This is a genomic window from Planctomycetota bacterium (assembly GCA_035384565.1).
In the GTDB taxonomy this organism is placed as follows: domain Bacteria; phylum Planctomycetota; class PUPC01; order DSUN01; family DSUN01; genus DAOOIT01.
In genome coordinates this window covers 1-57671 of record DAOOIT010000029.1, presented here as the reverse complement: position 1 = coordinate 57671, position 57671 = coordinate 1, and the positions used below count along the sequence as shown (strand labels likewise).

The window sequence follows — 57671 nt, the reverse complement described above, 5'->3', positions numbered from 1 at the left end:
CAACCCCTTCGGCGGCGAGCCGAGAACGGGCGTGTGCGGCGCCGACGCCGACACGATTGTGGCCCGCGGCTTCCTGCGCACCATCGCGGCCGGCACCTCGGCCCACAGCGACCACGGCCGCGCCGTGTGCGAGCTGGTGATCGCCACCGCCAAAGGCGAGGCTCCCGGCTACGAGATCAAAGACACGAAGAAACTCCACTCCATCGCCCTCGCGATGGGCATTGACCCCAGCGGCAAGAGCAAGGAGGACCTGGCCCTGGCCGTGGGCGAGCTGGCCCTGGCCGAATTCGGCAAGCCGCACGGCCACCAGATCATGACCCAGCGCGCGCCCAAACCCCGCCAGGAGCTGTGGCGCAGGCTGGGCATCACCCCCCGCGCCATTGACCGCGAGGTGGTCGAGGCCATGCACCGCACCGGCATGGGCGTGGACCAGGACTACCACAGCCTGCTCCTCCACGGCCAGCGCGTGAGCCTGGCGGATGGCTGGGGCGGCTCGATGCTCGGCACCGAGCTTCAGGACATCCTGTTCGGCACCCCCAAGCCGGTGCTCGGCGAGATCAATCTGGGCGTCCTCAAGGCCGACAAGGTCAACGTCATCGTCCACGGCCACGAGCCGATCCTCTCGGAAATGGTCGCCCTGGCCTCGCAGGACCCCGAACTGCTCAAGGAGGCCGAGGCGGTGGGGGCGAAGGGCATCGTGGTGGCCGGCATCTGCTGCACGGCCAACGAATTGCTCATCCGCCACGGCATCCCCGTGGCCGGCCACATGAAGATGCAGGAACTCGCCATCGCCACCGGCGCCGTGGATGCCATGGTGGTGGACGTGCAGTGCATCATGCAGGGCGACGTGGCGCTGGCCGCGAAGTTCCACACCCGCTGCATCACCACGAGCCCCAAGGCGCGGATTCGCGGGGCGACCCACATCGAGTTCGAGGAGCACCACGCCCTCGACACGGCGAAGAAGATCGTGCGCGAGGCCATCGCTGCCTTCCCGAAGCGCGACCAGGCCCGGGTGAAGATCCCCAGCGAGGCTTCCCCCGCCATCGCCGGCTTCAGCCACGAGGCCATCAAGTACATGCTCGGCGGCAGCTTCCGCGCGTCCTACCGCCCGCTCAACGAGAACATCATCAACGGCCGCATCCGCGGCGTCGCAGGCGTGGTGGGCTGCACTCAGCCGAAGATCGCCAAGGGCGAACAGCCCTACCTCGAGCTGGTCAAAGAGCTGGTGGCCAACGACGTGCTCGTCGTCGAGACCGGCTGCGCGGCCCTGGAGTGCGGCCGCAGCGGCTTCCTGCTGCCCGAGTTCATGGAGGCGGCCGGCCCCGGCCTCCGCGAAGTGTGCGAAACCGTCGGCATGCCCCCCGTCCTCCACGCCGGCTCGTGCGTGGACAACTCGCGCATCCTCATCGCCTGCACCGAGATGGTGCACGAGGGCGGGCTGGGCGACGACCTGAGCGCGCTGCCCGTGGCCGGCGCCTGCTTCGAGTGGATGAACGAGAAGGCCATCGCCATCGGCCAGTACTTCGTCTCGTCCGGCGCCTTCGTCGCCTTCGGCATCACGCTGCCCGTCTACGGCAGCCCCAACGTCGTGAAATACCTCACGCAGGATATCGAGGCCGAGACGGGCGGCAAGTGGGCCTTCGGCCTCACCCCCAGCGGCATGGCCGCGGCCATGATTGACCACATCAATGCCAAGCGCACCGCCCTGGGCATTGACAAGCCCGGCGAGCGTGTGCTCTACGACATGGAGGCGAGGCGGCAACTGAAGTTCTAGTCCAAAGTCGAAAGCCGGCATGCAACGGCCAGGCTTTCGGGTTTGGGGCTCTGGACTTTCGACTTGTGACTTTCGACTCGCGACTTTCGACTAGGAGGTTCGGATGTCCCGCATCATCGCCACCGCGGCCATCAACGGCGCCTACACGCTGGTCGAGAAGGCCGAGCGGGCTCTCGAAGAGGCCCTCGGCTCGCACCCCGAGAGCGCGGCGGTCGAACTGCCCAACACAGGCTACTACCTGCCCATCATCTACGGCACCACGGGCGAAGAGGTGAAGACGCTGGCCGACTGCCGCCGCGTGCTCAAGAGCGCCCGCGAGTTGCTGCCGCCCAAGGTCAAGGGCGAACACTGGGTGCCCTACCTCGGCCACACGCTCGACGCCGGCATGGCCACGCTGTGGGCCGAAGAGATCTACGAGGCCCTCAAGTACATTGACCCCGACAAGTGCCCCTACACGCGCACGGCGGCGCCCACCGACGGCAATATCTGGCTCGGCGCGGCCGACGACGTGATCATGCGTGAGCGCGGCATCGAGTTCGTGGACGGCACGGCCCCCGGCTTCGCGGCCATCGTGGGCGCGGCGCCCGACAACAAGACTGCCGTGAACATCGCCCGCGAGCTTCAGGAAAACTCGATCTACGTCTTCATGTGCGCCGAAACGGGCGGCAAGAGCTTCGCCGAGCAGCTCGCCGAGGAAAACGTGCAAATGGGCTGGGAAACCCGCCTGGTGCCCTTCGGCAAGGAGATCTCGGCCGCCACCTTCGCCCTCGGCTTCGCCGCCCGCGCCGCCCTGTCGTTCGGCGGCGTGGCGCCCGGCGACTTCCGCCGCATGCTCCTCTACAACAAATACCGCGTCTTCGCCTTCGTGCTCGCCCTCGGCCACGTGACCGACGAGTGGTACGCCACGGCCGCGGGCGCCATCAACTACGGCTTCCCCGTCCTCGCCGACACTAACATCCCCGCCATCTTGCCCACGGGCGTCTGCCTCTACGAGCACGTGGTGCCCAACGTCAGGCACGACGAGATGGTGAAGCGCGCCTTCATCGTTCGCGGACTCAAGGTCGTGCCATCGTCGGTGGACATTCCCGTGCGCTTCGGCCCCGCCTTCGAGGGCGAGCGCATCCGCAAGGAAGACATGCAGATCGAAGCCGGCAACCCCAAGGTGGACTTGCCGTGCTTCGAATACGTGCGCACCCTGCCCACCGACACGGTCGAGGACGGCAGGATCACCGTCGTGGGCAAGGAGGTGGATGGGTTCAAAGAGGGCGAATGCATCCCGCTCGGCATCCTCGTCGAGGTGTCGGGCGCCAAGATGCAGCACGACTTCGAGCCGATCCTGGAGCGCCAGATCCACACCTTCCTCAACTGCGCCCAGGGCCTGTTCCACATGGGCCAGCGCGACTCGAACTGGATTCGCTTCTCCAAGGAGGCCTTCCAGGCGGGGCTGCGCCTCAAGCACATCGGCACCATCCTCCACGCCAAGCTGCGCGAGGAGTACTCGGCCATCGTGGACAAGTGTCAGGTGACCATCTTCACCGAGAAGGCCGAGGTCGAGCGCGTGCTGGCCGAGGCCCGCGCCGCCTACGCCGAGCGCGACGCCCGCATGGCCGGCATGACCGACGAGTCGGTGGACGTCTTCTACTCCTGCTCGCTGTGCCAGAGCTTCGCGCCCAACCACATCTGCATCATCACGCCCGAGCACCCCGGCCTGTGCGGCGCCTACAACTGGCTCGACGGCCGCGCCGCCTACGAGATCGTGCCCACCGGCCCCAATCAGCCCGTGCCCAAGCAGAACGCCACCGACGAGCGCCTCGGCCAGTGGGAGAGCGTCAACAGGTTCGTCTTCGAAAAGTCCAACCAGAAGCTCGAGCGCTTCAGCGCCTACTCGATGATGGTGGACCCGATGACGAGCTGCGGCTGCTTCGAGTGCATCTCGGCCGTGCTCCCGATGACGAACGGCATCATGATCGTGGACCGCGACCACCCCGACATGACGCCCTGCGGCATGAAGTTCTCCACCCTCGCCGGCTCGGTCGGCGGCGGGAACCAGACGCCCGGCTTCCTCGGCCACTCGAAAATGTACATCAGCTCCAGAAAGTTCATCTCGGCCGACGGCGGCTTCAAGCGCATCGTCTGGATGCCCAAGAAGCTCAAGGAGACCGTGCGCGAGCGCCTCAACGCCCGCGCCGCCGAAGAAGGCATCGAGAACTTCGTGGACATGATCGCCGACGAAACCGTCGGGACCACCGAGGAGCAGGTGATGGAGCACCTGGCCAAGGTCGGCCACCCGGCCACGACGATGGACCCGATGTTCTGAACCAGCTACAAGCGGCAGGCCACAGGCCAGAAGAGCGGGGTTCCGAAGCTTGTAGCCTGCGGCTTGCCGCTTCCTCTTGAAAGGAGAGTGCCATGGCTCTGACGGCGATGGACATCTTCAAGCTGCTACCGCGCACGAACTGCCGCAAGTGCGGGCAGCCGACCTGCCTGGCCTTTGCCATGCTGATCGCGCAGAAGAAGGCCAAGCTCGAAGAATGCCCCGATGTGAGCCAGGAGGCGAAGGACAAGCTCGGCGCCGCCGCCGCGCCGCCCATCCAGCTCGTGGCCATCGGCACGGGCGCCAAAGAGATCAAGATCGGCAACGAGACCCAGCTCTTCCGCCACGACGAGAAGTTCCACTACCCCTGCGGCATCGCCATCCGCGTGTCCGACAAGCTCGACGACGCCGCCCTGGCCGCCAGGATCGAAAAAACCAACAAGCTCCAGTTCGACCGCGTCGGCCAGCACCTCAAGGTGAACCTCCTCGCACTCGAGAACGAGAGCGGCGACCCTGCCACGTTCGCCAAGGCGGCCAAGGCCATCGCCGACAAGAGCGAGTACGCCCTGGTCCTTATCACCGGCTCGGCCGCCGCCATGAAGGCTGCCGCCGCCCCCATCGCCGCCCAGAAGCCGCTGCTGTGCGGCGCCGACGCCACGAACGCCGAGGCCATGGCCGCCGTGGCCAAGGAGCTCAAGTGCCCGTTGGTCGTCAAAGGCGATGGCCTCGAAGCCACGGCCGACCTCGTCGAAAAGGTCAAGAAGGCCGGCGCCGACCAGATCGTCATTGACCCCGGCGCCCGCGACATCAAGGGCACGCTCCAGGCGCTTACCCTCCACCGTCGCGCCGCCCTCAAGCGCCAGTTCCGCCCGCTCGGGCATCCGCCCATCGCCTTCGCCACCGAGGCCGACCCCTTCGACGAGATGATGCAGGCGACCACCTACCTGCTCAAGTACGCCGGCATTGTGGTCATCCGCGGCGACGAGCCCTGGCAGGTGCTCCCGCTGCTCACCGCGCGCCAGAACATCTACACCGACCCGCAGAAGCCGATCCAGGTCGAGCCCAAGCTCTACCCGATCGGCGAGCCCGGCGACAACGCGCCCGTCATGTTCACCACCAACTTCTCGCTCACCTACTACAGCGTCGAGAGCGAGGTCGAGGCCAGCCGCGTGCCCTCGTACATCCTCGCCGTCAACACCGAGGGCCTCTCGGTCCTCACCGCCTACAGCGGCGACAAGCTGAACGAGAAGACCATCAAGGACGCGATAGACAAGAGCGGCGTCGCCGACAAGGTGAAGCACCGCAAGCTCATCATCCCCGGCTACGTCGCCGTCCTCTCCGGCAAGATCGAAGAGGCCACCGGCTGGCAGGTGCTCGTGGGACCCAAGGAGGCCTCGTTCATCCCCAAGTTCCTCCAGCAGGTGTGGACGAACCAGTGAGCACTGCACCTAGCTCGATGGGGCGGATGGGACAGACTGGACCGATAGGACGCCAGCACGCACGGCATCCCATCTGTCCTATCGGCCCTATCCGTCCCATCCCACGTGATGGCTCGCGCCTCAGGTAGACCCCATGCCCGACAAGTCTCCCATCTGCCGCGTCCACTTCTCGCCCGACGATCGCACGGCCGACGTCGAGCGGGGCGAGACCATTCTCGCCGCGGCCCAGAAGGCGGGGCTATACATCTCGAGCCTGTGCGGGGGCGACGGCATCTGCGGCAAGTGCCGCGTGATCGTGCGCAGCGGCCCCATCCACTCCAAGCCCACCACGCTGCTCGATCGCGACGAAATCCGCCAGAACTACGTGCTGGCCTGCGAGTCCACCGTGCACGGCGACCTCGAGGTCGAGATTCCGCCCGAGACGCGGCTGGAGGAGGGGCAGATTCTGGGCGACGAGGATGCCGAGCGCTTCGGCATGCTCTCGCTCATCGAGGGCGCCGGCTTCCCCCACGACCCCCTGGTGCGCAAGTACCACCTGCCCCTCGAACGCCCCAGCCTCGACTCGCCCCTGGCAGGGCACGAGCGCCTCTACCAGGCGATCCTCAAGCACGAGCCCGAGGCGAGCCTTCAGACCGGCTTCGCCGTGCTGCGCGAATTGAGCGGCATCCTCACGGCCAGCGGCTACGACGTCACCGCCACCATCGGCCGCCGCGGCGCCACCACTGAGGTCGTCCAAGTCGAGCCTGGCGACACCTCGGGCCGCAACCTGGGCCTCGCCATTGACATCGGCACCACCACCGTCGTGGTGCAGCTCGTGGACCTCGTGAACGCGCGGATCGTGGACAGCGAGGCGAAGTACAACTCGCAGATGAAGCACGGCGAGGACTACATTCGCCGCATCATGTTCGCCGAGGAGCATGACGCGCTCGACGAGCTTCAGCGCCTGATCGTCGGCGACCTGAACGAACTGATCGAAATCCTCGTGCGGCGCAACAAGATCGCGCCCACCGACATCACCTGCGTGGTCGCCGCCGGCAACACGGCGATGATCCACTTCTTCATCGGTCTCGACCCAGTCGGCATCCGCAAGGAGCCGTACATTCCCGTGGCGAACTTCGTGCCGCCCCTGCGCGCCGCCCAGGTGGGCCTGCGCATCAACCCGCGCGGCATCCTCTACACGCTGCCCAGCGTGGCCGCCTACGTGGGGGCCGACATCACCGGCGGCGCCGTGGCCATCCGCCTCGACGAACAGCCCGACCTGTGCCTCTTCATTGACGTGGGCACCAACGGCGAGGTGGTGCTGGGCAATAGGGACTGGATGGTGTGCTGCTCGGCCTCGGCCGGGCCGGCCTTCGAGGGCGTGGGCGTCGAGTACGGCATGCGGGCCGCCCGCGGGGCCATCGAGCGCGTGCGCATCACCCCCGGCTGCGGCGTGCTCGTGCAGACCATCGGCAACCGACCGGCCCGCGGCCTCTGCGGCTCGGGCCTGCTCGACCTGCTCGCCGAGATGTTCCGCGCCGGCATCCTCGGCCGCAACGGCCGCTTCCAGCCCAGATGCAATGCGCGCCAGCTCGTGCAGGACGACGGCAGCCTGAAGTTCATCGTCGTCCCCAAAGGCCAGACGGCGGTGGACGACGACATCGTGATCACCCAGGCCGACGTGAGCAACCTCATTCGCTCCAAGGCCGCCATCTATGCGGCCATCTCCACCCTCGTGAAGTCTGTGAACGTGGAGATGGGCGACATCCGCCACATCTACCTCGCCGGCGGTTTCGGCAACTACCTCGACATCCGCAACGCCATCACCCTGGGCATGCTGCCCGACGTGCCGCCCGAGCGTATCCACTTCGTGGGCAACACCGCAGTGGCCGGCGCGCGCGCCGCGCTCCTCTCCGAGGAGGCCCTCGCGCGCATCGAGCGCGTCGCCCGCATGATGACCTACGTGGACCTGATGACCAATCCGAAGTACATGGACGAGTTCGTCTCGGCCAACTTCATCCCGCACACAGACGTCGAGAAGTTCCCCTCCGTCGCCGTGCCGCGCAACGACCCGGTCAGCGCAGCGAAGTAGGACGTTCAGCCGTGGCCTGTCGAATCGCCATCTGCGGCAAAGGGGGAGTGGGCAAGAGCACGTTCGCTGCGCTCGCCGTGCGCTGCCTCAGCGAGCAGCGCCAGCGCCCCGTGCTGGCCGTGGACGCCGACCCCAACGCCACGCTGGGCGCGATGCTGGGCGTCGAAGTGGACGCCTCGGTCGCCGACATCCGCGAGGAGACGCTCGAGAAGAAGGACGCCATCCCCAGCGGCATGTCGAAGGACCAGTTCGTCGAGTTCAAGATTCAGCAGTGCATCTCGGAGCACAAGGGCTTCGACCTCTTGACGATGGGCCGCCCCGAGGGGCCCGGCTGCTACTGCTTCGTCAACAGCCTGCTCCGCCGCTACCTCGAGCGCGTGGCCGACGACTACCCCTACGTGGTCATTGACAACGAGGCCGGCATGGAGCACCTCTCGCGCCGCACCGACGGCGCGGTGGACCTGATGCTCATCGTCACCGAGCCCACCGTGGTGGGCGCCGACACCGTCCAGCGCATCGCCGCGCTGGCACGCAAGCTGCACATCACGGTCAAGAAGAAGGCCGTCGTGCTCAACCGCGTGCCGCCGGCCGGCGTGCCCGAGGCCATCCGCGAGCGGATCGCCGCGGCGCGGCTGCCCATCGCCGGCGAAATCCCTGTGGACGCGGGGATCGCCGAGGCCGCCGCGGCCGGCCGCTCGCTCCGCGAACTGCCCGCCGACAGCCCCATGTTCGCCAGCGTGTGCCGTATCCTCGGCCAGGAAGTCCCCGGCCGAACCAGCGTGAAGAGGGGTTAGCCCAGGAAACATGCACTCTTGCAAGGAGGAGACGGAATGCCGCTTCCCGCACTGAAGGACAGTTACCCTGCCGGCGTCAACGTGGTCACCCTGGGCGCCACCCGCGACCAGGGCGGCACCCGCACCGTCGTCCACCAGATCGGCGGGGCCAAGACCCTGCCCTTCATGGACAGCGACGGCGCCGTGGGGCACAAGGTGCTCATCGCCATGGACGTGCTGGACGTGGCCCCCGAGGGCTGGCCCGACACGCTCAAGGCACCCTACGGCGACGTGCTGGGCAACCCCGCCGCCTGGGCGAAAAAGTGTGTCGAGGAGTTCGGCGCCGACCTCATCTGCGTGAAGCTCGACGGCATTGACCCCGACGGCGCGAACCGCTCGGCCGACGAGGCCGTGGCGGCCGTGCGAGCCGTGCTCGGCGCCGTGGGCGTGCCCCTCATCGTCTGGGGCTGCGGCATTGACGCCAAGGACAACGAGGTGCTGCCCAAGATCAGCGGTGCCACCAAGGGCGAGCGCATCCTCATCGGGTGCGCCAAGCAGGACAACTACAAGCGCCTCGTGGCCTCCTGCATCGCCGACGGCCACAACCTCATCAACCTCGCGCCTCTCGACATCAACATCGCCAAGCAGGTGAACACGCTCGTCACCGAGATGGAACTGCCGGCCGACCGCATCGTGATGTTCCAGACCTCGGGCGCCCTCGGCTATGGCATCGAGTACGCCTACTCGATCCAGGAGCGCCAGCGCCTGGCCGCCCTCGGCGGCGACAAGATGATGATGATGCCGGTCATCTGCGACGTCGGCTACGAGGCCTGGCGCGCCAAGGAGGCCCGCATCCCCGACGCCGAGGCCCCCGAGTGGGGCGCCCAGGCCCTCCGCGGCCCCATGTGGGAAGCCGCCACCGCCATCGCGTTGGCCCAGGCCGGATGCGACATCCTCCGCATGCGTCACCCCAAGGCTGTCGCCGCCGTCAAGAAGGCGCTCAAGGGCTTGCAGGGGTGATACCCAAGCCCTGTGGGACCGGTGGGACCCGTGCGACCCGTGGGTCCCATCTGTCCCACGAGTCCCACGGGTCGCACAAGTCCCACCCCTGAAAGGAGCACGTGCATGATCGCGGTTGCGGAACGCATCAATGGCATGTTCAAGGACGTTCGCAAGGCCATCCAGAAGAAGGACAAGGCCGTTATCGCCGACCTCGCCCAGCGTCAGACCGAGCAGGGCGCGCGCTACCTCGACATCAACGTGGGCACCGCTGCCGCCGACCAGGAAGCCGCCATGCGCTGGCTCGTGGACTGCGTGCAGCAGGCCTGCAAGACCCCCATCGCCCTCGACAGCCAGAAGCTCCCTGTCATCCAGGCCGGCCTCGAAGTCACCGACGGGCGGCCCCTCATGATCAACTCCATCAGCGGCGACCCCGAGAAGCTCGACGTCTACATGCCCCTCGCCGTCCAGCACAACGCCGCCCTCGTGTGCCTCACCATCAACGTCGAGGGCGTGCCGCAGAACATTGACAAGCGCGTCGAAATCGCCATGACTATCGTCGCCAAGGCCATGGAACACGGGCTCGAGATGCCCAAGGTCTTCATTGACCCCATCGTGCTCCCCGTCACCGTGGACCAGAAGCAGCCCCTCTACATCTGCGAGGTCATCCGCCAGATCAAGACCGTCCTGTGCGACCCCGCCCCCAGCACCATCGTCGGCCTCTCCAACATCTCGCAGGGCACCAGCCAGCGGCCCCTCATCAACCGCACCTGCCTCGTCATGCTCCAGGCCTACGGCCTCGATGCCGCCATCATTGACGTGCTCGACACCGACATCATGGACGCCGCCATCTCGGCCGACGTCCTCATGAACCGCATCATCTATAGCGACAGCTACCTGAAGTCTGCCCGCATGTGAGCGCGCCCTCGGGCGCCTCTCGGCACGCTTTGGCAAGAGGGAGCCGGGGCCTCGTGTGCCCTCGCTCCCTCGCTTCTTTGGCCCTCGACGGAGGAGCCGGGCATGACGCAGCGCCGTCTCGCCCTCCCGTGCTGCCTGGCGGCCAGTCTGGCCGCCACCGCCCTGGCCACGCAGACCGCCTTCTGGCGGCCCTATGAGGCCGACGCCGAGACGCATCTGCTGCTGCGCTTCGACCCGCCCGATCCCTCCCAGGCCATCGGCGAGACGGGCAAGGCCGAACTTGTCGGCGACGCGGCCGCCGCACCCGAAGGCCGTTTCAGCGGTGCGCTCAAGCTCTCGGGCAAGGGGGCCATGAAGGTCGCGCCGAAGAAGCCCTACCTCGGCGGCACTGTGGCCATCGAGGCCTGGCTCAAGCTCGAACGCTATCCCGACAGGACGGCCTACATCGTCCACAGGCCAGCCGTCGTGGACACCGATGCCCGTTACGACCCGAAGGTGGACAGGACGAAGGGCTTCGGCCTCTTCGTGGATGCCCAAGGTGCGCTGCACCTGGAGACCACGAACCTCTACTATGGGCGCCGCACTGTGACCTCCAGCCCGCCGGGCGTCGTGCCCCTGGGCAAGTGGGTTCACGTGGCGGGCATCTCGGCGGTCTATCGCCGCCTCTACCTGGATGGCCGCGAGGTGGCCTCTGTGGGCATCCAGTGGGGCGAAGGGCTCGCTGTCCACGGCGACGAGGAGGCGGAGCCCTGCCCCCTCTTCATCGGCAACGACGCCGCCGGCTCCGCCGGTCTCGTCGGGCTTCTCGACGAGGTGAGGATCCACCGCAACGTCTTCCGCCTCTGGGAGCGCGAGAACACGGCCTGGACGCGCCGCACCGCGACCTGGCCCGTGCCGATCTCAGAACCTCTGTTCCTCACCGGGCACCAGCCGGCCGTCTACCTGCCGCTGGATGAGACCCTCATCCCCACGTACGGCCCTCCCGAGCTCAAGGTGGGCGGCGCCAAGACCCGATTCGCCGAGGGCGTGCGGAACCAGGGCGTTGTCGGCGGCCTCACCCTCTCGGCCCCCGGCCTCCTCGACCTCAATCAGGGCTCGCTCGAGTTCTGGTTCCAGCCCTATGGCGTGAACAACTGGTCGGATCGCAACCGCGGCTTCGTCTCGATCGGCTGGGGCTTCACCCTTTACATCTTCAACGGCGGCGACCCGGGGCGGCCCCTCTCGCTGTACTACGCCAACCCCCAGGGCGGCCTGGAGTTCCTGAACGTCGAGGACGACTTCTACGAGGGCCGCTGGCGCCACGCGGTCATCACGTGGCGGGGCCGCGAGGTGTGCCTCTACCTCGATGGCCGCCTCGTCGCCCGCTCGACCGCGGCCAGCCTCGCCACACCCGGCAACAAGGGCGTCTCCGACACCATCCAGTTCGGCGAGGCCATTGTGGACGAGGTCTTCGTCTACCGCAAGGCCCTCCTGCCCGAAGAGGTGGCCAACGCCTTCTGGCGCTATCGCGACCCCTCGAAGCTGAACCGCGAGGTGCGGCTCGCCCCCGTCGAGATCGAGGGCATGTTTTTCCCCAGCAGTCGCAAGCTCCACTATCGCCTCATCCCGAACGCCGAACCCTCCACCCTTCAGCAGGTCGTTCTCACACTCAAGTCCCCCACGGGCAAGGAACTTCTCCGCAAGAAGGTGACCTTCAGCGCCGAAGCATCCTGGCTTGAGCTCCCGCGCCTCGGCGAGGGCCTCCACTCGCTTGTCGCCTCGGTGGTTGACCAGACGGGGAAGACGACGGAAGGCGGGGCCTTCACCTTCGATCACAAGGCGTTCCCGTGGGCGGGCAGCGAACTGGGGATCACGGACGACGTCCATCCACCCTTCACGCCCGTGGCGGCCAGGTGGCAGGAGGCATCGGTCGTGGGCCGCACGCACCAGATGAATGGCTTCGGCCTTTGGGAATCAGTGGTAGCCAATGGGAGGGAACTCCTCGCTGCGCCCATGAGTCTGCGCTGTTGGATGGGGGGAAACGAGAGGAAGTGGGACAAAGCGGGTGGTAAGTTTACGAGCACAGGGCGCACTCAGGCTGTGTTCGAGGCGACAGGCGCTGCGGCTGCCCTGAAACTCGCCACGAAGTCCACTATCGAGATGGACGGCTGCATGCGGGTGGAGATGACGCTCTTGCCCGGCCCGAAGCCCGATGAGATCGAGCGCCTGTGGCTGGACATTCCGCTCAAGGCATCGGAGGCACGGCTGCTGCACGAGACGACCGACACGCTCCGCCAGAACTTCGCGGGCGCCGTGCCCGAAGGTCAAGGGGTCGTGTGGGACAGCCGCAAGGGGCACCGCGGCAAGAGCTGGCGGAACGCCTTCACCGCCTACATCTGGCTCGGCAACCCCAATCGCGGCCTCGCCTGGTTCGCCGAGAACGACAAAGGGTGGGTCACACGCAAGGACCACAAGGAGCCACTCCAGGAGGTCATCCGCGAGGGCGACAAAGTGATCCTGCGGGTCCACTTGATCAACCAGCCGGTGACGCTGAAGGAGCCGCGGACGCTCGTGTTCGGCCTTCAGGCCTCGCCGACGAAGCCGATGCCGGGCGGCTGGCGGGCCAAGCTGCCAGACCTGCCCACCGGCCTCGCCGTCGTGCCCTTCGGCGGGCTGTGCTGCTCGTACCAGACCCCCTATCGCAACAATTGGGCGATTGCCGACAAGATCGCCGAGGCCCGCGCGACCGGCAAGGTGGACGCCGACTGGTTCGCCGCCTACGACAAGCAGCACAACCCGCCCCCCGCCCACGGCACGTGGCCCTGGCTGGGCAGCGTGATGCACTTCGCCGGGCGGGCGAAGGATGTGGGGCCGAACCGCCCGCTCACCGTCTACCAGGAGGAGATGGCCGGCTGCACCGCCCGCGACGAGTGGAAGGTCTACGCCGACGAGTGGACCGTCGAGCCCTTCGCCTTCCGCCGCGGGCCGCTCACGCAGCCCGACGAGAGCATCTTCCGCGGCGGACGCAACACCGGCCCCGCCGCAACCGTCAACTTCTGCCGGAGCTACCAGGACTTCGGCTGCTACGTAGCCAATGAGTGGCTGAAGCGGGGGATGAGCCTGTATTGGGACAACACGTATCCGCGTTCGAGCATGAACCCCCTCACCTCTGCGGCCTATGTGACCGAGGACGGCACGATTCAACCCGCTGTGATCCTCTGGAACCAGCGGGAATACCAGAAGCGCGTGTGGAACCTGCTCCAGGAATGGCGGAAGAAGCGCTCCGAGCCGCTCGAATGGGTGAACCACATGACCAACACCCTCGTCCTGCCGATTCACACCTGGGCGACGGCCAACCTCGACCACGAACTCGGCTCGGCCCAGCCGTTCAGCCCCGAATGGCTCCAGGCCGAGACCATCGGCCTCCAGACCGGCAACTACCCGCTCACGCTCTATCCCGTCACGGGGACGACCAACAAGGTCTTCGAGAGGGCAGGACCGCCTGAAGGCGGGACTCCGAGCGAGCTCCAGTACCGCGCCGAATGGGGCATGAGGATGGTCCACGAAATCCAATCCAACGGCGGCAAGCTCTACGACCTCGTCCGCCAGTTCGGCTACGGCACCGACGCGGTGACGGTGCACAACTACTGGGCCGACGAGCCCGTGCTGGGCGTCGAGCCGGCCCAGGTGAAGTGGATCGTGCTTGCGAAGCCGGCGGCCCGCGAGGCGCTCGTCATCCTGGCCAGTTGGGCGGCCGACGACGTGAAGGCGGCCGTGCGCCTCGATGCGTCGAAAGTGCGCCTGCCCGCAGGCAAGCTGTCCGTGGCCGATGCCGAGCACGGCTCCGCGGTTGACCCCGCCGCCACGATGCTGGCGGGGCCATATGGGGTGAAGGTGCTGCGGGTGCCAACCGAATAGGACGGATATGACCTTCGAGAAGGTGTTCACTCGGAACCCTATCGGTCCTATCACACGATAGCAGGAGGTGTTCTCGATGGGTGCCAAAGAGCTCTACGACCGGTATCTCATCACCAGCATGGTCGCGGGCTTCGAGCCGATCGAGGTGGTGCGGGCCGCGGGCTGCACGGTGACGGGCGCCGACGGGCGAGAGTATCTCGACTGCTTCAGCGGCATCGCCGTGGTGAACGCGGGCCACGGGCACCCGAAGGTGCTCGCCGCCGCGCGCGAGCAGATGGAGAAGCTGGTGCACTGCTGCACCTACGTCTACTACAACCCCCGCGCCGCCGAGCTGGCGAAGCGGTTGGCCGAGGTGACGCCTGGCGCCCTTCAGAAGAGCTTCTTCGGCAACAGCGGCGCCGAGGCCATCGAGGGGGCCGTGCGCCTCGCCAAGCAGTTCACGAGGCGGCACGAGTTGGTGGCGCTCACGGCCAGCTTCCACGGCCGCACCGTGGGCACGCTCTCGATCAGCGGCAATCGCGGCCGGAAGAAAGGCTTCGGCCCCTACCTGTCGGGCGTGGCTTTCGCGCCCGCGCCCTATTGCTACCGCTGCCCGCTGAAGCTGAGCTACCCGGCCTGCGGAGTTGCTTGTGCCGAGGCGATGGCCGACGTGCTGCGTTACCAGACCGCGGGCGACGTGGCCGCCTTCGTGGCCGAGCCGGTGATGGGGGAGGGGGGCATCATCGTCCCCCCGCCTGAGTACTTCCAGAGGGCCGTGGAGATCGTCCGCAAGGACGGCGCGCTGTTCATCGCCGACGAGGTGCAGTGCGGCTTCGGGCGCACGGGCAAGCTCTTTGCCATCGAGCATTACGGCGTGGAGCCCGACATCCTGTGCCTGGCGAAGGGCATCGCCGACGGCTTCCCCCTGAGCGCCTTCATCGCACGTCCCGGCGTGGCCGACGCTTTCGCGCCCGGCGATCATCTCTCGACGTTCGGCGGCAACCCCGTGTCGTGCGCGGCGGGCCTCGCCAACCTTGACGTGATGCTAGGCGAGCGGCTGCCCGAGCGGGCCGCCGAGCGCAGCGACCAGTTGATGCGCCGCCTCGCCGCTCTCCGCGGCAAGTGCCCGCTCGTCGGCGACGTGCGCGGCAAGGGCCTCATGGTCGGCATCGAACTCGTCCGCGACGCCGCGAAGACCCCCGCCGACGCCGAGGCCCGCGAGGTCCGCCGCGTCTGCCGCGAGGCCGGCGTGCTCGTCGGCCTGGGCGGTGTGTTCGGCAACGTGCTCCGGCTTCAGCCGCCGCTCGTCGTCTCGCCCCAGGAGGTTGACCGCGCCGCCGACGTTCTCGCCTCGGCCCTCGGCGCCGGGTAGGCGGCGTGCGGGGCCGCTGGGCTGAGGGGCAACCGTCGCGCCTGCGAGGCCCGGCCGGGCAGGGTGCCTGCCCGCCTCCTGCGCGGTGCGTGCCCGCCCCGGACACCCTCGCCCCGGCTTCACTGCCCCGCTTGACACGCCGCACGGGGCGGCATACACTCGCTTCTGGCGACGTTTCATATTCCCGCTGCCGATGCTTGGGTACCGGAGAGCACGCATGTGCAGTGGAATCAGGCTTGTGCTCGTGTTCTGCGCGATGGCCCTATGCACTTGCTGGAGCGCGGCCTCGGCCGGCGAGACCGCCGCGGCGGCGGGGGCCGGCCCCGTGATGTCCCAGGCGCCCGTGGGCGTCGAGGACCTGGGCTTCGAGGAGATCGTGTTCGTCAAGCGCAAGCCCTATTCGTCCGACCACTACTACACGGACATCAATAACGGCACCAGCCCCGACCGCTTCGTGCCCGAGAACGGCATCTACATCTACAACGTGCGGACCAAGGCGGAACGGCCCGTGGTGACAGCTGCCGCCCTGCCCGGCGGCAAGGGCTTCATCGGCAAGATCAGCCTGTCGTTCGACGCGAAGCGGGTGCTCTTCGACTTCCGCGAGAACCCGGGCGCCGGCTTCCGCATCTGGGAGGTGGGCATTGACGGCAAGGGGTTGCGTCAGGTGTCGTTCCCGCCCCCCGATGAGGCCGAGAAGGTGGCCCGCTGGAACCGCGGCTGGCACACCGACGACATTCACCCCAACTACCTGCCCGACGGCCGGATCGTCTTCTCCTCCACCCGCTCCGAGTGCACCGTGCTGTGCGGCGGCTCGTCGCACCTGGTGGCGCCCACGCTGCACCGCATGGCCGCCGACGGCACGAACGTGGAGCAGCTCACGCGCAGCCCCGTCAGCGAGTTCTGCCCCATCGCCCTCGACGACGGCCGCGTGATGTACCACCGCTGGGAATACGTGGACAAGGGGGCGCGCGTGGCCAAGACCATCTGGTCCATGAACCCCGACGGCAGCCGGCCGCAGGAGCTCTACGGCCTCGCCGACGACGACACGACCATCTACATGTACCCCATGCCCCTTCCCGGCAGCCACAGCCGCTTCGTGTGCGTGGGCACGTGCCATTTCCCCCAGGGCGGCTGCCTGGGCCCCATTCTGCTTGTAGACTACGGGATGGGCATGCGCGAGCGCGGGCCCGACCCCAACGAGCCCGGCTTCGTGCGCGGCGACACCCGCTATCCCGTCGTCAACATCACGCCCCACGTTTTCATCGCGCGCCGTTCGGAGCCCGGCTGGCACTTCCTGACCGCCGACGGCAACTACGTCCACGACCCGGAAGGCAGGAAGGGGCACCTCTACGCCACCCCGTACCCGGTGAGCGACCGCAGGTTCCTGGTCTCATTCAAGGCCAACCCCGCCGATCACTACAAGGCCGTTCCCAATGCGTACGCCCTGTACCTGATTGACACCGAGGGCGTTCATCGAAAGGTCCACGCCGACGCGGCGCTCTCGTGCTGGCATCCGCTGGCGCTGGTGCCCCGAGCCGTGCCGCCCGTGCTGGAGCCCGTGCGCGACCCGCGCTACGCGGCCGCCAACCAGGCCCTGTGCGTGGTGGAGAACGTGTACCAGGGCATGGACAGCGTGGCCCCAGGCGAGGTGAAATGGCTACGCGTCAACGAGGTCGTGCCGCGCTACTGGTCCACGGGCCGGCGCTGGGGCACGTCGCTGAGCAGCTCGAGCTGGAAGGCGGCCCTCTGGCCGCGCGTCCAGTGGGGCGTCGTGCCTGTCGAGGCGGACGGCTCGGCCCACTTCGTGGTGCCGGCCGGCCGCAGCCTGTTCTTCCAGGCTCTGGACAAGGACTTCCGCGAGGTCCAGCGCGAGCGCACGTACGTGAACTACGCCGCCGGCGAAGTGCGCTCGTGCACAGGCTGCCACGGCCAGCACAGCCGCACCGCCGCCGTGCGCACCGGCGGCACGCCCCTGGCTCTCGGCCGCCCGCCGAGCCTCCTCCAGCCCCAGCCGTGCGACCTCCAGGAGAACGGCGGCGACGGCCTGGCCGGCCAGGTGATCCACTACCCCACCGACATACAGCCCATCCTCGACGCCAAGTGCGTGTTATGCCACGGCGCCAAGGAGCCCGCCGGCGGCCTCCGGCTCACCGGCGAACTGACGACGTACTACAACACCTCCTACGAGCAACTCGCCAGCAAGCAATTGGCCGGCCCGATCATTCCCGAGTTCACCTCGTTCAACCAGGGCGACCGTGGCAACTACAACGGCGCCGCCCTGCCGCCCAAGAGCCTGGGCTGCGCCCAGAGCACGCTCATGGCCGTTCTCACCGACCCCAAGCACGCGAAGAACGCCAAGGACGACCACTCGAAGATGCTCACGGCGATGGAGCTGATGCGCCTGAGCCGTTGGGTGGACAGCAATTACCAGTTCTACGGCAGCTACTTCGGGCGGCATCACCCCCACTGGGCCGACAAGCCAGACCCAGCCGTTCCCGCCTACAACCCGGCCGACTTCCGACGCAAGGCGACCTTCGAGGAGGCCATCAGCTTCCTGGCTCCTCCCTGGCATCGCTAGGTGATGCCAGGGCAGGCGTCTTCTGCGGCGGGCGGCTCCCTTGGCCGTCTCCATGGGGCAGTTGACAAGCTGGCCCCGAATGGCTACCCTGAAAGGACAGGCAGGGTGCCAGAAGCTCGGATGCGACAGCGTCCGCCACGCGCGCTGGCGCAGGAGCCGATGCTTCTGGGCCGAAGCAGGAAAGGCAGAGCATGGCTTCGTTGACCTGGCAGACCGCAGAAGGCGAGCGCCGCTTCCGGCTGGGCGTGGAGACACGCATCGGGCGCGCCCCGCAGAACGACATCTGCATCTCCGACGCGGGAGTCTCCGGGGTCCACGCCCGCATCGTCCGCCAGGGCGCCGCCTGGATCCTGGAGGACTGCGGGAGCCGCAACGGGACCTTTGTCAACGACGAACAGCAGAAGCGCTGCGTCCTGCGCGACGGCGACCTCGTGGGCATCGGGAACGCGGACCTGACGTTTCACTCCAGGGACACCGCGGACGACGCGAACGAGGAGATGCTCACCGACGCCTCGACCATCCTGTGGCGCAAGGGCGATTCGGTCGCTCCGGCCCCTCAGGGCGCGGCCTCGAAGATGGAAGGCGATGCCACCCGCCTCCGGCGCCTCGTGCGCACCGATGTGGACTACAACGCCGTAGGCTCGGTCGACTCTCTGCGCTACACCACGATGGCGCTGCCCCAGGCCAACGAGGACCCGCGCCAGCTCGCCCGACGCCTCCTGGCCGCCTACGAGATCTCCCGGGCCACCACGGGAACCCTCGGCACCTCCGAGATTCTGGACCGCGTCCTCGGCGCGCTCTTCGAGATTTTCGGCGTCGCCGATCGCGCGTTCATCGTCCTCGTGGACCCCCAGAGCCGGGAGGTCCACACGGCCGCCGCCCGCTGCCGCATCAAGGGCCGGGCCGCCGACGCCGGCATCTCCCACACCGCGCTCGAGCGCGCCATGCGCGAGCGTGCCGGCCTCCTGTGCCGCGATGCGGCCGCCGACGAGCGCTTCGCCGGCTCCCAGAGCATCGTCGGCCTCGGCATCCGCTCGATGATGATCGCGCCTCTCGTGTTCCGCGACGAGGTGCTCGGGGCCGTGCACATAGACACGCTCAAGGGCATGCACAGCTTCACCCAGGCCGACCTCGAGCTGCTCACCTTCGCCGCGAACCAGGTGGCGGGCTGCCTCGCCAACGCCCGCCTCCACGAGAAGGTCGTGGCCTCCGAGCGCCTCGCTGCCGTCGGCCAGACCCTCGCCGGCCTCACCCACTGCATCAAGAACATCCTCCAGGGCATCAAGGGCGGAGCCTACATCCTCGACAAGGGCCTCCACTCGCAGGACATGGCACGCATCCGCACCGGCTGGGAGATGGTCTCCCGCAACAACAGCTTCATGGAAGACCTGGTCTGGGACCTCCTGACCTACTCCAAGCAGCGGCAGCCCGAGTATGCCGAGGCCGATCTCGGCGCCCTGTGCTCCGAGATCTGCGAGCTCACCGCCGCCAGGGCCGAGAACGCCAACGTCACCTTCTCGATCCAACTCGACCCCGCCCTGGGCCCTGTGGAGGTAGACCCGCGCGGAATCCGCCGCTGCCTGCTCAACATCATCACCAACGCCATTGACGCCTGCGCCGCCTCCGGCGGCACGGTCACCGTGCGCACCCAGGCCCCCACGACCGACCCCTTCGTCCGCGTCACCGTCAGCGACACGGGCTGCGGCATGTCGCCCGAGACCCTCGCCAAGCTCTTCACCGTCTTCTTCAGCACCAAGGGGTCGAAAGGCACCGGCCTCGGGCTCCCCGTCACCCAGAAGATCATCGAAGAGCATGGCGGCCGCATTGACGTCGCCTCCGAGATCGGCAAGGGCACCAGCTTCACCCTCTGCCTCCCGCTCCGGCGGCAACGCGACACACAGAAAGTATGAGGGCAAGTATGGCCAGCAGACCCAAGAAGGTGCTCATCGTGGACGATGAGCTGGACAACCGCCGATTCGTCAAGGCGACCCTCGAGGACGAGGGCTACGAGTTCGTCTTCGGGCGCGATGGCAGCGACGCGATCGAGAAGGCGGCTGCCGAGCGCCCCGATCTGATCGTGATGGACGTCCAGATGCCCAAGAAGGACGGCTTCGCCGCCCTCTACGAGCTGCGCCAGAACCCCGCCCTCAAGGCCATACCCGTCGTGCTCCTCACCGGCATCGCCGAGAAGACGGGCGTCCGCTTCTCCGCCGACGCCGTCCACGACTACATGGGCGAACGCCCCGACGCCTTCCTCGACAAGCCGGTGGACCCCGCGAAGCTCCTCGCCACCGTCCGCAAGCTCATCGAGCGCCAGGCGGCCGAGGCCGGCGGTCAGTAGTGCACCTTGCCCACCTTGAGCCACAGGGTGCGCTGAAGGTTGATGGCGAAGACGGCGCTCGCGATGCTCAGGAGCTTGCTCTCCGCCGTGTCGGCCCGGCTGGTGAGCACGACGGGCACCTTCGCCCCCACGAGCAGCCCCGCCAGCCGGCATCCGCTGATGTAGATCAGCGCCTTGGCCAGCATGTTCCCCGCCTCGATATTGGGCACGAGCAGCACGTCCGCCCCGCCCGCCACGGGGCCGCTGATCTTCTTGTGCTTCGCCGCGGCCGCGCTCACGGCGTTGTCGAGGGCGAAGGGGCCGTCCACCTCGCAGTCCACCGAAAACTGATGCCGCTTGCTCATCTGGGCGAGAGCGGCCGCGTCCAGGGTTGCCGGCATGGCAGGGTTGATGAGCTCGACCGCGGCCATGACGGCCACCTTGGGCCGCATGATGCCGAAGGCGCTGGCCACGTGCACCGTGTTGAGGAGAATGGCGGCCTTCAACTCGAGGTCCGGGGCGATATTCATCGCCCCGTCGGCCACGAAGAGCAGGCGGTCGAGGGCCCGGCTCTCGATGATGAACACGTGGCTCATGATGGAGCCGGTGCGAAGGCCCTGCTCCTTGTGGAGGATGGCCCGGAGGAAATCGTCGGTGTGGAGGTAGCCCTTCATCACGATGTCGGCCTCGCCGCGTGAGGCGAGCGACACGGCGCCCAGCGCCGCCTTCAGCGGGTCCGGCTCGTGCACGATGTCGGCCTCGCGCACCGCATACTGGGCGCGCTCAGCCTCCTCGAGGATGCTCTCCCGGTCGCCGAAGAGCACGGCCTGCACAAGGCCCTGGGCCTCCGCGTCGCGAATGGCCTCGAGGACCGTGTAGTCCTGAGCCACGGCGACAGACAGGCGGCGGCGGGGCTGATGCGCCACCAGACGCAGCAGGGCGTCGAAGTTCTTCATCGGCCGATTCTCCTCTGGCGCTGGAATGTGACGACCCGAGACGCCACAAGAATACCCGTTTGCCCCACCGCGGTCAATGGCCGACCGCGAACCGGCCATACCCGCTCACTTTTCTTCCCCTCTCGGTTGAGCAAGTATGGCGCTTTGGCGATCCGGGCAGCTCTACGGCCTTCCCGCCCATACTTGCTCAATTCTCTCCCCCTCGCGGTTGAGCAAGTATGGCGCTTTGGCGATCCGGGCGGCTTTACGGCCTTTCCGCCCATACTTGCTCAATTCTCTCCCCCTCTCGGTTGAGCAAGTATGGCCGCGGGCGATCCGCCTCCGTTCCTGCCCACTCGCATTGCTTCCGCCTGTCCCGGAATGAGGAGCGCCCCAACCGCTGTCACTGGGGCGGCCCTCGGGCGTGCCCTGGGGGGCCACGGTCCACCGACACGTCCTGCCCACACCCCTCCCGTAAGGGCGCGAACCGGGAAAGTAGGCGACCGTACGGCACCAGCGCTCTCATCTGTGGGGGACATCGTGGGCGGCGTGTCCCCACGCCGCGGACCGCGGGACGGGGACGTCCCGCCCACAAGCACAGCCGAGGACGGCTGTGCCACATGGAACCCGCTGCCCAGGAGCAGGGCCACCTGCTATTCCGGGTCGCACCCCTCCGTGAATCGCGCTTGACGCAAGAGCCGGGAGTCGGTATAAGGATGAAGAGCCGGGGAATCCACGGAGGCGCCACCCATGCCAGAGGCCAAGCCCGCCGAACGGGTCGGAGACTTCGAGTTTCTCGATCTCCTGGCCGTAGGGGGCATGGGGCAGCTCTGGCGCGTGCGCCACGTGAAGCTCGACGCCATCTACGTGGCGAAGGTGCTGCGCCCCGATCTGCGCAGCGACCCCGAGTTCGCCGCGCGCTTCCTGCGCGAGGCACGGCTCGTCGCCAGGTTCCGCCACCCCAACGTCGTCCAGGTGTTCGGCTTCGACGAAGAGCACATGCTCTACTTCATGGAGTATGTCGAGGGCACGGACCTCGACCGGCTGATGCGGGTGCGGAAGAACCTCACGTTCAACGAGAAGCGCACGATCATCGAGGTGGTCGCCGACACGATCGGCCACGCCCACCGGCAGTTCGACCTCATCCACCGCGACATCAAGCCGAGCAACGTGCTGGTGGCCATCGCACAGCCCGACGACCCGATCCTGCAATCACACATCAAGCTGACTGACTTCGGCATCGCCCGCGTCCTCTCGCTCAACCAGCGCGTCACCATGTCCTCCGGCATGGTCATGGGCACCGTGCAGTACATGGCCCCCGAGCAGTTCGAAGGCGAGGCGGCCAAGGAGAGCGACGTCTACTCCATCGGCGTCCTCTACTACCAACTCCTCACAGGCGTGCTCCCATTCACCGGCCCCACCGCCTTCGTCATCCGCGACAAGCACCGCAGCGAGATTCCGCCCGCTCCGCACAAGGTCAACCCCGACGTGCCGCTCGTGGAATCCATGACCGTGATGCGCTGCCTCGAGAAGGACCCCACGAAGCGCTTCCGCGACGCGGCCGAACTCCACGAGCACCTGGGGGCCACCCAGGGCACGGCGCACACGGTTGTGGTGCCTCGCAGGCGTTCCGCGCCCGCCGCCGACGCGGCGCCAGGCACCGATAGCGGCATGGTGGAGCGCACCGAGCAGATCGAGCGGACTCACCGCGGCACTACGCGGCACGGCCGCCGCACTCCCATCCGCGCCACGGCCGCCTCCAGCGACCAGGTGACCGAACGCACCATCCCCGCCGCCCTGGCGCCCGTGACGGAGCGCACCATCCCCGCATCGCTCGAGCCCGTGACCGAGCGGACCATCTCTGCCGAGGCCGCCCCGGCCGCCGACGACGCGACTGCGGCCGTTCTCGAGCCTGTAACGGAGGCCGCCCCGACGCGGCGACGCAGGCCCCTATTGTGGCTGAGCCTCGGGCTGGTCGGCGCCGCGCTCCTGGCCGCCGGGATCATCGCCGCGCTCCCTCGAAAGGGCGCCGGCACCCCCCCCGTCGGGCCAGGCACGGCACTGCCGCCCACTACAGCGGCCCCGCCGACGGCGGCCGCACAATTCCTCTCGGCCAAGGACCTCGCGGCTGCCCGCTCGCTGGAAGAAGCCCGTCGAATCCTCGACCGCCTGGGTGAGCGAGTGGACGCGGCACCCGACCCCCAAGCCGCCCGCGCGCAGTTGGCCGGCTATCGCGATCTGCTCACCCACCTGTCGGCCGCGGCCATAGCCGTCGGCGACGGCAAGTGCGACGAGGCCGAGCGTACCCTCCGCAACGCCGACATGGCCCTCGAGCGCATTGACGGCATCGTCCCGGGCGAACTGCCCAAGGACTTCCTGTTCCGTCACACCCTCAGCGTGGCCAGCGGCCAGGCACGCAACCTCGCGGCACAAGCCGCCAGGCTCGTCGAGGTGCTCGAGCCTGTTGCCACGTCGCGCGCCTCTGTGCAGTACATGCTCGAGCGGTACAAGGCGGCCAGCGCCGCCGTGCTCGAGAGCCTGGCCTTCAGCCCGGGGTGCAGCGCGTGGAAGAAGATCAAGAACGGCGCCGGCGAAGCGGCCAGCCTCGAGCCGCTCCTCCAGGGCTTCGGCAACGACGCTCCGCCCCCGATTGCCCTGCTCCAGCAGTACCTCGGCCGGCTCGATGCCCTGGCGAAACACGCCCCGACGGCGGACCAGGAGCCGCTGTACCGCACCGCCGTAGTGCGGCTGCTCGACGATCTGTCGGGCACCGCCACCCGGTTCGATGCCTCGCCGTGGGCGAAGGCCTGCCTGGGCGCCGACGACATCGCTTGCCTCGGCACCCTGGAACGGCTCTGGCGCGAGGCGCATCAGACCCGGCTTGCCGCCGCGGCACAACTCTGCCACAAACTGGCCGCCGCCCAGGAGGCCAAGGCCCAAGCCCTGCCGCCCACCCTCGACCGCGCCGGCGAAGCCCGGCAGCTCTTCTCGGAGGCCGAAGAATACGCCAACGCAGTCCTCAAGGCAGCGCATGTGCCCGACGCGGCCAAGGCGGCGGCCGCGGCCCTCTTGAGCACCGCCAGCGCACGGCAGGCCATGTGGCTGTTTTGCGCCGGGCCGCGCGGCCCCGAGAATGAAGACCAGCACTTCGTTGAGGTGCGCAAGCTCCTCGGGCGCGGACTCGACGAACTGCCCGGTTGCGCAAGCGACGTGGCAGCGCACGCCCGCATCCTGCGGGACATGCTCACCGTCGTCACGAGCGCACGCACCGCACTCGCCGCGTCCCTTCGCGAGAACTTCGGTGCCCAGGCCCCGTTCGGCGGCCAGACCGCCACGCTGTTCGCCGCGCTCAACGCCTTCGAGCCTCTCGCCAAGGAAGCCAGCCGCCAGCCCGACCATCCGTGCCGCCGGGCCGCGCTTGAGCCCTTCCTGCATCTGCGGGTGGGCGGCCCTGTCGCCGGCTACACGCTGCCCAACGCCGCCGCTGCCTGGCTGCTTGCCAACGCCGCCCAGGCCGCCGAAAGGGGCAAGTACAGCGACGCCAGCCACCTCCTGGGCAACTTCCAGCTCGAGGCGGGCAAGGAGGCCCAAGGGGCGGAATCACCTCTCAAGCGCCTCCTGCCCGAGCCCGTGACCGCCAAGGCGGGGGAGCTTCTCAAGCTCGTCCAGGCCTTCGACGACTCGCGTGTGCCCGCCGGCGCCCCGGCCGACCGGTGGAAGAAGGTGTGGGAGCAACGGCTCGCCGCCCAGCCTCTGCTCGCCCTGGACATTCCGTCGAGCGTGGCCGCCGGCTCCCTTCCCGCGCGCTTCGAGGGCCAGGAGAACCAGTGCGAGGGCCTCTACAGCCAGATGCGCTCGCTGCTCGACCACTGTCGGGCCCGCCTCGGACTCGAGCAAGAGGTGCGCCGCGCGGAGACCGAGGCCGCCAAGCTGGTCATCCACGCCCCCGACGGCGTGAAGCCCAACCCTGCCACGGCCACCCGGGAGGCCGTGGCGAAGAGCCTCGAGGCGCTGCGCGAGCTCAGGAGCCGCGTGGCGGAGAGCGCAAAACGAGGCGTGAGCACGGACGACCATCCCGAGCGTCTCACCAGCATCGAGCGCGACCTGGCCGCGCTGCCGGCCCAAACCAACGTGGCCGAGCTTCAGGAGCGCGTTGGCAAGGCCCTGGCCAAGCCCGACCCTAGAGCCGCACTCGACGAGTTGAGGGCCGGGGGCGTGGCTCTCGGCCGGATGGCCGAAGCCTCGCTCACCCGTCAGGCCATGGATGCCTGGGTCAAAATGGCCATCAAGGCAATGGCGGACCAGGACTACCCCGCGGCCGGCGCCATCTTCAAGGCAATCCGCTCGCACGAGCAGGTGGTGCGCTTCAAGGACGACCCCGCCGTCGCCGCGGCCTATGAGGAAACCAGCCGCCCGCTCCACTATTGCGAGGGCCACGCTGCTCTCGCCGGAGGCGCGCAGAACCTGGCGGCGGCACTAGGGGAGTTCTTCCAGGCTGCTCCCTACCGCGATGCCGATGCCATCGCCAAGCAGATCGCTCCCCTCCAGGAAGCCCAGAAGCTCTGCGAGAAGGAGCCCCTCCGCGCTGTGGGCAGCCTCGAACGGCTCTTGGAGCAGAATGAACTCCATGCCGTCGTGCGCAGCGTGGCGGAGAAGGCCCTGGGCGAACTCCGAGCGAAGCTGCTCACAGAGACCACCGCCTGCACCCAGGCGTTCAGCCAGGCCTTTGCCCGAGGAGGGTGGGAGGACTTCGTGGACCGCGCAGCCGTGCCGGCGGAGGACCTCGAACGACTGAAAGCCTTCCTCGATCAGGCTGAGGGCATCGAGGTGGAGCAGCCGGAGCCGCCCGTGCTCGGAGAGCTGGTGCCGGAGAAGCACCAGGCGCTCCTCAGGAGCAAACGAGTTCTCAGGTTCCGTTACCGCTTGCCCGAAGGCGCCACGGTGCCGGTGACGCTGGAGCAGGCGATCGTGTGGACGCTCCGCCTTGTGCCCCCCGACCAGCGGAAGGGGAGGAACTGGGTGATCGCAGGCTGGGAGGCCAGGTGAGTGCGTGAACTGCGCCTGCACGCATGGCTCTCTATCCTCGCGGCGGCGATCGGCTGCGCCGCGTGGCCCGCCCTCGGCGGGCAGGCGCCCGGCGGCCGCCTCGCGCCGGGCTTCGGCATCGTGGTGTCGCGCAACCAGCGCGAGCTCATCCTGCGCATTGACCCCGACGCAGTCAATATCCCCACCCGGCTTCAGGGCCAGCGCCTCGTGTGCCGCCGGCTGGTGCGCACGGTCTACGCCCCTCAATCGCAGGCGCCTCTGGCCGAGGAGTGGCGGGCCAACGGCGCCGCCGAGGTGCTGCCCGCGCTCGACCGCAGCGGCCTCCCCATCGCCACGCTCCTGTGGGAGGACCCCCAGGCCGCCGTGCGCACCGGCGACCGGGTTGAGCTGGGCCGCCTGGCGCCCGATGCGGCCACGCCCGTAGTCCTGTCGCTTCGTGTCCTGTCTCCGCGCGCCCCGCAGGCTGCCGTCGCCCCAACGGGAGAGCCTGTGCTGGCGCCGGGCGAGGTGGCTTGGATCATTGCCGATATCTTCATCCCGACGGGTGAGGCCCCGCGCTGTGAGTGGACGGCCGACGCCGGCGAGTTCGTGTACGCCGGCGGCGCTTCAGGGGGCAAGACGCTCCAAAGCCCGCGAGCCATCCGGTGGCGCGCGCCCGCTGAACCCGGTGAGACCGCCAAGGCAAACATCCGCCTCCGAGTCACTGCCCCCTGCCGCGTTCTGACCGCCGAAGTGGCGATCACCATCAGCGTCCAGGAACCCAAGGGGGCCTACCGCGAGGTCCAGTGGATCCCCATACGCGCCCAGGCGACCGACGGGGGGCGTACCGGCCCTGTGCTCTCCGAGGCCAGTCTTCTCGCGGCGGGGTCATCAGGGGTACTGTTCGTGGCGGACACGCCCGCGAAGCGGCTGATGGAATGGAGCTCGCGAGGCCCGCGCTTCGTGCCGTTGGGCAGCGCTCCCGCCACGGGGCTGGCCGCGTGGGGCGATGTGGCCTTCGTCGCCCAGGGCGATCAGGTGCTCGCCTGTTCGCCCGGAGCCACCCAGCCGCAAGCTGTGGCCAAGATGCCGCCCCCCAAGCGGCTGGTGGGGCTCCAGGCGGGTGACCTGGGCGACCTCCACGCACTCGACGCTGGCGAGGCGCCCGCGCTGCATGTCCTGCCCCAGGGGGCCGCATCCTGGCAGCAGGCGCTGCTGGGCCCCAAGGGCGATGCCCCGTGGCTGGCGCTCTTCGCGCTCGATGCTTTGAGCAACGATGTGTTTGTGTACGATTCGCGGGACCGCGTCGTGCGCCAGTGGCGCGCATTGCAGGGCACGGGTTACCAGCCCGTGGCGGTGGCCATGCCGGCAGGAAGCGCAGTGGACCGCTTTGGCCCCCCAGTGAGCCTCGTCGCGCGGCCCGACGCCGACCACGCCGAGGAACTGCCCGTTCAACTCGTCTTCAAGTCAGGCGCGGTCACAGACAAGTGGAACTTCGAGCCCCGGCCCCCGCGCTGGGAGCCGCTCGTGCGCAGGCCCCCGCGCGAGCTAGCCGACGTCCGCTTCGCCGTCCAGAGCGCCGCGCCGCTGCCCGATGGCGACCTGTTGCTCGGTGGTCAGGCAACGAGCGCGGACGGCACCGTGCCGATGATCGCGCAGCTCTCGCCGACGGGGGAGTTCCGGCGCATGCTGCCGCTGCCGGAGCAGCCGCCGCGTTTGATCGCGGCGGCGCCCAACGGCCGCCGATACCTCCTCCTATCGCAGCGCAATCAGCGCCTGGTTGCACTCGGCCCTGACGGCTGGATCGCGCGCGATCTCGGAGTGATTGATGCGATCCGGTCCATTGTGCGAGTGCGGGCCGACCGCTCGTCGCCCGACCACGTCTACGTGGTGGGCAACAAGGCAGGCCGCGAGTCGGCCTTCCGCCTCAACGTCCTCAACCCATCGGCCTACCTTGAGTTGAGCGCTCTGGGATTCCCCGGCTCCCAAATCCCTGAGCATGAGGCCGTGGACATCGCGACGTCGCCTCATTTCGTCGCCATCCTGGACCGGGCAGGCAAGGTGCTCCTGTTCGCCAACGAGAAGCCGCCGCGCTTCATCACGACGGTGGATACCGGGCTGCGGCGTCCCGCCGCCATCGCCCTGGCTGCCGAGACCCATGACGCCCAGGGCGGCCGTCAACCGTTCCTGTGCGTGCTGCCGTCGGGAAAGGACGCCTCGAGCATCCACGTCTGGCAGCTTCGCACCGCGGGCGGCGGCAAGCCCACGGCGGCCAAGCTGGGCGTGGTGCCCGACCCTCAGCAGGCTCCCGCCGCCAGACTGTCTTCGCCCGTGACCCTCGACAGTGCTTTTCCCGACCGCCCCGGCATGCTCTATGTTCTCGACCGCGGCGGCGCACAGGTGCGAGCATTCGACTTGCCCGCAATCGCCGAGAAACTCCAACAGCACGCCGCACCCGAGCTCTCCTCCTCTCTGCTCCTTGACAAGCTCCCCGTCACCGACGGTGCAGCGGACATGACGATTGGCCCCGGGCAACTCATCCACATCGCCGACACGGCAGGCGAGGCGGTGCGCTCGTACGGGAGAAGCGAACAATGACACGGAGCCTGCTGGCCATGCCCCTGGTGTTCGGGCTTGCCGTGCCTTTTGCGACGAAGGGGGCCGAGCCCCTGCCTGCCGGCCCCAAGGGCGCTGCCCCCGTAGGAACCGTGAGCTGGCGCCTGGGGAACCGGGTGGCCATTGCCGTCGCACAGGGCGTCACGTTGCAGCCCAATGAGGAACTTCTCGTCGGTCGCTCGCGCCTGCTGGTGACCCTGGCGGCCCAAGGCAAGCTTCTGGAGGCCTGGGGCGATTGGCTGCCCGCCGGGCGTATCCGGCTTCGCGCTCCCAGGGGGACCCGTCACTGGATCGGTTGCGTTCTCGAGGACGCCGCGCCTCCACAATCCACGGAGGCGGCCTCTGTCCCCAACGTGCAACCCGGCGATCCTGTCTACCGAGCCGCGGGCGCCAGCCCCTCCGCGCCCGCCTCGCAAGCTCCCGCCCCGGGGAAGAGCAAGGAGTGAAAGGAGATACGATGCCTGGCCCGAAGAAGGTGCTGATCGCCGACGACGAAGCCGATCTGCGGACTTTCATCCAGGCGGCCCTGGAAGACGACGGCTACGTGTTCCTCACCGCCGCCAATGGCGAAGACGCCCTGGCGCGAGCCCGGGCCGAGCACCCCGATCTCGCGATCCTGGACGTCCAGATGCCGCGGAAGACGGGTTTTGAGGTCTTCGACGAACTGCGCCACGACGATGCGACGAAGGACATCCGCGTCGTCATGCTCACCGGGATCAAGCAGCGGACAGGCGTTGGCTTCACCGCCAAGGAGATCGGCGGCTACTACGACAGCGAGCCCGAGGCTTTCATTGACAAGCCCGTGGACCCCGATGTCCTGCGGCAGACGGTGGCGAAGGTTCTCAGCTAGGGTCGGCCAGACCAGGATATCCAAGAGCCGCTCGGGAAGGGATTCGGAGCGGGCCGATGAAGGTGTTCATGCACTGGGATATGGAAGGCGTCAGCGGCATCTGCACGCGGGAGCAGGTCTGGTTCTGGGAGCCTGGCGCCCGGGCGGAGGCCGGGGAAGAGGGGCGGCGGCTTCTGATGGCGGATATCAATTCGGCCGTCGCCGCCGCTCTCGCCGCGGGCGTGGACCAGGTCATCGTGTGCGACACCCACCACGGCGGCGGCAACATCCGCCTTGCCGACATGCTCTCCGACCCCCGCGTGACCTACCTCGAGAAGAGCCGCGGAATCCAGAACGGCCGGCTGCGCTGGATGCCCGGACTCGATGAGAGCGTAGATGGCTTTCTGCTGCCGGGTCATCACGCCATGGCCGGCACGCCCGGCGCCTTCCTCCCTCACACATGGTCGCTGGATTGGGAGGACTTCAGGATCAACGGACAGAGCGTCGGCGAGATGGGGATCGAGGCCTGCTTTGCGGGGCACTGGGGAATCCCTGTGGCCTTCGCCCAAGGCGATGCGGCCGCGTGCCGCGAGGCGGAGGGCATGTTTCCGGGCATTGTCACCGCCTGCGTCAAGCGCGCCACTGGCAGGGACTCCTGTGAAGGACCCGACGCGGCAACCGCTCGCCGGCTCACGGCCGAGAAGGTGGCGCAGGCTGTTGCCCGCCTGCGCGCGGGCGAGTGCCAGCCGTTCCGCCCATCGCTGCCCATGAAGGTCGCCATCCGAATGGCCACGGATGAGAAGGCCGAGGCGGCCGCCGCACGGCCTGGCGTGCGGCGTGTGGACGAACTGACCGTCGAGGCCGACGTCGAGCGTCACTGCGATGTGGTCAAATGGATCGCTAACGCGGGCCTCGACCTCCAGCCCTGAGAGGCGCGGGCTCTCGCCTCTCCTACCGGGCCTCGAGGGCGAACTTCTGAGTAGCGACCCCTACCCGTGTCGTGGCGGTGGAGAGCACCTTCTCTCTGCCCCACACCAGCGCCTTCTCGTCGAGCTGCCGCACCTGTCGGTCAATGGTGGCCGTGACCACCACCTCGGCTTTGCCCGGCGCATCCGGGATGCCGGAGAGGAGGCCCGTGGCCGCATCAATCTTGAGCCATGCCGGCCCCTGGGCGAGCGCGAACTTCGGCTTCTCGATGTCGAAGTAACCGCTCACCTGGTTCTCGCCCTGCATCCGCGCCGTGAGGTCGCCTAGCGAGCGGTTGGCAGACACCTGGTACTTGTACGGTTCGCCCACCTTCGCTGCCACAACGGGCCTGGAGTAGATGATGGGCCTCGGTGCCACGGCATAGTCGGACGGCCCGCTGCGCTTGCCCGCCTCGTCCACGGCCACCACGCGGTAATAGGTCTTGTTGCCGGCGGCAGGGGCGTCTGGTCCCATCACCACGAGCCTGGTCTCAGGGGTCTCGGCGATGAAGTTGGGGGGCGCCCACGGATTCCAGGCCGCCATGTCGGTCTTGGCCGAGACCCCCAGGCTGAGCTGGCGGGGCTTGTCCATCACGGTGAAGCCCCTCTCGTCGCTGCCGTACACTCGATACTTCGCGGGCCTGCGGCCCACCGGATTCGCCTGCCACGTCAGCGTTCCAACCCCCTTCGCCTCGTCCCAATCCAGCTTCACGTCGAGGGGATATGCCGCTCCGCGCGCAGTGAAAGCGAACGTCTTGCTCCACGGCCCCCAGAGCCCCTTGGCATCCATCGCGCGCACACGCCAGTAGTACTTTGTATCGGGCGTCAGGAGGCCCGGCTCGCTCAGAGTGTACTGCGGCTTCACATCGGAGAACTTGAACCCGCGTCCCGTCCACTCCCGCTTCGCGTCCAGCGTGCGCGAGGCGAGCTTGTAGAAGCTCATTGAGAGAGGAAACCGCACATCGGCCCGCCGCGATAGCTCGAACTGGTAGTCGCTCATCGCATCCCCGTCGGGGTCGGGTGGGGCGGTCCATCTGAACACGATGTCCGTTCCATCCGACTCGCCGCCATCGGGCGGATAGACCGCCTCGGGTGCGGCGGGGGGCCGGGTGGCGGAGCGTTCAACCCACTCGTGGGTGATGCGGACCTCGCGTGGGCCTTTGGTCTCATCGGTGTAGGTGAAGCTGTTCTCGCCCACCGCCATCTCGGGCATGGCCATCGGCGCCATCTGCACGTCATTGAGGATGGCGATCTTCTTCAGCGACGCTTTACCAGCCAGCTCGCACCTCACCTGGTAGCTGTAGCTCGGCTGGCCCGTGGCGGGGAAGAACCGGTCCAGGCTGCCCACTGCCGCCTGCTGCCAGGACTTGCCGTCCCGGCAGACGGAGAAGCGCGCGCCATCGCCGTCGGCTTCGAGTCGCCCGCCCACGAATGGATACGGGCTCCGCAGTGTCCATACGATCGACCCGGCCTTTCCGTCCTCGGCTGCCAGGCCGTCGGGGCCCGCCGTGATGCTTTCAACCGTCGTGGCGCCCCGGCGCCAGGCCGGCTTCGTCAGGTCCGGACGGTACTCCCACAGGCCGTTGTAGATTGTGTGGGGGTAAGAGGGCGTCGTGTAGAGCGCGCCCTGGTACTTCAGGGGCTTCCACTGCCCCCAGCGCCATACAAGGGCCTCGCCGGGGCGGAGGACCATGTTCATTGTGGTGTCGGCCCTGCCCGAGCGGTCGCCTGTGATCTCGCTCTCGGTGAAGTAGAGGGCCGCGGTCCCCTGGCCGTCCCACGGCGTGTCCACGAGCAGGATGCCGTTGGAGTGGGTGCGCTTGACGAGGTCGTGGTCTCGGGCGATTTGCACGTCGCTGGCCACGGTCTCATTGTCGCGCAGCAGGTAGATAGAGTGCAGGTCGCCGTCCAGGAAATGCCATGCCCCGTCGTAGAAGGCCTGCGAGATGCAGTGGCCGAGGGCCCGGGCTGGCGCCACCTTGAGCCCAGCCTGCTTCCACAAGGTCGCCAGGCAGATGGAATCGTTGCCGCAGGTGTTGAAGCCGTAGACGTTGAAGACCTTTACCACGTCGCACAGTTCGTTGTTCTCGCCCGACGAGTGGTGACGGTGGCGAATCTGCTGGAACCAGATCGCCTGGGCCTTCTCCGCGTCGGTCATGCCGGGGATGACGGCCGATTGCACGATCTCCGCGACGTTTCGGAAGTTGTTCCGCCCGTTCGATACCCAGGGGTTCACCACGTCGGTGTCGCCCACGTTTTCCATCCGCACCGAGCGGTTCGACTCCCAGGTTTGGAAGAACGCCCCTTCGCCATTCATCCCCACGCCCATGGGTGTGCGGCAGCCTCGTCCGTCCATCGTGCCGCCTTGAGTCACCTTGTATCGTTGCACGCCTTCGGTGATTCGCTGGGTGTGGGACTTCGGCGCGTCCGTAGAGTCCTTGCTTACTCCCCAGGGGAAGACGAACTCCGATGGGCTCGGCTCCTCGGCGCGCCGCGACGGTGGGGCGGCCGCGATCGGTTCGGACCCTGGCAGCGGCTGGTACTCGCGCACCACGGACGAGACGCGCACCTCATCGAGCAGGCCGTTGAGGTTGGGGGCAGGGGACTCCCAGGTGTGACCGCCCAACCGCAGCGTGCCCAGTCCGCCGCCGAGTGCCCCGTCAGTGATGCCCTCGGGGACCTGCTCCACGTCCAGCCGCCCATCCACACAGATGCCCACCTTCCTCGTCCCTTGGTCCCATGTGATCGCCAGATGGGTCCAGCGGTCCACAGGCACGGCTCGGTTCCCCCTCACGTATCGCCACGTCCCGTCAATCCAGAAGGAAGCGATCACCGACGTCGAGAGACGGATCATGTACTGGCTGCCGCGGCACACCACGTCGCCGACGGCTCGGCCGCGCAGCTTCACCCAGCACTCCACGGTGAGCGCCTTCAGCCCCTTCGATTCGGCGAGGTCGGTCACGTCCGCCCAGCCTTTCTCCCCATCGCAGTCCAGCGCCCCGCCGAACTTGCCCGCCGCCGCGGCCGGACTCTTCACCCTGCCGGACCTTCCATCGGCCACGGCATCCTTCACCTCGCCGCTGGCCACGTCGTCGAGGTGAAAGAGGCAGAGGGTTTCCTTGTCTGCCTCGAACGGGCGCGTCAGGTCCACCGTTGCTGCCCGTGCCGTCGGGGCGCTCGCCGCCAGAACGAGTGCCGTCGCCGCCACCGCCCATCGCGCCAGGGCCAACATCCCGAGATCTCCTGTGCCACTGGAACGAACGCTCGACATGCGCATACTATAGGCGGTTCGCAGCGGTTTTCAACCCCGCAGTCGCCGAGAGGAGACGCCATGCGCCGAATGGTGCTCATCATTGCGCTTGCCTGGGCGTGCGCCGCCGGTGGGGGCCCTGCCCACTGTCCTCGTGTTACCAGCGAACACAATGCCGATACGACCGACCTGGCCCGCTTCCGCAACTTCCACGCCTGGCGCGACAAGCAGGACAACGACCTCGCCATCGCCATCTGGCAGTACCTGTGCGACTACGAGACGGGGCTGTACCACTTCTACGAGGTGGTCGAAGGCCCCGACCCGTTCGCCGAGTACGCCACGATGCGCGAGCCGCTGAAGCTCCTCAACGTCTACAACTGCGGCTACTGCGGCATCTTCGGGCCCACTGTGGAGGGCATCTACTACGGCTGCGGCTTCACCACAGGGAGGAGTTTCGGGCTCTCGGGCTGGGCCCACTGCGCTACCGAGATTTTCTACAGCGGCGCCTGGCATTACTTCGATGTGGACGTCCGTGGCGTCCTCATCAAGCCAGACGGCATGGTGGCCAGTCTCAAGGAAGCGCAGACCGACAAGCAGCTCTGGCTCGACTCCATCGGCCGCATCAAGCCCTTCTTCCCCCATCACGGCACACCCAAGGAGGCCGCCAAGGTCGCCGATATCTACGCGAAGAGTGGAGTTGACTTCCAATACCGCTGGTTCCAGGGCAGCCACACGGCCGACTTCTCGCTGCGCCCCGGCGAGAGCCTCACGCGGTGGTGGCAGCCGAAGGGCGGCCACTGGAACCATCGCCCCGAATACAACCGCGAGAAGTGGGTGCGTGACCTGATTCTTCAAGAGCCGGTGGGCATGAAGCCCAACCACCGCGACTTCACCAAGTGGAATCACGGCGAGGGCCTCTTCCGTTACGCGCCCGACCTCACCGACGCGAGCCGCGACTTCGCCGATGGCGCCTACTCGTCGCGGGGCGCCACGCCGACTGCGAACGGCCTGCGCCTCTCGGGCAAGGATGCGGAAGCCGTCTTCCGCGTCTTCACCCCCTTCGTCATCGCCCCGAAGGTCCACGACATCCTGAAGGAGGACGACGACTCGGACGCTTCGGTCATCACCCTTGATGCGCAAGGCGATGTTCGGGTCGCCCTCTCGCTGGACAACGGGCTGACCTGGGCCGATGTGGACGGGGGCGCCGAGAGGGCGATTGACCTGACCAGATGGGTCAAGGGCACCTATGGCTACCTCGCCCGGTTCCGCGCGGCGGGGGAGGGGGGAGCCACGATTCGCTCGCTGGCCATTGACACGTGGGTCCAGGTCGCGCCCATCTCGCTGCCCCGACTCAAGAAAGGCACGAATCGCCTCCGCTACGACGCCGGCGATCGCTACGGCGGCCTCACCGAACCCGTCCTCATCCTTCCCAATGTCGCCGATCCTGGCGACCTGAAGCGGCACGTGGTCGAGATGCCCAAGGACTACGACCCCGAGCGAAAGCTGGACCGGATTCACGGCGACGTGGTGGTGCGGCTGCCCGCGCCGCCTGGCACGAGGATCGCCTGGTTCAGCATCGGCGGCACCTTCAACACCCATCAGGAGCAGGGGGCAAAGAACACCGACAATCGTATCGCCTACGCTGTGGGGGAGCCGAGGGACTTCACGGAAGTCTACAAGGCGGATGTGCCGACCTGGGTGCAGCATTGGCGCTACAACTACGACACCGACGTGCGGCTGGAGAAGCCGGCCGACGTCGTCTATGCCCGGTTCACGGGCCGCCCCGGCGTCAATGTCATCCGCGCTTGCCTGCACGCGATCCCAGCGGCGACGCACGACCCCGCGGTGACGATCACCCACGGCTACCGGATCGGGCAACAGGCGATGGAGAGAGCCGTTCAGATGAAGTCGCCTGGCGACTACACGATTGACTGCGATGGCGACGTGGAGAACGACTTCATCCGCATCGAGAAGCCTTCGAGCCGCGCGAAGTGAGTCCCCAGGAGGCGCCGCGCTCCTCGCTTCGGGTGAGGCTTACGGGACGGCCAGGCAGTAGAGGAACCGGCCGCCGCGGATGAACATCCGTTGTCCGCTGAAGGTCGGCGTGGCGCCCGAACCCTCCGAGAGCGAGCCTGCGCCGACGGCTGTGGCCTGATCGCCTGGCTCGAGGACGATCGTCTGCCCCGCGTCGTTGCTGATGAAGAGGCTCTTCCCCGCCAGGCAAGGGCTTGGGTAGATACTTGCCCCCTCGCCGCCCGAGGCCCGAGAGAACTCCAACTCCCTGCTCAGGATGACCTTGCCGCTGCTGGCGTCAATTACGTGGAACTTCCCCGACTTGTCCGCCGTGTAAAGCCTCCCGTTGTGGATGAGCGGCGAGGCGAAGAACTCGCCGGTCAGGTCGCCCGCCCACAGCTCCTTGCACTCGACCTGTTCCGCCGCCTTCTCGGGAAGTTGCACGGCCGTCATGCTGCCATCAGTAAAGTACACGATGCGGTCCTGCACGACTGGGCTGGTGTACATGCAGTTGCCCAGGTCGGCAGCCAGAATCCGGCCATCGGCCACGCGCACAATCTGGCCCTTGGGCGTGACCAGCACGTCCACGTCCCCGAGGCGCGCGACGGCGGGTGTGCCGTACGTCGCCCTGGCGTTGTCGTTCTTCCACAGCATCTTTCCCGTGGCTGCATCCAGGCACACGAGCGGGCCGAAGTGAACAAGCAACCGGCCGCCGACCAGCACCGGCGAGGCGGTCCGCCCGTAGGTCGTGGTCTGCCGAAGGTCATACCAGTTCGCCCAGCGGGTCTTACCCTCTAGGTCGTGGCAGGCGACGATGCCTGTGTTGAAGAAGACCCAGACCCACTTGCCGTCGCTCACTGGGGTAGGCGTGGCGTCGCCGTACTGGCTGGAGTGGCGGGCGCCCTTGGCCGCCGCCTCCGCGGAGATGTCGGCCAGCTTGTGAGCCCTTCGCCAAAGCTCCCGACCCGTGCCGGCATCGAGGCAGACGAGGAGGTCAGGCTCGGCCGTGACGAGGACGCGCTGCGCCACCACGACGGGCGAAGACTGCGCCCGGCCGACCTCGGCCTTCCAGAGGACGTTCTCCCGGTCCGTCCACCTGGTGACGGGGTGGGCCGAAGGATACTGCCCACGGCCGTCGCCGCGCCAGCCCGCCGCTTCCAGCGCGCAGCACGTAGCCACGAGCGCCGATAGAAGTGTCCGCGCGCGCGTCATTCATTCCTCGCGGATGCAGTAGAGGTACTCTTCGCCTCGCAGGTACATGGCCTTGCCCTCGAAGTAGGGCGAGGTGTAGAAGGACTCCTGCCTGCACGGGTTGCCGCCCTGGCCGGAGAGGTGGATGTTCTCGATGAGGTTGCGCCCCACCTCCTTGAGTTGCGGCCCGGGCTCGATGATGTGGGTGTAGCCGGCGTCGTCGGTGATGTAGATGAGCTTGCCCGCCAGCGTGGGGCTGGCCGCAACCCCGTAGAGGAAGCGGTGATAGCGGTTGTAGCCGTCCAGGTACTGGCGGAATAGCGTCTTCCCTGCCGCCGTGTCCACCGCGGCCAGCCCGCCGCCCATCTCGACGGAGTAGACCACGCCGTCCACGTAGAGCGGCGAGGCAACCATGAAGACGGCGCCGGGCTGGCGCGTCATCATAGTCGCGTCCCTGCCGTCCAGTTCCAGCACGGTCTCACACCTGGCCCCCGGGGCCGCGCTGGCCGGCGGCTTGACGGCGATGAAGCCGGCGGGGTCCTTCCACCCGCGCCAGCGGCAGGGGTTGTACATCACGTTGTTCTCGACGATCGGCGTCAGGACGCCCCAGACGTCCAGTTGGCTTGGGCAGATGACCGTGCCGTCGGACACGCGGTGGATGTAGCGGTTATGGAGGATGGCGTTCTCGGAGCCCACCTTGACGACGAGGGGTGAGGAACTGCCGTGGCCGCCGTTCTGCCAGTCGTCGGGGCTGTTCCGCCACATCTCCCTGCCCGTTCTCGCGTCGAGGCCGAGTAGAGTCATATTGGCGGCGTAGATGAGCTTGCCGTCCACCAGGTTCGGCGAGTAATGGGTGCCGTGCTCCTGGGCCCCGAGCGAGCCGCCATCATGCCAACTCCACAGCCGCTTGCCATCGAGGTCGAAGCAGGCGATGACGTAGGAGCCAGGCCCCTTCATCCCGCCGCCGCAGGCCCAGTAGACGCGCTCGCCGTCGCTGAGCGGCGTGGCGTTGCTGGAGGAGACCTCGTTCTTGTACATCTGCGGGAATCTCTTGCGGTTCACGGCGGCGAAAGCATCATGGATGGCCCGCTCGGCGTCGGCCTTGGCTTTGAGAGTCTTGTCGAGCTGCGCCTGCTCCTCCGACGAGAGGCCGATGCTGGACACGGCTGCGTTGATGGCCTTCACGGCATCGTCATTGAGTGCGTTGAGCCGGGCCACCAGCGGCTCGATCTTCTCCCTCACCTCGGGGACCGCCGCGCGCTCTGCATCGGTCATCGCGTCGTAGGGTGTGTTGGAGCGTAACCAGAGGATCTTGCCGGTCCTCTTGTCCAGGCACAGGAGGTCGGTCATGGCCGACCCGATGTACACCCTGTCGCCCACGACGATGGGCTGGGACATGCTTCGCCCGGTCATCGGAGTCATCCAGGCGATGTTCCTCGCCTCGTAGGAGACGGGCAGCACGGGCTCGACATAGGCCGCGCACCGCCAGAAGCTGACCCAGGAGTTCTGGCCGACGGGGCCTGTGGCCTGGCCGCTCGCCACCTTGAGCAGCAGGCGGTTCCAGCCCCTCTCCAGCGCGACCTTGGTCGGCTGGTCCCGCTTGACCGTCACGGAGCGGCCGTTCAGGAGCACTTTGATGGCGGCGGCCGAGTAGTTTACCCGCAGCATCACGTCGGCGGCTGCGGGCGAGTGGATGTAGGTGTGGGCATAGGCCACCCTGTTGTCGAGCGGCGCCGCGGGCTTCTGCTCCGCCACGGCCTCGGGCAGGTTCCCGAACACGTAGACGAAGTCCACGTTCAGATCGCCGCAGGTGCCCTCGTTGTGGTAGTGGCGGCTCTGGGTTTCGATGCCCACGCGGAGCGGCTTCCAGGTCCTCTCGCCCGCCTTGGTGCCTGCCGAGGGTTCCACCTTGTCTTCGCCGCCAAGGAAGTCCAGCTCGATGTTCCTGGCGGGGTCTTCTGCCGCGAACGGCCCGGCCACGAGCCAATCCTTGATGGTGAAGTACTCGAGCGGGCGGCCAGCGGCCCCCGGCTCGCCGGCCGGCTTGTCGGCCTGGTATCGGAGCTCGGTCGTGCTCCCCTTGATTCGGCGGCTCCAGGTCCTCGGCGGAGTGGCCCCAGGGAATCGCCCCATCCAGTCGCCGCGCCAGCCCACGGGCTGTGTCGGCGATGGCCGGAAGTCCGGCGAACCCAGCGGCGTGGCGGCGGCTTGGCCGACGCTCGCTCCGTGGTGGAGGGCGAAGACAGCGAGGAGGACGCCTGAGGCGGCCACACGGCCGGCCCATTCCCGCCTGTTGTTCATATGACTCGAGCGCTCCTGGGTAGGAAGTGGCAGGCCATCGGGATTGCCGCCAACCTGCTCAGTCCTTCTTCATCAAGTGCTTCGTGAAGAAGTCGAGCGTCGCAGCCAACGCCTTCTGGATCTCGGGATCCGGGCTGCCGAAGCTGAACCCGTGGCCGGCGCCCTCGACCTTGATCAAGGTGGCCTCTGCACCCGCCTTGCGCAGCTTCTCGTGGAACTCGACCGACTGCTCCATCGGCACCTGGCCGCGCGAAGTGCCCACGTCGCGGGTGCCATGCAGGATGAGGAACGGCGGCGCATCCTTCGCAACATAGGTGACGGGGGACGCCCTGCGGTAATCCTCCTCGTTCCCCGCCAGAGGCTTGCCGATGAAGCCCTGCACGATGGGGGCCGAGGCCGAACTCATCATGGCCACCAGGTCAACGGGGCCATAGCAGTCCACGACGCACTGCACGCGGCTGGAGTACTTCGCCAGTTCTGCATCGCTGTTGTCGCGCGTTTCGGTGAGGCCGAGGTACGAGGCGAGATGACCACCCGCCGAGCCGCCGATAGCGCCGAAGCGCTTCGGGTCCAGGCCGTACTCCTCTGCGTTCTTTCGCAGCCAGCGGACGGCGCGCTGCACGTCATCCATCTGGGTCGGGGCGCGCCAGGCGGGTGCGAAGCGGTAGGTGAGCGAGACGGCGGCGAAGCCCCTGCGGGCCAGGAGTTCGCCGAGGGCCGCATAGCCCCTCTTGTCACCTCCTGCCCAGCCCCCGCCGTGAATGCAGATGACCAGCGGGCGGGGCGCGGGGCCCCCCTCGGGCAGGTAGATGTCCAGGAGATTCCTCGCCCCGTGAGGGCCGTAGGGCACATCGCGAATGATCCTGACGCCCGGGACACTGGGCTTTCGCTCTTCGGCGGCCCGTGCCCATGGCGATCCCGCAAGGGCCGCGCACAGGAGCACCCAGGCGAACGGCCTGGTCGGGAGGCCGCCACGTGTGACGGACTCAAGCTTCGCCATGGTCAGACTCCTTGGCATGGCCCCGCTGGGCGGTTCGCGCGAGGGCGGCGCGCTGGCTACACCCGAGACATCCTGGAGGCTACCACCGCGCGGCCCCCGCCCCGCGCGGTGCAGAGGCCTCGGCGGCTCGAGTTCAGAGCCTGGCCGGCTTCACGCGTCCCAGGATGAAATCCATCGCCTTCGACGTGGTCCAGATCTGCGACTCCCACAGCCCGTGCGCGGGCGGGAAGATCTCCGCCGTCACGTAGCCGTCGTAGCCCACGGCCTTGAACGCCTGCATCAGCGTCGGGTAGTTCACGTCGCCGTCCAGCAGGTGCACGAAGCCGTCCAGATTCGCCACGTTCCGCCTGAAGTCCTTGAAGTGCACCCGCTGGATTCGGTTGCCCAGCGCGCGCGCCCACTGGTCGGGCAGGCCGTACTTCACGATGTTCGCCGGGTCGTAGTAGGCCGCCACGCGGGGGCTCCCGCAGGCATCCACGAAGTCCCGCATCTCCGTCGCCGACAGGAGGAACGTGTTCCACACGTTCTCGATGCAGATCGTCACGCCCAGGTCTTCGGCCTTGGGCACGGCCGCCTTGATCCCCGCGAGCGCGCGATCCCACGCCGCATCGGGGTCCACCTTCGGCTTCGAGAGGTCGAACGCCACCATCACCGAACCGGGGATCACCAGGATCGCGTCGCACCCCAGCGCCTTTGCCGTATCGAGCTGCTTCGACAACACCTCGCCCGCCTTCGCGCGCTCGGCCGCATCGTCGCTCGCCAGGTTGAAGGCCCAGTAGAGCCCCGTGGAGACGCTGGAGATCTCCACCCCGATCCGCCTCGCTGCGGCGGCCAGCTTCTTCAGGCTGGTCGCCGGGGTGTCCAGGCCAATCTCTCCCTGGTCGGCCAGATTCAGCTCAATCGCCTCGTAGCCTGCGTTCTTCGCGTACCGCATCGCCTCGCAGGCCCGCACGCTGCCGGGGAACGCCCACGCGTTGATGCCCTTCTTCATCGCGGCTCCTCTCACAAACGGGGTTTCTGGCCACGGCTGGATTCTAGCGCCCGCGTGCCGCGGTGTCAACGAACCAACTCGGCTTTTCCGGCAGCCCCTCTTCTGCTAGAATAGCCGCGCCCATCCAGGAGACCTCGCGTGTCGCGCCCGAGTTGGGACGAGTATTTCCTCAAGATCGCCTTCGACGTGGCGGAGCGTGCCACGTGCCTTCGCCGCAAGGTGGGCGCCATCCTCGTCAAGAACAAGCGCATCCTGGCCACTGGGTACAACGGCGCGCCCAGCGGCCTGCGGCACTGCGAGGACCTCGGCTGCATCCGCGAGCAGCAGAAGGTCCCATCGGGTCAGCGGCATGAGCTGTGTCGGGGCCTGCACGCCGAGATGAACGCCTTCCTCCAGGCTGCCGTGCACGGCGTCAGCACGCAGGGCGCCATCCTCTATACCACCATTTACCCGTGCTCGCTGTGCGCGAAGATGATCATCAACGCAGGCGTCACCCGCGTAGTGGAGGCGGGGGATTACCCCGACCCCCTGGCCAGGGATCTGCTGGCCGAAGCTCGCATCGAGGTTCTCCACGTCGCATTCCCTGGTGCGGCGGTGGTGGGCGCGGTCGCAGGGCCCTCGCTCCGCTGAGTCCTTCCTCACTTGCAAAGCCTCGCCCGATCCGTATAATAAACGTGCGCCTGTAGCTCAGTCGGTAGAGCAGCGGATTCTTAATCCGCGGGTCGTGGGTTCGAGTCCCTCCAGGCGTACCAAACCAAGCGTTTGTGAATCGCCGATTCTCGCCGTTCCGTGCAAGCCATAGCCCAAATCACCGAAATCGATCTCCCCTGCATTGTCGCCTCGTGCCAAGTCGTGACTTGACGGTTGGTGCAGCGCGTGCGCTGTACCAGGCGCTGTACTGGCCGCTGAACCCTCGGCCAGCAAACACCGCTGGCCCTCGATGGCCGGCACCATCGTCAGCGCGGTGGCCTTGTCCTGCATGTCCACGTGGGTGTACCTGCCCAAGGTCAGGACAGGCGTCGAGTGGCGGGCAAGCTCCTGCACGATCTTGACGTTGATGCCGCTGCGCACGAGTCGCGAAACGTAGGTGTGGCGCAGCGCATGGAAGTCGGCCACGCCCTCAGCCGTGGCGTGCGCGATTCCCGCAGCATCCAGGTCGGCCCGTAGCATCTTCGCCGTCTTGTCAGGAAGGCCGAACACGGGCCGCTTAGCTTTCTTCGCCACAAGCCACGGCTTCAGCCCCTCAGCGAGCGCGACAGGCAGCGGTTGCACGTCGTGTCGCCGGCGCTTCGAGTAGGCCGCCTCGACGGCCACGGTTGGCGGCGTGGCATCGAGGGCGAAGCTCTCGGGTGTCAATGAGCGAAGCTCGTTGGCGCGGAAGCCCGTCCCAACTGCCAAGGCGTAGAGCATCGCGCGGTCAGGGCCGCTCATGCCCAGGACGGGGCCGCTCTCGTAGGTGACGTGGAGCAATGCCGACAACTCCGCGTCGCTCAACGCTCGGCGCTTCCGTTGTGCGTCTGTCACTCTGAAGGCGCTCAGATGGGTGAGGGCGTCCTCGCGCGTCCTGCCGTCGCGCCACAACCAGCGCGAGAAGCCCTTGACGGCCCGTAGGTAGTGGTTGCACGTCGTCAGCGAGCAGGCTTTGGGCCGTCGCTTCGTTCCGTCCGCTTCTGCCTCGTTGCTGCGAGGCCCGCTCTTGTGGAGTTCGGCCAGTGCGTCCTGAACCCGCGAGGGCACCAGTCCGGAGATGCGCTTGATGCCCGCCATGTCCAACACGCGCTCCACGCGCCTCCTTGTGTGCTCGGCGTGCTTCTCAGTGTCGCCCCTCCCCTGCAACGCTGCGGCGAACTCAGCCAGATGGTCAGCCGGTGGCCTCGCCTCAGCAGCAACGTAAGCGTCGGTTCGAGGATCGATGACCCCCTTCCGCCGCAGCATCGCGTCGGCTTCGAGCTTTCTGGCCAGGGCCTCCGCGGCTTCGCGATCATTGCCTGCATAGATGGTCTTCCGCTGGCAGGGACGCTCGTAGTACGCGATGTAGTAGCCGCCCTTGCCTTTCCGCCCGCCACGCTTGTAGATGCTCGCCATGCTCTCTATTCCTTTCGTCCTTTGGGCCGCCTCGTGGCCTCGATGCCGAGGTAGGCGGCCAGTTTGTCGGCCTTGTCCAGGCGGAGCGATTGCTCGCGCCGCAGAAATCGAATCAACGACGGGTGGGGAACGCCGGTGGCGTCAGCGACGGAGCGAATAGACTGCGACCGGATGGCCTCTCGTAGGGCATCTCGGATCACGTCGCTCAGTGTAGCCGTCGCGTCGGTCGTCACCAGCGTTCCCCCTTCGGTATGGAGTTATACCACACTTGGGACGGCTTGTCAAGACCCCGCGCCGGATTCTTCTGACCAATCGGGGCGATCATCCTCGTCGTTGTCGTCGTCTGCAAGGAACTTGACGACCGACGGCTCACCAAATGGGTTGACGACCGGCGCCTCCTGCCAACTATCGCACCACTCCTGGTCAGGGAAGACGTAGGGCCACCTATGGCCCTCGACATCCCGGGGGTGCGGTACAACGGGCGGATTGCGCCGGCACTCGAACTCGATTTCGTTTTGCCGCCTCTCGCTCGTGCCCAAGCTCAGACACGTCCTGCACCGTCGCTTCTTGTCGTTCGCTGTCGCCATCTGATGCTCCTTTCGTGGGCCAGGAGCTACCCACCCTTGCGGGTATCGCGGGTTCCTGCGGGTATCTCCGGGCACTACTTTGCGTACGTGTGTGCGTCTACGTGCGCGTGTTCTCTCTCTTACGCGTGCGTGGGGCCCCGCAATACCCGCAGATACCCGCGATACCCGCAGGTCACCCGACGCGATTGAGGCGCCATCTGGTCACTTTGGAATGCCGGTCCTCTCCACAGCGGACCAGTTTCCGCCCCCCGATGATTCGGTCCTTGAGGCGGCCAAGGGCCTGCCCAAGGGACCGCTTGCCGGCATCGGTGCCCTTGCTGTGAGCTGCGCTCAGTTGGTCGGGAAGCTCCTCGGTGGGGATTCCCCCCTGTAACACAAGGGGCAGGTAGACCAGTTCCACGGTCTGAGCTTTGTCCCCGAACCGATCCCACCACGCCTCGAAGAACCGTTGCCAGGCGGCCAGTTCGTCGTCTTGTGTCGAAACCACGGCGTCGAGGTTCGCCAAGAAACCAGGGACGCCAGCATGCTCAAGGACACCCCCCACCATCCCCGACCACGCCTCAAAGGAACCCAGCACAGGGACGTTCTGCGCCTTCGGACAGCCTGCCGCGAACCAGGCACGGACGATGGTGAAGCCGGCTTCAAGAAGCTCGTGGCGATGCTCTCGGGCGTACCCCAACAGATCGGGATGGCGGAAGCCCGTGCGTTGCCACGGCCGTTCCGTGTTGGCATCGAGCCTCACGGCAAAGGCCCGGCGAGGCATGTCGTTGGCGAGCCGAACGTTGTTGCCCGTGGCACACCAGACGACTTGTGCTGGGACGCGGATGGTCTCGCTCTTGCCGAGACGCCGGTCTGCCCACTCCAACGAGGTCAGTACCGCCGCCAAGCTGGGCGAGTTGAGCGGATCGGTCTCGGGGAGATTGTCCAGGATGACCATCGGCGGACCCTCGAGCAACACGGCCGAGATACGCTTGCGCCACTCGGCGTCGTCCCCACGGCTTGGGGCGGGTTGAACGGCCACGCTCCCGACCGCCACGGTGCCCAGGATGGTCGCCAGCAAGGTCTTTCCCGTGCCCCTCTCAGGGGCGTTGAACACAGCGAGCGGGATGCATCCCCGGATCGCGGGCCGCATGAGCACTGACAGCAGCACCGCGAGGCCGTTCGCCCGGTCAGCGGCGCCATTGAACGGGAAGTCGCCCACGAGATCGAGAAGCAGACCGGTCGCGGCTTCCACCTCCTCGACCGTCGGATGCTCTGGGACAACGATGGCTGGCGTGGTGCCGTCAGGCAGGTAGCACACCCGCGTTTCGGGATCGTATCCAGGTTGGCAATGCAGAGTCCCATCAGGGCGCAGAACGGGGACGGTCGAGATCGCTCTCAGCGGAGGCAAGGGCCACTCACCGCGTCCCTGGATGGAGTCCACCAAGACCTGTGGCGGCGGCTCGTATGTGGTGATCTCCTTGCCCGCTCGCACAAAGTGCGCGACCTCGGAGAGCCGGTATCGCAGCTTCGCTCTGTCCATGGGATCAATGCGGGGCCGCCCGTCCTCATCTCGGATGACGCGCACAAGCTCTCCGCCGCGCACGAACAGAACAGGGGGGTCGTTCCTGGTCGTCAGCTCGGCAAGCACGTCGCAGGTAAGCTGGTCGAGGAAGATGTCGCGCACGTCAAACCGCGCCTTGCGCTCACCTTTGTTGCCCAGCCCCTCGCCCTTCTCGCCCCGCCGCCCTTTGCCCGCTTCGGGCTTCGGTTCCCACGTTGGCGCCTTCTCGATCATCTCCTGGATCGCCGCCCGAATCTCGTCAGGCTCCTTGCCAGCCATCGGTCCCTCTGGACCAAGCCAGTCAACGATGTCCCCGCCCTCGGGCAGGTCGGGCAGCGTGACGACCTTCACGGTCGCGGGAGGCCGAAGCTTCGTCACGATGCGGGCCACGTCCTCAGCGTAGCCCCGCCCGGGGTCGTCGTTGTCGGGGGAGATGATCACCTCCTTCCCCGCGAGGGGCGTCCAGTCGGTCTTCTTGGCAGAGGCAGCTCCTTGGTAGCTCGCAGTGGCCACGAAGCCGAGCTTCATTGCCTCATCGGCCTTGCGCGCACCCTCGAAGACGAGCACCGTCTTGGCCGCGGCCAGCTTCGGCAGGCGGTAGAGGGGCAGCTTTTTCACCCCCGGCGGGTTGCACAGCTTGAACCCGCCGGCGACGCGAGATACGGGGCGACTGATCTTCTCCCCGCCATCGTCAGGCTGGAACCTAACCTCGGCGAACACGGTCTTGCCGTCGCAATCGTGATAAGCCCACGTCCCGACGAGCTTGGCCTTGTTCACCTTCCCGAACCACTGGATCAAGAGATCCCACGTCTCGAAGACGCCCCTTACCTTCTTGGGCTTGCCCACGCCCCCGTTGTCGGCCTTCCTCGGGAACAGGTCGGCCATCTCCATCCCCAACGCTTCGACTACCTGCCCGGGCTTGCACCCGGCGTGGCAGTGAAGCAGGACACGGCCATCGTCGCCCACGCTGATGCTCAGGCTTGCCCTCGTATCCTCGTGGGCGGGGCAGCGGGCCTCCCACTGGTGTTCGCCGACCTGCTTCGGCCCGCACCCCCTCGCCGTCGAGTTGTCCAGGACGGCCTTGACAGGATCGCAGCTCCTCTGGTTCATCGGTTACCCTCCCCTACCAAGCGACCCAGATAGGCTTCCACATCCTTCAGGCGCCAGCGGATCGTCTTCGTCGCGATCCGCACGGGCCTGGGGAATCCGTTGCAGGCGCCCGTCCGCCCCGCCTCGGACAGGGCCGACAGCCGCCAGACCAACCGCTCCGAAACCCCGAGAAGTTCGGCCATAGCCTTCACATCGAGTAGCTTCACGCTGTCCAAGCCGCCATGCGCAACCAGACGACTGCGTTCAGTGCCGTCCATCGCTATCCTCCTGTCTCCGTCGCTTCAGTGCCGACACGACCTGCTCATAGTCGAACCGTCGAATGCGTGGCGATGGCCGAATCTCCGGGATTCGCCTGCCCTTCGCGCATCCGGCAATGGCGCACGGCGACCTTGAGAGCCGCAGCGCGCCATCCACTACTGCCATCCGTCGTCCCATCGCGTCTCTCCTTTGCCCAATGGGCCATCAACTGCCCCCTACTTGGGCGCAGGCGACGCATCGCGACGCATGCTGACACATTTCTACGCACGCACGGGCGCACAGCCTGCGGGAGTCGAGCGTGCGTGACGATGGGTTTCAACAAGGGGGGTGGTGAGCGCGCAGGCCGGTCATGGCTTGGCTCACGTCAGGGACTCAGCGTGGCGGCCTGGATCGTGTTGCGATGGTGGTCAGTCTGTGGAGACCTAGTCGTCGTCTTCTTCGTCCACACTGTGGAGGTACTTCGCCTTCGGCGTCCGCCGCCTCTCCCCACGCCCAATATAGCCTTTGCCAAGCCTTGTGCCGGGCGGCAGGTCCCCCGGTTCTTGCCCGATGCTGGCGGGGTCCACGAGGCTCTCCACGTCTTGTTCCCCCCGGTCGTAGGTATCTGAAGGATTGTCCCGCCGGTACGCCGCCTCAGCACTGTGGGTCATGGCCTCCACCTGCTCCCTGCTGAGGCAACGCCCTTCCGCCGCTGCGAGCGTGGCCGCCTCATACCCCACGTTCTGCACGATCTGAATGGCGGCCCACTTGCTTCCGCATTCGCGCTCACAGGCCATGGTGTCGAGGTTAATCTCTGGGTAACCCATCCTTACCAGTTCCTTCGCGGCCCAGGCCAAGATGTCTCGGGCTTCCTCCTTGCTCAACGTGTACTTGGGCCGTGCCACTAAGTCAACACCGGGCACTTCCTGGCCGGCTCCTTCGGGGGTTCTCTCCGCGCACCCTATACACCAAGGCAGCTTCCCATCGGGATTGGCACAGTACCGGCCATCTTTGATCTTCTTCGCTGCCGTCTTTCTCGTGGTCCTGCTTCCCCCAGCGCGCGCTCTCGTCTCGAACTCCACCTGCGTTATGTACTCGATCCCCTTCTGCCCGCAGTTGGGGCAGTAGTCCTTAGACCAGAGCCTCTGCAAGTCCTTCGTTCCTCCGGCCGCACCGGGCGGCTTGGGGGCTGGCGCGCCAGGATGGTCCTGCATGAAGGGAACGGCATCAGGGAAGGCGTAGCATGGCGGCGCAATAGGACTCTTAGCCGCCAGTCGAGCATAGGCGCCAAGAACCTGCTGCCTCACAGCCAGGTAGTCGGCGTGCGCATCAGCTAGCGTCTTGCCCGCGGGGAAGATGTCTTTCCGGGGGAACCACGGTGGCAACTCGCCCGACTTCTTGAGGATGGCCCTAACCAGGTCGTCTAGCTCGCCTCTCAGCCAAGATGCGAATGCGCCGATGGCAACTCCCCGTTCCTTCTCATCCTCCAGCACTCTTACTGCCCAGCCGACAGGGGTGCACGCTTGGCAGCGTCCCACAAAGTCGAGCACGCACGCCGAGTTCGAAGCCTGTAATCCCCGCTCCCGTTCGGGCGTGCCCTCGGGGTACTCCACCACGAACCAGTCATACCGAACCTGTTGGTCGTGAGGATGTTCGATGAGGAACCACATGGCGAAATCAAGCCATTCGCGCAGGCGCGCGAGAAGCTCAATTGCGTCCCTAAGTTCAAAGGCTCTATGGCAGTCGTCGCTATTGAATACCGCACGGGTATCAGGCGTATGCTCGGCCCCTGTCAGTTGGTGTCCTCTGTCCGCCCCACCCGGCGCATTGGCAGGCGTGGCGCACTGTGCAAGTTCGTCTTGGGAGCGCAGGCCCACGTTTCCCGCCGTCCCTCCCCTGCTGACCGTTGAGGAAACTACCAACTGCCAGGGGTGCTGTCAAGGTCGGAATGCGATCGGCGGCACGGACGACGGTGCAGGCTGGCGGTCGTCCATGGGGCACGTTGTCGCTCGGGCATCAGAGCATGGGAGGCGTGGCGACCGACCAGCGCTGCCACGCGCGTGCGCGCATGCGCGCGCGAGGACACACTATCACGGACGTGGGCTGATATACTTGCATACAACCCACCATCGTCAGCCGACCGGCCTTTCCCGCCTCATGGCTACTGTAAGTCGCCATCTACCAAGGTTTTTCGACCGATTTCGTTCCTACCCCTTGACTCCCGCCCGAAGTTGGCGTAGGTGTTTACTAATCCTCGGGCGCACGAGGTATCTCACGCGTGTGGGGCTAACTGCCTTCCAACGGCGCACCACTGAGGTCTTGTCCCCGGTCGGCTCTTCGCGAAAGGAGGCGGGTCGTGGCGCACGAACTGAACGTCAAGAACGGCAAGGCGAGCATGTTCTACTGGGGCGACGTGCCTTGGCACGGCCTCGGGACGGCCCTGAACGGCCCCGCCACGTCCGCTGAGGCGATCAAGGCCGCCCAACTCGACTGGAAAGTGCTCAAGGTGCCCCTCTGTGCCTTGGACAAGACCGGTAGCGCGAAGGTGCCCGACTACTTCGCGACTGTGCCCGAGTACGCCTGGGGCGAGCAGGGCTGCCCCGTGTTCGGCGTGGTCGGCCGAGACTACAAGCTCCTCCAGAACACGGACGCCTTCCGCTTCTTCGACAGCATCGTGGGCATGGGCGCCGCCATCTACCACACGGCGGGAGCCCTGCGCAACGGCTCCCGCGTCTGGGTTCTCGCCAAGCTGCCGTCCTGCATCCGCGTGGTGGGCGACGACCTCGCCGAGAAGTACCTCCTGCTCTCCAACGGCCACGACGGGCACACGGCCATCCGGATCAAGTTCACCCCGGTCAGGGTCGTGTGCCAGAACACCTTGACGCGGGCGCTGAAGGCCGGGCCGACGGCCAGCATCGCCCACAAGCCCGACATGCCCCGCCGCCTCGACAAGGCGAAGGAGACGCTTGGGATCATCAACGCTCAGTTCAAGACGATGGAGCAGGATTTCCAGCGTATGGCGCGAATGACCTTGACCGATGAGTTGCTGGCGTCCTATCTGGCGGCCGTGTTCCCCGCGCCGCCCCCGACCCCCGGCGAATCGCGCATGGCCGAGAGCCTGCGGGAGCGGGCGCTGTTCGATAGGGAGCAATCGGCCCGCCTTGCCGTCGAGGGCAAGGGCAACGACGTAAAGAACGTCCGCAACACGCTGTGGGCCGCCTACAACGGCGTGACGGAGTATGTGGACCACCTGTGGGGCAAGTTCAAGCCCAAGACCGACCGTGCCCGCCGGCTCAACTCGCTGTGGTTCGGCAGAGGGCACCAGATGAAATCGAGGGCATACGAGCAGGCCGTGGCAATGCTGGATGCGTCGAGGAATTGAGGGGGCATGGCGGCAGCGGCTGTCGGCTGCCGTGCTGGCGCAGTGGGCAGCGGCGTGTGTCGCAGGTTGCGGCTGCCGGTGCTATGATTCTCGACGGCCGGCCGTTCAGCCTGTTCTCGGCCGCGGTGTCCACGAGGGCGTGACAGTCGCAAGCCGTGGCCACCCCCGACGAGCACGGGGTGCCCGCGACCATCACCGTCAGGGCGAGCGACATTCTGATGGCCTGGACCGTGTTGGGCGAGAGACACATCTACCTCTGCAGCGATGCTTTGTCCGGGCGCGTCGCGACCCGACGATGCCCACAGAAGGATGGAGAGCCCCGCTCTCTGTCCGCTTCCGGCTTACCAGGCTTGCCCATAGATGTTCCCTGCATTCCCGTTACCTGCCCCGCGCCCCTATGGCCCCAGGGGGGCAGCAGTGAGCTGCCCCATTCCAACCACGGTTCCCTTGCCGACGTGCAGCCACTGCATCGCGGCGAGCAAGGGCCATAGAGCGCCCGCACCGGCGGGCAGGTCAAGGTGCCCCGCCACGCCCCGGAACTCCAACTCGGCCTTCTGCCTGCCCGAATAGCGAATGAGGTCCAACGGCCCGCCATGCCAGTGCTCGGCGGGAATGTCCCTGGCGACTTCGAGGAGCCGGGGTTGCAGGTCGGCCAGCCTCGGGCGCGCGAAAGAAGCCAGCAGCGCCCCGAGGCGGCGCGCCGCCGCAGCGGTGATGTCCGCGAGCGTCGGGGCGGCCACCAAGACGCCCCGGCGAATCAGCCGCAGGGGCGCCGGGCAACAGAGGCGGCAAGGGACCGCGCCCGGGTCGGCCCCTGGCAGCCATGCCGCCTCCGAGACCGGCCAGCCACTGGCCTCGGCATTCTCCGGCAGCAAGGCGCCCGTTGGGCCGGCGAGCCGGATGGATCGGATGCGGAAGCGCCTGCGTGCCGGCCCCAGTCCCATGCCCGAGGCCACGTCCCAGGCACGAAGCAGGCTGAGGTCGTGTTCGCGGGCGCCACCAAGGCCAATCCATTCGACCGCTGGCGCGTCGGCAGGGTCGGGCGGCGCAGGGCGAAGCACGTAGGCTGGCGTCCGGTCGTGCACGGGGCCGATTCCCTCGAAGACAACGCGGTAGGCCACAGGGTCCAAGGCACGCAGAGCGGCGCCCCACACGCCGCGCAGCATGGGCACCGTGGCCCGCACCCCGGGAGTGTCCAGCGACAGTCGCCTGGGCAGGACGCGCACCTCGGAGAGCAGCGCTTTCAATTCCTCGGCGAGGGACGCACTACTGTTCACCGCTGGCTAATCCCCCATGATCGGGGCACCTTCTGAGCCGGCCGCTTGGCTGGCGGAGCAAGAGCGCCGGGCGCGGCGTTTCAATCCCCTCATGATCGGGGCACCTTCTGAGCCACAGGTGAGCAGGAGACGAGCCATGCCAGTGACAGAGCAGTTTCAATCCCCTCATGATCGGGGCACCTTCTGAGCCCTCGAGACTCCAGCGACTGCCGGAACGACGCTACGAGGTTTCAATCCCCTCATGATCGGGGCACCTTCTGAGCCACTATGAGGAGCTGGGACGACGATCCGCCTACCCACGCCTGGTTTCAATCCCCTCATGATCGGGGCACCTTCTGAGCCACAGGTGAGCAGGAGACGAGCCATGCCAGTGACAGAGCAGTTTCAATCCCCTCATGATCGGGGCACCTTCTGAGCCCCATCTGGACTGTGGGAGCGAACCGATGAGCGCAATGCTTGGTTTCAATCCCCTCATGATCGGGGCACCTTCTGAGCCATTGTAAAGGAGACGCCAATGCAAACTTGTGCCAATGGTTTCAATCCCCTCATGATCGGGGCACCTTCTGAGCCAACCATTCGATCGAACTCATCCAGACAAACTGCGAAGACCAGTTTCAATCCCCTCATGATCGGGGCACCTTCTGAGCCAACGCCTGCGAGGCACCACAACCGTGTGCGCCGTGCCCTGGGGTTTCAATCCCCTCATGATCGGGGCACCTTCTGAGCCCCAGCGACGGTTCACCCCCACGTGTGTGGGGAATGCGCCGCCTTCAGCTCCTCGTATTCGCGAGACCACGGTTCACCCCCACGTGTGTGGGGAATGCTCGGTCTCAACAAGCGGCAGTCCCCCCTCGAGCGGTTCACCCCCACGTGTGTGGGGAATGCGGTCGGTGCGGTCGGCGCGGAGGCCGAACAGGCGGTTCACCCCCACGTGTGTGGGGAATGCACGACGACAAGGGCCATGCCGACGAACACCATCGGTTCACCCCCACGTGTGTGGGGAATGCGGCCCTGGGACGGCTCGGCCCATGAGCTTGCTCGGTTCACCCCCACGTGTGTGGGGAATGCCACTTCGACCGCACGGCGAGCCGCTCGGCAGGCGGTTCACCCCCACGTGTGTGGGGAATGCCTCGGGCATGATGGCAGAGACGCCCATGACGGCGGTTCACCCCCACGTGTGTGGGGAATGCTTCGCCGCCTCCTTCACGGCGTCGGCCACGGCCGGTTCACCCCCACGTGTGTGGGGAATGCCGGTTGACGTAGATGAGGTTGCTGCGGACCACCGGTTCACCCCCACGTGTGTGGGGAATGCCGCTTCGCCGCTTCCTCATCCCGAGGCAGGCCCGGTTCACCCCCACGTGTGTGGGGAATGCTTGGGCGCCGGCTGACGTGCGCCTCACCTTCGCGGTTCACCCCCACGTGTGTGGGGAATGCGCGTCGCCCGTGAGCCGCCACGGCGGGGCCGGCGGTTCACCCCCACGTGTGTGGGGAATGCGGTATGCTACTAACCGACATCGTGACTCCAATCGGTTCACCCCCACGTGTGTGGGGAATGCGCGGCCACGCCGGCCTCATACAGGCGCGCATACGGTTCACCCCCACGTGTGTGGGGAATGCTTGTCGGCGAGCCACTTCTCCAGCTCCCCGAGCGGTTCACCCCCACGTGTGTGGGGAATGCGTCAAGAACTCCACGGGGAGCGACCTCGACCGCGGTTCACCCCCACGTGTGTGGGGAATGCCCGTGCTGGTATTTCTCCAGCACCTTCAGGAGCGGTTCACCCCCACGTGTGTGGGGAATGCACCACGCCGTGGGTGAATTTCAGCGGCGGAGCCGGTTCACCCCCACGTGTGTGGGGAATGCGCGTTGCAGGCGCAGATTCGCGATCACCTTCGCGGTTCACCCCCACGTGTGTGGGGAATGCGCGGCCTGGTCGATCAGGCGGTCGCGGGCGTCCGGTTCACCCCCACGTGTGTGGGGAATGCGCGTCGAGCGGGGCGCGCGGATTCGCGGCCAGCGGTTCACCCCCACGTGTGTGGGGAATGCTCCCGCAGAGTTAGGCTGCCTCCGCGTGGCCGCGGTTCACCCCCACGTGTGTGGGGAATGCGGCGCATAGGTCCAGTTGCGCGTTTCCAAGTGCGGTTCACCCCCACGTGTGTGGGGAATGCTCAAGCCATCTGCGGGCCTGCTCTGGGCTGAACGGTTCACCCCCACGTGTGTGGGGAATGCAAGCATCACGGTGTCTGGCCAGATCGCCCCGCCGGTTCACCCCCACGTGTGTGGGGAATGCGCGTCGGGCGTTTCCACGCCGCGCGTGCGCGCCGGTTCACCCCCACGTGTGTGGGGAATGCACCGAGGCGTTGCAGACGGGCACCCGCTGCGGCGGTTCACCCCCACGTGTGTGGGGAATGCATCTGGTCGCTGCCGGCGTCCGCAGCCGTGACCGGTTCACCCCCACGTGTGTGGGGAATGCGGCTGCGGCTGGCAGAGGCCATTCTCCGACGCGGTTCACCCCCACGTGTGTGGGGAATGCGCCGCCGTGGCGGGCCTGGACGCCGACCTGAGCGGTTCACCCCCACGTGTGTGGGGAATGCGCGCAGATGATGTGTTCGCCGCCGGGGTCGGGCGGTTCACCCCCACGTGTGTGGGGAATGCACCTTGTCCGCCTTGGCCAGGGCGTCCCAGAACGGTTCACCCCCACGTGTGTGGGGAATGCAGGAGATGGCGAGCGACGGCATCGCTTCCGCCCGGTTCACCCCCACGTGTGTGGGGAATGCCCCTGCGACGTCGGCGCCATGCCTGCGACGCCCGGTTCACCCCCACGTGTGTGGGGAATGCGATCAGCGGCACGATGTCCATTGATGATACTCCGGTTCACCCCCACGTGTGCGGGGAATGCGGCGGACGTGTACGGGAACGAGGACGCCCAAGGCGGTTCACCCCCACGTGTGTGGGGAATGCCCATTGCGGGCGCGCCATGCCGCCACGTCGCTCGGTTCACCCCCACGTGTGTGGGGAATGCGCCAACATCTACCTGTTCGGGGATACGTATACCGGTTCACCCCCACGTGTGTGGGGAATGCTCCCAGTCGTGGCCCTTCGCGCACAGGAAGTACGGTTCACCCCCACGTGTGTGGGGAATGCGGGCTGGTGAACCCGTTCAAGAACGCCGTGGCCGGTTCACCCCCACGTGTGTGGGGAATGCTTCGGGTCCACGGTGTAGATCTTCGCCGAGAGCGGTTCACCCCCACGTGTGTGGGGAATGCGAGTTGCCGCCTGGGCGCGTGGTCGCGCTCAACGGTTCACCCCCACGTGTGTGGGGAATGCGGCGTCGCCAGCACGGCGGCAGGCGATGCAACGGGTTCACCCCCACGTGTGTGGGGAATGCTACGACGCCATCGCCACCGCCGCCGACTGCAGCGGTTCACCCCCACGTGTGTGGGGAATGCGTCTGCCGCACCGCTCGCAGCGCCTCCGCCTGCGGTTCACCCCCACGTGTGTGGGGAATGCTTCCACAGGTAAATGTTCCCCGTGCCGCCGGCCGGTTCACCCCCACGTGTGTGGGGAATGCCCGCACTGCGTCAACATCGGAGGGGTGGCCCACGGTTCACCCCCACGTGTGTGGGGAATGCCAGTCCGAGCAGGCTCCTTCCAGGGCATCGGTCGGTTCACCCCCACGTGTGTGGGGAATGCGCCAGGAGGCGCCCCTCGTGGGGCGTGGCGGCCGGTTCACCCCCACGTGTGTGGGGAATGCCCCGGTTGCGCCCAGTTTCACCAACCGCGTGGCGGTTCACCCCCACGTGTGTGGGGAATGCCTGTTCGTGAGTACGGCGCAGGCTGGTCACTACGGTTCACCCCCACGTGTGTGGGGAATGCGTGTGAGCCGCTCGTGCTCCATCTTGCGGTCCCGGTTCACCCCCACGTGTGTGGGGAATGCGCCACGGCCTCCGCCGCCTTGCTCCACTCCGCCGGTTCACCCCCACGTGTGTGGGGAATGCGCGGTGCCGGAGGTCGTGTTCACGCCACGCCTCGGTTCACCCCCACGTGTGTGGGGAATGCGGGGTCGGGACGATGCCGAGGCCGACGGTGTGCGGTTCACCCCCACGTGTGTGGGGAATGCTCGGCGCACTTGCAGCCCCCCTCCTCCTTGTGCGGTTCACCCCCACGTGTGTGGGGAATGCGGCGCGGACATCGAGGCGTAGCCCTGGCCGAACGGTTCACCCCCACGTGTGTGGGGAATGCAGCTCCGCATCTTTACGCTTCGGCGGGGTCGCCGGTTCACCCCCACGTGTGTGGGGAATGCCAACGACCTCTTTGACGGAGACGACGAATGAACGGTTCACCCCCACGTGTGTGGGGAATGCTCGAACTCGGTGAGAGCGGCGTCGGCTGTGATCGGTTCACCCCCACGTGTGTGGGGAATGCCACGAGACCCGCGTGCCGACCGGGGGCGCCGCCGGTTCACCCCCACGTGTGTGGGGAATGCAATCTGGCCCTGTAGTGGGAGCCTCGCCAGCTCGGTTCACCCCCACGTGTGTGGGGAATGCAAGCCCCTCGCCCTGGCCATCGAGGCCAACGGCGGTTCACCCCCACGTGTGTGGGGAATGCCCGAGCAGGGCGATCCGCGCGCCGTTGGCCACCGGTTCACCCCCACGTGTGTGGGGAATGCATGAGCGCCACGAGGGAGGCGTACGCGGTGCCCGGTTCACCCCCACGTGTGTGGGGAATGCGCGTGTCGCGGCCGATGAGCCCGTGGATGTAGCGGTTCACCCCCACGTGTGTGGGGAATGCGCCGCCGTGGGCAAGCTCAACTCCACCCGCTTCGGTTCACCCCCACGTGTGTGGGGAATGCCCCGTGCGGCGGCACATGGAGCAGGGCTTCGCCGGTTCACCCCCACGTGTGTGGGGAATGCCAACCCGACTTCGACGTTGTAACCGCCCTTGCCGGTTCACCCCCACGTGTGTGGGGAATGCGCCGAGGCCTTCGAGCTGACGTTCTCGGAGAACGGTTCACCCCCACGTGTGTGGGGAATGCCGAGCGACTCACTTCACGTGAAAGCTGCCCTCCGGTTCACCCCCACGTGTGTGGGGAATGCGACGACGGGCAGCCTGTTGGGGAGCCTCCGTGCGGTTCACCCCCACGTGTGTGGGGAATGCGAATGCGAAAGATGCGCACCATCGCTTTCCCCCGGTTCACCCCCACGTGTGTGGGGAATGCCTCTTCTCAGCGGGCACCTCGACCTCACCCTGCGGTTCACCCCCACGTGTGTGGGGAATGCTGCACATGAATGGCTGGCGCATTGTCGGACTCCGGTTCACCCCCACGTGTGTGGGGAATGCGGCGGCTGCCCCGCCTCGGGCGCCTCGATGTACGGTTCACCCCCACGTGTGTGGGGAATGCAGGCGCGAATCAATCGAACACGCGCCGTGCCTCGGTTCACCCCCACGTGTGTGGGGAATGCGGCCGCGACGATCTCGGCCTCCGTGGGGGAGTCGGTTCACCCCCACGTGTGTGGGGAATGCGGAAGGCACTCAAGCTCGATTGCATCGAGGCTCGGTTCACCCCCACGTGTGTGGGGAATGCCGACGTGCCGGGCCCGCCTGGTGGGCCTGTCACGGTTCACCCCCACGTGTGTGGGGAATGCAGCACGCCGCGTTTGAACCTCGTTTCCAGCCGCGGTTCACCCCCACGTGTGTGGGGAATGCGAGGCGCTCGAAATTGAATCCGTTCTTCCCCTCGGTTCACCCCCACGTGTGTGGGGAATGCATCTGGAGCCCCACGTAGCCGCTGATCGCCTGCGGTTCACCCCCACGTGTGTGGGGAATGCGCCGACAGCGCGCCTGAAACGTATCCGTTCGGTCAAGTGCACCCCCCCTCGCCCCCGCAGTGCGGAGTGACGGC

The 57671-nt window shown here is 67.2% G+C and carries 32 protein-coding genes, 1 tRNA gene and 2 CRISPR repeat arrays (1 of these 35 running past the window's edge); of the genes, 22 read left to right on the top strand and 11 right to left on the bottom strand.

What is annotated here, in order from left to right; all coding sequences use genetic code 11:
• From cooS to PLE19_12190, 12 genes are all read left to right on the top strand, one after another.
• Positions 1-1774 carry the 3' portion of an anaerobic carbon-monoxide dehydrogenase catalytic subunit gene (gene cooS, locus PLE19_12245; GenBank protein ID HPD15717.1) on the top strand. It extends 170 nt beyond the left edge of the window, so 1774 of the gene's 1944 nt are visible here — the last part of the coding sequence; its start codon lies off the left edge, out of view; the stop codon is at positions 1772-1774.
• A gap of 103 nt (positions 1775-1877) precedes the next feature.
• On the top strand, positions 1878-4091 hold the full coding sequence (gene acsB / locus PLE19_12240) for an acetyl-CoA decarbonylase/synthase complex subunit alpha/beta (protein HPD15716.1): 2214 nt from the start codon (positions 1878-1880) through the stop codon (positions 4089-4091).
• 92 nt (positions 4092-4183) lie between these two features.
• The gene (gene acsC / locus PLE19_12235) at positions 4184-5527 is read left to right on the top strand and encodes an acetyl-CoA decarbonylase/synthase complex subunit gamma (GenBank protein HPD15715.1); all 1344 of its coding nucleotides are present in this window, start codon (positions 4184-4186) and stop codon (positions 5525-5527) included.
• Between the two features lie 133 nt (positions 5528-5660).
• On the top strand, positions 5661-7598 hold the full coding sequence (locus PLE19_12230) for an ASKHA domain-containing protein (protein HPD15714.1): 1938 nt from the start codon (positions 5661-5663) through the stop codon (positions 7596-7598).
• Between the two features lie 11 nt (positions 7599-7609).
• On the top strand, positions 7610-8392 hold the full coding sequence (locus tag PLE19_12225) for an AAA family ATPase (GenBank protein HPD15713.1): 783 nt from the start codon (positions 7610-7612) through the stop codon (positions 8390-8392).
• Positions 8393-8428: 36 nt separating this feature from the next.
• Positions 8429-9391: an acetyl-CoA decarbonylase/synthase complex subunit delta gene (locus PLE19_12220; protein ID HPD15712.1), complete on the top strand. Its 963-nt coding sequence runs from the start codon at positions 8429-8431 to the stop codon at positions 9389-9391.
• A gap of 105 nt (positions 9392-9496) precedes the next feature.
• Positions 9497-10288, top strand: a complete 792-nt coding sequence (locus PLE19_12215) for a dihydropteroate synthase (GenBank protein ID HPD15711.1) — start codon at positions 9497-9499, stop codon at positions 10286-10288.
• A gap of 102 nt (positions 10289-10390) precedes the next feature.
• A complete protein-coding gene (locus tag PLE19_12210) occupies positions 10391-14185 on the top strand; it encodes a DUF6067 family protein (protein HPD15710.1) in 3795 nt (1264 codons plus the stop codon).
• Positions 14186-14261: 76 nt separating this feature from the next.
• A complete protein-coding gene (locus tag PLE19_12205; protein ID HPD15709.1) occupies positions 14262-15536 on the top strand; it encodes an aspartate aminotransferase family protein in 1275 nt (424 codons plus the stop codon).
• 217 nt (positions 15537-15753) lie between these two features.
• Positions 15754-18114: a hypothetical protein gene (locus PLE19_12200; GenBank protein HPD15708.1), complete on the top strand. Its 2361-nt coding sequence runs from the start codon at positions 15754-15756 to the stop codon at positions 18112-18114.
• A gap of 191 nt (positions 18115-18305) precedes the next feature.
• Positions 18306-20024 carry an ATP-binding protein gene (locus PLE19_12195; GenBank protein HPD15707.1) on the top strand — a complete coding sequence of 573 codons (1719 nt, stop codon included), beginning with the start codon at positions 18306-18308 and terminating at the stop codon, positions 20022-20024.
• 8 nt (positions 20025-20032) lie between these two features.
• Positions 20033-20455, top strand: coding sequence for a response regulator (locus PLE19_12190; GenBank protein ID HPD15706.1), 423 nt, complete (start codon positions 20033-20035; stop codon positions 20453-20455).
• Here the strand turns inward: PLE19_12190 and PLE19_12185 are convergent.
• The gene (locus PLE19_12185; GenBank protein ID HPD15705.1) at positions 20449-21390 is read right to left on the bottom strand and encodes a bifunctional enoyl-CoA hydratase/phosphate acetyltransferase; all 942 of its coding nucleotides are present in this window, start codon (positions 21388-21390) and stop codon (positions 20449-20451) included. The genes PLE19_12190 and PLE19_12185 overlap by 7 nt on opposite strands.
• A gap of 729 nt (positions 21391-22119) precedes the next feature.
• Between PLE19_12185 and PLE19_12180 the strand changes: the two genes are divergently transcribed.
• Genes PLE19_12180 through PLE19_12160 form a run of 5 tightly spaced genes read left to right on the top strand, consistent with a single transcriptional unit; the run spans position 22120 to position 30768 of the window.
• Complete coding sequence (locus PLE19_12180; protein ID HPD15704.1) at positions 22120-26415, top strand: serine/threonine-protein kinase; 4296 nt, start codon at positions 22120-22122, stop codon at positions 26413-26415.
• Complete coding sequence (locus PLE19_12175; GenBank protein HPD15703.1) at positions 26416-28992, top strand: hypothetical protein; 2577 nt, start codon at positions 26416-26418, stop codon at positions 28990-28992. It begins immediately after the preceding gene.
• Positions 28989-29456: a hypothetical protein gene (locus tag PLE19_12170; GenBank protein HPD15702.1), complete on the top strand. Its 468-nt coding sequence runs from the start codon at positions 28989-28991 to the stop codon at positions 29454-29456. Before PLE19_12175 ends, PLE19_12170 begins: the two co-directional genes overlap by 4 nt.
• Before the next feature lie 11 nt (positions 29457-29467).
• Entirely contained in the window at positions 29468-29860 is a 393-nt protein-coding gene (locus PLE19_12165; protein ID HPD15701.1) for a response regulator, read from the top strand.
• A 56-nt stretch (positions 29861-29916) separates the two neighbouring features.
• Positions 29917-30768: a M55 family metallopeptidase gene (locus PLE19_12160; protein ID HPD15700.1), complete on the top strand. Its 852-nt coding sequence runs from the start codon at positions 29917-29919 to the stop codon at positions 30766-30768.
• A 22-nt stretch (positions 30769-30790) separates the two neighbouring features.
• On the opposite strand, the gene PLE19_12155 is transcribed toward PLE19_12160, so the two are convergent.
• Positions 30791-34036, bottom strand: a complete 3246-nt coding sequence (locus PLE19_12155) for a hypothetical protein (GenBank protein HPD15699.1) — start codon at positions 34034-34036, stop codon at positions 30791-30793.
• A gap of 99 nt (positions 34037-34135) precedes the next feature.
• Here PLE19_12155 and PLE19_12150 point away from each other — a divergent pair, with 99 nt between their 5' ends.
• Positions 34136-36049: a hypothetical protein gene (locus tag PLE19_12150; GenBank protein HPD15698.1), complete on the top strand. Its 1914-nt coding sequence runs from the start codon at positions 34136-34138 to the stop codon at positions 36047-36049.
• Positions 36050-36088: 39 nt separating this feature from the next.
• Here the strand turns inward: PLE19_12150 and PLE19_12145 are convergent, their stop codons facing one another.
• The 4 genes from PLE19_12145 to PLE19_12130 all read right to left on the bottom strand — a co-directional run bounded on the left by PLE19_12145 (position 36089) and on the right by PLE19_12130 (position 41550).
• Positions 36089-37279 carry a PQQ-binding-like beta-propeller repeat protein gene (locus PLE19_12145; GenBank protein ID HPD15697.1) on the bottom strand — a complete coding sequence of 397 codons (1191 nt, stop codon included), beginning with the start codon at positions 37277-37279 and terminating at the stop codon, positions 36089-36091.
• Positions 37280-39559, bottom strand: a complete 2280-nt coding sequence (locus PLE19_12140; protein HPD15696.1) for a PQQ-binding-like beta-propeller repeat protein — start codon at positions 39557-39559, stop codon at positions 37280-37282.
• 58 nt (positions 39560-39617) lie between these two features.
• Positions 39618-40559, bottom strand: a complete 942-nt coding sequence (locus tag PLE19_12135; GenBank protein ID HPD15695.1) for an alpha/beta hydrolase — start codon at positions 40557-40559, stop codon at positions 39618-39620.
• 133 nt (positions 40560-40692) lie between these two features.
• Entirely contained in the window at positions 40693-41550 is an 858-nt protein-coding gene (locus PLE19_12130) for a sugar phosphate isomerase/epimerase family protein (GenBank protein HPD15694.1), read from the bottom strand.
• 138 nt (positions 41551-41688) lie between these two features.
• Between PLE19_12130 and PLE19_12125 the strand changes: the two genes are divergently transcribed.
• The 3 genes from PLE19_12125 (at position 41689) to PLE19_12115 (ending at position 42717) form a co-directional block, all read left to right on the top strand.
• Entirely contained in the window at positions 41689-42180 is a 492-nt protein-coding gene (locus PLE19_12125; GenBank protein HPD15693.1) for a cytidine/deoxycytidylate deaminase family protein, read from the top strand.
• A gap of 46 nt (positions 42181-42226) precedes the next feature.
• A tRNA-Lys gene (locus tag PLE19_12120) sits at positions 42227-42302 on the top strand.
• Positions 42303-42573: 271 nt separating this feature from the next.
• A complete protein-coding gene (locus PLE19_12115; protein ID HPD15692.1) occupies positions 42574-42717 on the top strand; it encodes a hypothetical protein in 144 nt (47 codons plus the stop codon).
• A gap of 923 nt (positions 42718-43640) precedes the next feature.
• On the opposite strand, the gene PLE19_12110 is transcribed toward PLE19_12115, so the two are convergent.
• The 4 genes from PLE19_12110 to PLE19_12095 form a co-directional block, all read right to left on the bottom strand.
• Positions 43641-43868: a helix-turn-helix transcriptional regulator gene (locus tag PLE19_12110; GenBank protein HPD15691.1), complete on the bottom strand. Its 228-nt coding sequence runs from the start codon at positions 43866-43868 to the stop codon at positions 43641-43643.
• 526 nt (positions 43869-44394) lie between these two features.
• The gene (locus PLE19_12105) at positions 44395-46875 is read right to left on the bottom strand and encodes a hypothetical protein (GenBank protein ID HPD15690.1); all 2481 of its coding nucleotides are present in this window, start codon (positions 46873-46875) and stop codon (positions 44395-44397) included.
• Positions 46872-47132 (bottom strand): hypothetical protein, encoded by a 261-nt coding sequence (locus PLE19_12100; GenBank protein HPD15689.1) that lies wholly within the window; start codon positions 47130-47132, stop codon positions 46872-46874. The genes PLE19_12105 and PLE19_12100 overlap by 4 nt, the downstream gene beginning before the upstream one ends.
• A 423-nt stretch (positions 47133-47555) precedes the next feature.
• Positions 47556-48782 (bottom strand): hypothetical protein, encoded by a 1227-nt coding sequence (locus PLE19_12095; GenBank protein HPD15688.1) that lies wholly within the window; start codon positions 48780-48782, stop codon positions 47556-47558.
• Between the two features lie 686 nt (positions 48783-49468).
• Between PLE19_12095 and PLE19_12090 the strand changes: the two genes are divergently transcribed.
• Entirely contained in the window at positions 49469-50494 is a 1026-nt protein-coding gene (locus PLE19_12090; GenBank protein HPD15687.1) for a DUF932 domain-containing protein, read from the top strand.
• A gap of 395 nt (positions 50495-50889) precedes the next feature.
• Here the strand turns inward: PLE19_12090 and cas6 are convergent, their stop codons facing one another.
• Positions 50890-51771: a CRISPR system precrRNA processing endoribonuclease RAMP protein Cas6 gene (cas6, locus tag PLE19_12085; GenBank protein ID HPD15686.1), complete on the bottom strand. Its 882-nt coding sequence runs from the start codon at positions 51769-51771 to the stop codon at positions 50890-50892.
• Positions 51772-51773: 2 nt separating this feature from the next.
• Positions 51774-52498: direct repeats of the CRISPR family, unit length 37 nt; unit sequence GTTTCAATCCCCTCATGATCGGGGCACCTTCTGAGCC.
• Between the two features lie 7 nt (positions 52499-52505).
• Positions 52506-57597: a CRISPR direct-repeat array (repeat unit 29 nt; unit sequence CGGTTCACCCCCACGTGTGTGGGGAATGC).
• Positions 57598-57671: the final 74 nt, after the last annotated feature.

What these genes read in the sequence shown, in the direction of transcription:
- acsB (HPD15716.1), top strand. Translation starts at nt 1,878, where the DNA reads ATGTCCCGCATCATCGCCACCGCGGCCATCAACGGCGCCTACACGCTG.
- acsC (HPD15715.1), top strand. Translation starts at nt 4,184, where the DNA reads ATGGCTCTGACGGCGATGGACATCTTCAAGCTGCTACCGCGCACGAAC.
- PLE19_12230 (HPD15714.1), top strand. Translation starts at nt 5,661, where the DNA reads ATGCCCGACAAGTCTCCCATCTGCCGCGTCCACTTCTCGCCCGACGAT.
- PLE19_12220 (HPD15712.1), top strand. Translation starts at nt 8,429, where the DNA reads ATGCCGCTTCCCGCACTGAAGGACAGTTACCCTGCCGGCGTCAACGTG.
- PLE19_12215 (HPD15711.1), top strand. Translation starts at nt 9,497, where the DNA reads ATGATCGCGGTTGCGGAACGCATCAATGGCATGTTCAAGGACGTTCGC.
- PLE19_12210 (HPD15710.1), top strand. Translation starts at nt 10,391, where the DNA reads ATGACGCAGCGCCGTCTCGCCCTCCCGTGCTGCCTGGCGGCCAGTCTG.
- PLE19_12205 (HPD15709.1), top strand. Translation starts at nt 14,262, where the DNA reads ATGGGTGCCAAAGAGCTCTACGACCGGTATCTCATCACCAGCATGGTC.
- PLE19_12200 (HPD15708.1), top strand. Translation starts at nt 15,754, where the DNA reads ATGTGCAGTGGAATCAGGCTTGTGCTCGTGTTCTGCGCGATGGCCCTA.
- PLE19_12195 (HPD15707.1), top strand. Translation starts at nt 18,306, where the DNA reads ATGGCTTCGTTGACCTGGCAGACCGCAGAAGGCGAGCGCCGCTTCCGG.
- PLE19_12190 (HPD15706.1), top strand. Translation starts at nt 20,033, where the DNA reads ATGGCCAGCAGACCCAAGAAGGTGCTCATCGTGGACGATGAGCTGGAC.
- PLE19_12185 (HPD15705.1), bottom strand. Translation starts at nt 21,390, where the DNA reads ATGAAGAACTTCGACGCCCTGCTGCGTCTGGTGGCGCATCAGCCCCGC.
- PLE19_12180 (HPD15704.1), top strand. Translation starts at nt 22,120, where the DNA reads ATGCCAGAGGCCAAGCCCGCCGAACGGGTCGGAGACTTCGAGTTTCTC.
- PLE19_12170 (HPD15702.1), top strand. Translation starts at nt 28,989, where the DNA reads ATGACACGGAGCCTGCTGGCCATGCCCCTGGTGTTCGGGCTTGCCGTG.
- PLE19_12165 (HPD15701.1), top strand. Translation starts at nt 29,468, where the DNA reads ATGCCTGGCCCGAAGAAGGTGCTGATCGCCGACGACGAAGCCGATCTG.
- PLE19_12160 (HPD15700.1), top strand. Translation starts at nt 29,917, where the DNA reads ATGAAGGTGTTCATGCACTGGGATATGGAAGGCGTCAGCGGCATCTGC.
- PLE19_12155 (HPD15699.1), bottom strand. Translation starts at nt 34,036, where the DNA reads ATGTTGGCCCTGGCGCGATGGGCGGTGGCGGCGACGGCACTCGTTCTG.
- PLE19_12150 (HPD15698.1), top strand. Translation starts at nt 34,136, where the DNA reads ATGCGCCGAATGGTGCTCATCATTGCGCTTGCCTGGGCGTGCGCCGCC.
- PLE19_12145 (HPD15697.1), bottom strand. Translation starts at nt 37,279, where the DNA reads ATGACGCGCGCGCGGACACTTCTATCGGCGCTCGTGGCTACGTGCTGC.
- PLE19_12140 (HPD15696.1), bottom strand. Translation starts at nt 39,559, where the DNA reads ATGAACAACAGGCGGGAATGGGCCGGCCGTGTGGCCGCCTCAGGCGTC.
- PLE19_12135 (HPD15695.1), bottom strand. Translation starts at nt 40,559, where the DNA reads ATGGCGAAGCTTGAGTCCGTCACACGTGGCGGCCTCCCGACCAGGCCG.
- PLE19_12130 (HPD15694.1), bottom strand. Translation starts at nt 41,550, where the DNA reads ATGAAGAAGGGCATCAACGCGTGGGCGTTCCCCGGCAGCGTGCGGGCC.
- PLE19_12105 (HPD15690.1), bottom strand. Translation starts at nt 46,875, where the DNA reads ATGAACCAGAGGAGCTGCGATCCTGTCAAGGCCGTCCTGGACAACTCG.
- PLE19_12100 (HPD15689.1), bottom strand. Translation starts at nt 47,132, where the DNA reads ATGGACGGCACTGAACGCAGTCGTCTGGTTGCGCATGGCGGCTTGGAC.
- PLE19_12095 (HPD15688.1), bottom strand. Translation starts at nt 48,782, where the DNA reads ATGTGGTTCCTCATCGAACATCCTCACGACCAACAGGTTCGGTATGAC.